At 34.4% G+C, this 57,671-nt stretch carries 49 protein-coding genes and 1 pseudogene (2 of these 50 cut by a window edge); 42 read left to right on the top strand and 8 right to left on the bottom strand.

Translation table 11 applies throughout. The annotated features are described in order from the left end of the window. The 25 genes and pseudogenes from C8J95_RS11250 to C8J95_RS11130 form a co-directional block, all read left to right on the top strand. Positions 1–567, top strand: the 3' portion of a protein-coding gene (locus C8J95_RS11250; RefSeq protein ID WP_158267937.1) for a LuxR C-terminal-related transcriptional regulator. 747 nt of this gene lie to the left of the window's left edge; only the last 567 of its 1,314 coding nucleotides appear in the window; its start codon lies off the left edge, out of view; it ends in the stop codon at positions 565–567. Between the two features lie 889 nt (positions 568–1,456). Further along, the gene (locus C8J95_RS11245) at positions 1,457–1,666 is read left to right on the top strand and encodes a hypothetical protein (protein WP_107808427.1); all 210 of its coding nucleotides are present in this window, start codon (positions 1,457–1,459) and stop codon (positions 1,664–1,666) included. A 45-nt stretch (positions 1,667–1,711) separates the two neighbouring features. Further along, positions 1,712–3,319, top strand: coding sequence for a fimbrillin family protein (locus C8J95_RS11240; protein WP_107808426.1), 1,608 nt, complete (start codon positions 1,712–1,714; stop codon positions 3,317–3,319). 77 nt (positions 3,320–3,396) lie between these two features. Further along, positions 3,397–4,281: an alkyl hydroperoxide reductase gene (locus tag C8J95_RS11235; protein WP_146165454.1), complete on the top strand. Its 885-nt coding sequence runs from the start codon at positions 3,397–3,399 to the stop codon at positions 4,279–4,281. An 83-nt stretch (positions 4,282–4,364) separates the two neighbouring features. Next, positions 4,365–4,608 (top strand): annotated as a pseudogene (locus C8J95_RS11230) (hypothetical protein); the annotation flags it as partial. Between the two features lie 510 nt (positions 4,609–5,118). Beyond that, on the top strand, positions 5,119–5,940 hold the full coding sequence (locus C8J95_RS11225; protein WP_107808424.1) for a GyrI-like domain-containing protein: 822 nt from the start codon (positions 5,119–5,121) through the stop codon (positions 5,938–5,940). Positions 5,941–6,028: 88 nt separating this feature from the next. Further along, positions 6,029–7,132 carry an agmatine/peptidylarginine deiminase gene (locus C8J95_RS11220; protein ID WP_255412789.1) on the top strand — a complete coding sequence of 368 codons (1,104 nt, stop codon included), beginning with the start codon at positions 6,029–6,031 and terminating at the stop codon, positions 7,130–7,132. 73 nt (positions 7,133–7,205) lie between these two features. Continuing rightward, positions 7,206–7,925, top strand: coding sequence for an IND family subclass B1 metallo-beta-lactamase (gene blaIND / locus C8J95_RS11215; RefSeq protein ID WP_107808422.1), 720 nt, complete (start codon positions 7,206–7,208; stop codon positions 7,923–7,925). An 825-nt stretch (positions 7,926–8,750) separates the two neighbouring features. After that, positions 8,751–9,554, top strand: coding sequence for an AraC family transcriptional regulator (locus tag C8J95_RS11210; protein ID WP_255412788.1), 804 nt, complete (start codon positions 8,751–8,753; stop codon positions 9,552–9,554). Between the two features lie 102 nt (positions 9,555–9,656). Next, positions 9,657–11,051 (top strand): serine hydrolase, encoded by a 1,395-nt coding sequence (locus C8J95_RS11205; protein WP_107808694.1) that lies wholly within the window; start codon positions 9,657–9,659, stop codon positions 11,049–11,051. 729 nt (positions 11,052–11,780) lie between these two features. After that, complete coding sequence (locus C8J95_RS11200) at positions 11,781–12,452, top strand: response regulator transcription factor (protein ID WP_107808420.1); 672 nt, start codon at positions 11,781–11,783, stop codon at positions 12,450–12,452. A 20-nt stretch (positions 12,453–12,472) separates the two neighbouring features. Then, positions 12,473–13,015 (top strand): type VI secretion system TssO, encoded by a 543-nt coding sequence (gene tssO, locus C8J95_RS11195; protein ID WP_107808419.1) that lies wholly within the window; start codon positions 12,473–12,475, stop codon positions 13,013–13,015. Positions 13,016–13,025: 10 nt separating this feature from the next. After that, positions 13,026–13,553 carry a type VI secretion system TssO gene (gene tssO / locus C8J95_RS11190; protein WP_107808418.1) on the top strand — a complete coding sequence of 176 codons (528 nt, stop codon included), beginning with the start codon at positions 13,026–13,028 and terminating at the stop codon, positions 13,551–13,553. Positions 13,554–13,569: 16 nt separating this feature from the next. Further along, on the top strand, positions 13,570–14,484 hold the full coding sequence (locus C8J95_RS11185; RefSeq protein WP_107808417.1) for a PKD domain-containing protein: 915 nt from the start codon (positions 13,570–13,572) through the stop codon (positions 14,482–14,484). A 25-nt stretch (positions 14,485–14,509) separates the two neighbouring features. Continuing rightward, complete coding sequence (gene tssR, locus C8J95_RS11180; protein WP_107808416.1) at positions 14,510–16,876, top strand: type VI secretion system protein TssR domain-containing protein; 2,367 nt, start codon at positions 14,510–14,512, stop codon at positions 16,874–16,876. Between the two features lie 122 nt (positions 16,877–16,998). Continuing rightward, entirely contained in the window at positions 16,999–17,406 is a 408-nt protein-coding gene (gene tssD, locus C8J95_RS11175; RefSeq protein WP_107808415.1) for a type VI secretion system tube protein TssD, read from the top strand. 54 nt (positions 17,407–17,460) lie between these two features. Further along, entirely contained in the window at positions 17,461–18,339 is an 879-nt protein-coding gene (locus C8J95_RS11170) for a lytic transglycosylase domain-containing protein (RefSeq protein ID WP_255412787.1), read from the top strand. A gap of 75 nt (positions 18,340–18,414) precedes the next feature. After that, positions 18,415–18,855, top strand: a complete 441-nt coding sequence (locus C8J95_RS11165; protein ID WP_107808413.1) for a GPW/gp25 family protein — start codon at positions 18,415–18,417, stop codon at positions 18,853–18,855. Between the two features lie 21 nt (positions 18,856–18,876). Continuing rightward, positions 18,877–20,757 (top strand): type VI secretion system baseplate subunit TssF, encoded by a 1,881-nt coding sequence (locus tag C8J95_RS11160; RefSeq protein ID WP_107808412.1) that lies wholly within the window; start codon positions 18,877–18,879, stop codon positions 20,755–20,757. Positions 20,758–20,787: 30 nt separating this feature from the next. After that, positions 20,788–21,732: a hypothetical protein gene (locus tag C8J95_RS11155; protein ID WP_107808411.1), complete on the top strand. Its 945-nt coding sequence runs from the start codon at positions 20,788–20,790 to the stop codon at positions 21,730–21,732. 54 nt (positions 21,733–21,786) lie between these two features. Then, positions 21,787–22,707, top strand: coding sequence for a TssN family type VI secretion system protein (locus C8J95_RS11150; protein WP_045180166.1), 921 nt, complete (start codon positions 21,787–21,789; stop codon positions 22,705–22,707). Positions 22,708–22,716: 9 nt separating this feature from the next. Beyond that, a complete protein-coding gene (locus C8J95_RS11145; RefSeq protein WP_107808410.1) occupies positions 22,717–23,862 on the top strand; it encodes a hypothetical protein in 1,146 nt (381 codons plus the stop codon). A gap of 53 nt (positions 23,863–23,915) precedes the next feature. Further along, complete coding sequence (locus tag C8J95_RS11140; RefSeq protein WP_052114693.1) at positions 23,916–24,458, top strand: type VI secretion system contractile sheath small subunit; 543 nt, start codon at positions 23,916–23,918, stop codon at positions 24,456–24,458. Between the two features lie 27 nt (positions 24,459–24,485). Then, on the top strand, positions 24,486–25,850 hold the full coding sequence (locus C8J95_RS11135; RefSeq protein ID WP_107808409.1) for a DUF5458 family protein: 1,365 nt from the start codon (positions 24,486–24,488) through the stop codon (positions 25,848–25,850). 135 nt (positions 25,851–25,985) lie between these two features. Then, entirely contained in the window at positions 25,986–28,478 is a 2,493-nt protein-coding gene (locus C8J95_RS11130; protein ID WP_107808408.1) for an ATP-dependent Clp protease ATP-binding subunit, read from the top strand. A 50-nt stretch (positions 28,479–28,528) separates the two neighbouring features. On the opposite strand, the gene tssD (C8J95_RS11125) is transcribed toward C8J95_RS11130, so the two are convergent. Further along, a complete protein-coding gene (gene tssD, locus C8J95_RS11125; protein WP_065083390.1) occupies positions 28,529–28,936 on the bottom strand; it encodes a type VI secretion system tube protein TssD in 408 nt (135 codons plus the stop codon). Between the two features lie 271 nt (positions 28,937–29,207). Between tssD (C8J95_RS11125) and C8J95_RS11120 the strand changes: the two genes are divergently transcribed. From C8J95_RS11120 to C8J95_RS11065, 12 genes are all read left to right on the top strand, one after another. After that, the gene (locus C8J95_RS11120; protein WP_107808407.1) at positions 29,208–31,181 is read left to right on the top strand and encodes a type VI secretion system Vgr family protein; all 1,974 of its coding nucleotides are present in this window, start codon (positions 29,208–29,210) and stop codon (positions 31,179–31,181) included. A 2-nt stretch (positions 31,182–31,183) separates the two neighbouring features. Beyond that, entirely contained in the window at positions 31,184–32,830 is a 1,647-nt protein-coding gene (locus C8J95_RS11115) for a DUF2235 domain-containing protein (protein ID WP_107808406.1), read from the top strand. Between the two features lie 55 nt (positions 32,831–32,885). Continuing rightward, positions 32,886–33,896, top strand: coding sequence for a DUF2931 family protein (locus tag C8J95_RS11110; RefSeq protein WP_255412785.1), 1,011 nt, complete (start codon positions 32,886–32,888; stop codon positions 33,894–33,896). A gap of 25 nt (positions 33,897–33,921) precedes the next feature. Then, a complete protein-coding gene (locus C8J95_RS11105; RefSeq protein WP_107808404.1) occupies positions 33,922–34,899 on the top strand; it encodes a hypothetical protein in 978 nt (325 codons plus the stop codon). A 32-nt stretch (positions 34,900–34,931) separates the two neighbouring features. Next, complete coding sequence (locus C8J95_RS11100) at positions 34,932–35,399, top strand: DUF4280 domain-containing protein (RefSeq protein ID WP_107808403.1); 468 nt, start codon at positions 34,932–34,934, stop codon at positions 35,397–35,399. Positions 35,400–35,417: 18 nt separating this feature from the next. Further along, positions 35,418–38,477, top strand: a complete 3,060-nt coding sequence (locus tag C8J95_RS11095) for a hypothetical protein (RefSeq protein WP_107808402.1) — start codon at positions 35,418–35,420, stop codon at positions 38,475–38,477. A gap of 82 nt (positions 38,478–38,559) precedes the next feature. Then, the gene (locus tag C8J95_RS11090; protein ID WP_107808693.1) at positions 38,560–39,492 is read left to right on the top strand and encodes a hypothetical protein; all 933 of its coding nucleotides are present in this window, start codon (positions 38,560–38,562) and stop codon (positions 39,490–39,492) included. Positions 39,493–39,786: 294 nt separating this feature from the next. Beyond that, a complete protein-coding gene (locus C8J95_RS11085; RefSeq protein WP_107808401.1) occupies positions 39,787–40,848 on the top strand; it encodes a linear amide C-N hydrolase in 1,062 nt (353 codons plus the stop codon). 110 nt (positions 40,849–40,958) lie between these two features. Next, the gene (locus tag C8J95_RS11080) at positions 40,959–41,786 is read left to right on the top strand and encodes a hypothetical protein (RefSeq protein ID WP_255412784.1); all 828 of its coding nucleotides are present in this window, start codon (positions 40,959–40,961) and stop codon (positions 41,784–41,786) included. Positions 41,787–42,010: 224 nt separating this feature from the next. Then, positions 42,011–43,591 carry a hypothetical protein gene (locus C8J95_RS11075; protein ID WP_146165453.1) on the top strand — a complete coding sequence of 527 codons (1,581 nt, stop codon included), beginning with the start codon at positions 42,011–42,013 and terminating at the stop codon, positions 43,589–43,591. A gap of 526 nt (positions 43,592–44,117) precedes the next feature. Then, a complete protein-coding gene (locus tag C8J95_RS11070; protein ID WP_107808398.1) occupies positions 44,118–44,321 on the top strand; it encodes a hypothetical protein in 204 nt (67 codons plus the stop codon). A 29-nt stretch (positions 44,322–44,350) separates the two neighbouring features. Then, on the top strand, positions 44,351–46,117 hold the full coding sequence (locus C8J95_RS11065) for a fimbrillin family protein (RefSeq protein ID WP_255412783.1): 1,767 nt from the start codon (positions 44,351–44,353) through the stop codon (positions 46,115–46,117). Positions 46,118–46,275: 158 nt separating this feature from the next. On the opposite strand, the gene C8J95_RS11060 is transcribed toward C8J95_RS11065, so the two are convergent. The 5 genes from C8J95_RS11060 to C8J95_RS11040 form a co-directional block, all read right to left on the bottom strand. After that, positions 46,276–46,620, bottom strand: a complete 345-nt coding sequence (locus C8J95_RS11060) for a DUF4377 domain-containing protein (RefSeq protein WP_107808397.1) — start codon at positions 46,618–46,620, stop codon at positions 46,276–46,278. Between the two features lie 136 nt (positions 46,621–46,756). Beyond that, a complete protein-coding gene (fabF, locus tag C8J95_RS11055) occupies positions 46,757–48,001 on the bottom strand; it encodes a beta-ketoacyl-ACP synthase II (RefSeq protein WP_107808396.1) in 1,245 nt (414 codons plus the stop codon). 2 nt (positions 48,002–48,003) lie between these two features. Beyond that, the gene (locus C8J95_RS11050; RefSeq protein WP_107808395.1) at positions 48,004–48,555 is read right to left on the bottom strand and encodes a TetR/AcrR family transcriptional regulator; all 552 of its coding nucleotides are present in this window, start codon (positions 48,553–48,555) and stop codon (positions 48,004–48,006) included. 174 nt (positions 48,556–48,729) lie between these two features. Then, on the bottom strand, positions 48,730–49,392 hold the full coding sequence (locus C8J95_RS11045; RefSeq protein WP_107808394.1) for a WG repeat-containing protein: 663 nt from the start codon (positions 49,390–49,392) through the stop codon (positions 48,730–48,732). Between the two features lie 42 nt (positions 49,393–49,434). Beyond that, positions 49,435–50,265: a glycoside hydrolase family 16 protein gene (locus tag C8J95_RS11040; protein WP_107808393.1), complete on the bottom strand. Its 831-nt coding sequence runs from the start codon at positions 50,263–50,265 to the stop codon at positions 49,435–49,437. A gap of 223 nt (positions 50,266–50,488) precedes the next feature. On the opposite strand from C8J95_RS11040, the gene C8J95_RS11035 reads away from it, so the two are divergent. Then, complete coding sequence (locus C8J95_RS11035; protein ID WP_255412782.1) at positions 50,489–51,442, top strand: alpha/beta fold hydrolase; 954 nt, start codon at positions 50,489–50,491, stop codon at positions 51,440–51,442. 54 nt (positions 51,443–51,496) lie between these two features. Further along, positions 51,497–52,144 (top strand): GNAT family N-acetyltransferase, encoded by a 648-nt coding sequence (locus C8J95_RS11030; protein WP_107808391.1) that lies wholly within the window; start codon positions 51,497–51,499, stop codon positions 52,142–52,144. A 42-nt stretch (positions 52,145–52,186) separates the two neighbouring features. On the opposite strand, the gene C8J95_RS11025 is transcribed toward C8J95_RS11030, so the two are convergent. Both C8J95_RS11025 and C8J95_RS11020 read right to left on the bottom strand, forming a co-directional pair. Beyond that, a complete protein-coding gene (locus C8J95_RS11025; RefSeq protein WP_107808390.1) occupies positions 52,187–53,014 on the bottom strand; it encodes a CPBP family intramembrane glutamic endopeptidase in 828 nt (275 codons plus the stop codon). Positions 53,015–53,018: 4 nt separating this feature from the next. Continuing rightward, positions 53,019–54,176, bottom strand: coding sequence for an alpha/beta hydrolase-fold protein (locus C8J95_RS11020; RefSeq protein ID WP_107808691.1), 1,158 nt, complete (start codon positions 54,174–54,176; stop codon positions 53,019–53,021). Positions 54,177–54,466: 290 nt separating this feature from the next. Between C8J95_RS11020 and C8J95_RS11015 the strand changes: the two genes are divergently transcribed. From C8J95_RS11015 to C8J95_RS11000, 3 genes are all read left to right on the top strand, one after another. Next, entirely contained in the window at positions 54,467–55,939 is a 1,473-nt protein-coding gene (locus tag C8J95_RS11015) for an AraC family transcriptional regulator (protein ID WP_107808389.1), read from the top strand. Positions 55,940–56,298: 359 nt separating this feature from the next. Beyond that, positions 56,299–56,493, top strand: a complete 195-nt coding sequence (locus C8J95_RS11005) for a hypothetical protein (protein WP_107808387.1) — start codon at positions 56,299–56,301, stop codon at positions 56,491–56,493. A gap of 86 nt (positions 56,494–56,579) precedes the next feature. Beyond that, a protein-coding gene (locus C8J95_RS11000) for an FISUMP domain-containing protein (protein WP_107808386.1) crosses the window boundary here: on the top strand, positions 56,580–57,671 show its 5' portion. Its footprint extends 798 nt past the window's final position; 1,092 of the gene's 1,890 nt are visible here — the first part of the coding sequence; its start codon is at positions 56,580–56,582; the stop codon falls past the right edge of the window.

The following is a 57,671-nucleotide window of genomic DNA, read 5'->3' as shown; positions in this document are numbered from 1 at the left end:
ATTGTAACGAGAGAATATAATAAAATTAAAGAATTTCTTGATAAACAGGGAAAAGATGTAATAACTATTTCTATAGAAAATATACTTGAAGAAAAGAAAACAGAAAAAAAGGCAATGAATAAAAAGATCTATTATATCATAGGGATTTGTGTTTTATTACTGTTAATGGCAAAAGTTATTATTAGAAAATATCAGAAAAAAATAATATTAAAGGAAAAGTTTTTGTCTAGTAAAGATGCTGAGAATAAGGTTCTTATAAAAAGAGTGAATGAAGAGTTTGATAATATTATAGAGCTGGCAAAAAATAATCATCCTAATTTTTATACCCGTTTTCAGGAATATTATCCATCTTTTCAGCCTAAACTTTTGGAGCGTAACCCGGATTTGCAAATAAGTGAACTTAGCTTACTTGCCTATATTTATTTAAATTTTCAGACAAAAGAAATAGCTGATTATACCTTTAAATCTCCTAAAACTGTACAAAACAGAAAACATTTGTTAAGAAAGAAGCTTAACATTCCGTCCGATGAAGATTTTTACGTATGGTTAAAGAATATTCTTAGTTAAATCGAAATATTTATAATGGCAGTTTTTTTAGAATTATTGATAAAAGCATTGCCAATCTAAATTTAAAAAACTGCTATCCTTAAATAAGTGTAATTCTTAATATTATTACAGGTTATATGCTGCAGGGTATATGATGGGGGTTAACTTCTTTTTTTTCTAGCCCATTTTGTTGTTGCTTTGTTTCAGGATTTCAATATTAATGAAATTGCTCGCTATACAGAGATAAAAAATTACGTTTTGTCTGCTGTTTGTGTGTTTTAATAGAATGAAATAATATCTAACCAAAAAAAATAATTATCATTTTGTTTGTCTAAAAAGGACTGCCAAATATTTTGAGTATTGACATGTACTTCATCATATTTTTGTTAAATGGCAGTTTATAGGGAACTCTAACGCATTCATTATGCAGGGGTTCTCTTTTTTTTGAATTCCAAAATTTTCTTGATGCTTGGAGCTAAATATAGATCCGAAGATGTAATACAGAACTTTTGTACGTATAAAGATAAATTTAAAACAGTACTTATATTAATCTTAATCGGATTGAAATAGTAAATACTACTTTCGACAGCATTGAATTATCAACAACTTTCAGGTGTAATAACAAGAAATATTGATCAATTTCTAATAAACCACTCCCTATTCATAATTTATTATTTCTGTTACATAGGATGTACAAACACTAATTAGCACTATATAGTAAATAGTGGCTTTGTTGACAGGAATAGACAATATTCTGTAAGCATTATTGTCAGGCTGTTTTAGACGAATGGGGATACGATGGGTATGTTGTTTTTTAGTTGAACGCTTGAAGCATAGCTAGATTTGCGAATATTTCATAAAACATATTTTTTGTTGTATGCAAGACATTTAACTATAAATTAAAATCAAGATGAAAAAAACAAAAAACCAAGAACCTTTCGAGGTGCTTACCAAAAAAGTGTATGTCCCTCCTATTGTGGAAGTTCAGAAAATTGAAATGGAACAAGGATTTGCGGCCAGTTCAGCTGCTGTAGAACCGGTAGCCGTTTCGGGAAATACAAGTGCTGTTTCTACAGACTTTGTGGGTGAAGATAATACTGTATTTGATTCTTCGTTCTAAGTTCTCAAAATTTTGAAATTGTATAACATTTAAGAATTAAAAACAATGAAAAAAAATATTAAAAGCCTCTTTATTTTAGCTTCTTTACCTGCTCTTTCATTAATGACATCGTGCAGAAGTGAGACGGAAGTAAGGAATATTACGTCAGGCCGTGCACCCGTAAAGTTTAATTTAACTGGCAGCAGTTTTGATGATGATACTTCAAAACCCAGTGCACTACAGGCCTCTGTAAAATCAACCCCAATAAATGCTGTTACCCATAGTCACATTGCAATGGTAGATCCGAGTACTCAGGCGGAAATATTAGTGGAATCTGATTCGGGTATATTGAAAAACGGGGCTCAAGCCTCTGTAGGTGGAGGCGCTATGGCCGCCGTTGCAGGAGATCCGTTTGGTGTGGGTATTTCATTTAGAACCATAGCCTACAGAGCCAGTGATGGGAGTTATCAGGCGCATCAGGATTATATTGTGGGGCAGACATCAGTTCCCATGATGTTAGATTCAGGAGTGGCTTATAATATAGTGGCCTATTCTTACGGAACCTCAACATTACCGGCAATTAGTTCCGGAGAACAGGCTAATATCAGCAGTGCTGTGGTAAATTATGATAATGCGAATCCTGATTTCATGTATCAGAAATTGGCATTAACCCCTGATGGGAACATTACAAATACATTAAATCTGAACTTACGCCATAAATTAAGTTTAATAACCACCACTTTAGATGTAACAAATTTAGGAATGGGGACGATTACGAGCATTTCCAATGCCAAGATTCAGCCTCACAGTACAACAGGAACCTTTGCATTATCTACGGGGAATATAACAAGAGGAGCAACCAATGCAAATGTACCGGTAGTTTTTGCAGGACCATTTCCTTCGAACACTGCTACATCTGCTCCGGTATGGGTAAATGCACAGGCAAATGCTAGCGATGATAATAATCCCTCTAATGTGGGGCGTTTAACAGCAGATATAACAGTTGGAGGCAGTTTGAGGAGTCTTACAATCCCTTCTTTTGCGATTACTCCGGAGCGCAAACAAAATATTACGGTGAATTTTAAGACGTGCGGCGCTTATATCGGGGCTAATACGAATCCTGCAAATTTTAAAGCATTTATGTGCCATAACCTGGGAGCAGATCAGACTGTCAACGGCTTTTCTCCGGTAAGGGAAATTCATGGAGCAAAATATCAGTGGGGAGCTGTTGCATCTCAAACCGACAGGTATGTTTCTCAGGCCGTGGATCAATCTACTCCAGGTCCTGTTAGTAGTGGATTTAATTATAATGCAACTCCCTTGGGTACTTTTGCCAACCCATGTCCAACAGGGTATCGTGTGCCTTCGAGTACTGAATGGGGATATGTACTTACCAATAATCCTCAAATAAGAAGAGTAGGTACTTGGAATAGTGATTCTGCAAATTTTGGGAGTGGTATATATTTTGGCGCTAATGGTAAGGAGACCTTATTCTTACCGGCTGCAGGCTGGCGTAACACAGGAATTTCAGGTAGAGGATCTTGGGGGCTATATTGGTCTTCAACATTATATAATGGTTACGGAGTACGTCTTGGATTTACTTCTAATACGCTAACATCAGTTGATGGACTCGAAAGAAATGCAGCAGCTCCGGTTCGCTGTATGGCCAACTAATTATAAAACATGTTATTTTGATGGTGTAATCTGCCATTGAAATAACATATTTTAATTTATAAAAAAGTAATTAAAGTATGATTAGGAGAGTGTTTATATTATTTATACTGATGGTAAGTGTTTTTGAAGGAAATTGTCAGACCATTAATATGAGTTTTCCCAAATTTGCAGGGAAAGAATATGAATTTGTTATCTTTCAGGGAAATGAGTATAAAAAAATCCTGCAGAGCACAATACCCGGTGACGGTAAATTTTCTATAATTATTCCTAAAGAATATAAAGGATATGAAGGGATGAGCAGATGGCTGCTTCGCACCGAAGAAGGTGGCGGTTTAGATTTGTACATACCAGGATATGATTTTGATATAAGTTGCGAGTCGGATAAGCCAAATGAAAGTAATGTGCATTTTACAAACAATACCGATAATGCGAAACTAAATAAGCTGTACAGAGAACAGGAGAAGATCCTGAATAAATACCAGTCTATGCTAATGGCTATAAAGTCTTATTCTGAGGAAGAAAAAAAATATAAATTTTTCGAAGCAGAAATGATAACCCAAAAAGCAGTTTACGAAGATTTTCAGGAGAAATTAATGAAAGATGGAGATTACATTTGCTCTTTTTTACAAATTGTTAATATCACCAATGGGCTGGGGACAAAATTATATGAAGAGGAAAAAATGAAAGCATTAAATATCTCCAATTTTATTGTGAAAGAAATGAAATGGGACAGATTGTATAACTCAGGCCACTGGATGGCCGTGATAGAAGGCTGGGTCAATATTCATACTAAGGTTTTAAAAAATAAAAAAATTTTTGCAAGCAGTTACGGTCTTATATGTTTAAAACTGAACCGTCTGGAAATGTACCGGGACTTCACAGAGCGTGTAGAATATTTCTTAAAACAACAAAATGAAACTAAATATCTCGAGTCTGTTTCTAAGTTAAACATAAAAAAATAAAGATATTATTCTAATTTTTGTTTATTCGATCAAAATTTGGCATCTAATATAAATGTATCTGATAACTAATTTGTGGCAGGCTATTATTTAAAATCTTCTGGACAGTAATGGATCAGCGTTATAACTATTTCTAAGAGCAAAAAAGAAAGGATGGAATGGATTGCTATTTACAGCGAGTACTATCCTAAATTTTTGGCTTTAAAAACTTTTGGAAGAAGTGATGTAACACCACCTACTGATGCTGAGGTAAAAGCAATGCAAAGCGCTCCTAAAACTTTTGTAGACAGGGTAATGAATGAAGCCATAAAGCATCTGTCTTCTAAATAATTTAACAATATTCTTATCATTTGTTTGTGAAAAAAGCTCCTATTTGGCTTTCAGAGAGGCAAAGCCTCTCTGTTTTTTTTACATTGGATTTTAATTATTATCACACATTGTACAAGCTTCGGTCCTCTGGAAAAGGATAAAAGATCTTGTGAAATTAGAGTCTCTATTTAAAACTTGTAATGTGATAAAAAGAATCAATCCAGTAAAAAGCTTTTGACAAAATAAAAAATCACGACTTCATAAGTGATAATCCTGCTCTTATTCAAATATCGGGCTGGTTAAATGATTGGAGTATTTCGGTAAGTATAGATATTGATAAAACTATGAACGAATTACAGAAAGTGAGTACGAATAATGACGCGTATGTATAAGAAAGTTATTTTTTGTAGATTATGATGCTGTTAGTGGAAGGTTGAACAATGATAGCTATGAGGAATTTATATGATAATATTATTTTTAAAAAAATTATCCGTTAAATTTGTTTTAGCAATTTTTTCGTAAAATGTAGGCATGGAAAGAATTCAACATATCATCAAATACATTGAGAATAATTACAATCAAAATATCCCGATCCAAAAAATAGAACAACTTTCCAATTATTCCTATCGCAATATACAACGCGTATTCAAAAATATTTTCAAGGAATCTCTGGGCGCGTTTCAAAAAAGACTGAAGCTAGAAAATGCCTATAAAATGCTTCTTTATACACATGCTCCTATTACCGAGATTGCTTATACTGTGGGTTTTGAAAGTTTGCAATCCTTCTCCAAATCGTTTAAAAAGCAATTCGATATGTCACCCCTTCAGGCCAGAGCGGCCAAACAGGAACTTTTTAATGGCTTTATCAGTAACTATCCAAAAGAGTACCCTAATATAGCTAGGGAAATAGTTTATCTAAACCAGATCGAAGTATTTTTTATTGCAGTACAAACAAAAAACTACGACCGCAGCAATATAGATTTGGCTTGGGATAAAATCAATGCCATTTTCAGTGACGATGCAAGTATAGCCTGTTATGGCATAATTGTAGACGAGCCGCTTATTACCAATAAAACGCGGTGCAGATACGAAGCCTGTGTAACCAAAGACCCACTTGATAAAGATTTTATTTCGATGCATATTTTGGGTGGAAAATATGCCAAATACATTCATAAAGGCAGCTATGACAATATTGAAGATACTTACAGATGCATATACCACGACTGGCTTTTTAATTCGGATTTAGAGTTTGATAGTTCCCCGATTGTAGAATACTATGTAAAAGAGGAGTTTAATACTGTAAAAGAAGAGCATTACATTACCGAAATTTTAGTACCCATAAAAAAGAAATAGTTGTCAATTTTGGACAATAGTGCAGGTGTTTTTTGCCCTTACTTTGTAAAGAAAATAAAACACAAAGATGCAACAAAAGCTATTCATTATGACTTTAATCAGCACGATCCTTTCTACCGATTCTTATGGACAGAAAGTGAAAAAAAACATCCCACAGGGAAATGATGAAATTCAGTACACTATGCCCGAAGAGTCGGCTCCCCACGAAGGTACATGGCTGCAATGGCCGCATCATTACCAATTCGGTATTAACTACCGAAATAGCCTGGATGATACCTGGGTAAAAATGACACAGGCCTTGGTCGATAGCGAGATAGTGCATATTATAGCCTACGATGAAACAGAAAAAAACAGGATTACAGTTTTGCTGCAAGCCGCAGGCGTGCCGCTAAAAAATGTGGATTTCAATATTTATCCAACAGATGATGTTTGGGTAAGGGACAATGGTCCCATTTATGTAAAGGATAAAAAAGGGGAGCTGGTAATAACAGACTGGGGATTTAATGGCTGGGGCAAAAAAGTGGCCTACAAAAACTGCAACCTTATTCCTTCTAAAATTGCAAAGCATCAAAACCTTTTAAGCATCAACCTGAACGAAGTGGTTGTAAACGAAGGTGGAGCTTTTGAAATTGATGGATCAGGAACTTTTTTGGCGACCAAAAGTGCCATCCTAAACAACAACAGAAACCCTGGGATGACACAGGCGCAGGCTGAAGCCATTTTTACCAGATACCTGGGCGTAAATAATTTTATTTGGCTAAACGGCACAGCAGGCTTAGAAATTACCGATATGCATATTGATGGGTTTGCCCGATTTGGCAACAAAAATACACTGGTAACGATGAGTGAGGACGATCTGCTGGAATGGCAAGTACCCGAGCAGGATATTGATATACTATATGAGGCCGACAATAAAAAAGGAGAACCTTATAAAATAGTTAAGCTGCCTTTAACCCAAAACGATGTAACAACTGCCTACGGTAAAAAGCTGGGTTATAAAGGCTCATACATCAATTATTATATTGCCAACAAGAAAGTATTGGTACCAAATTACAACGACCCTAATGATGTGGTTGCCAATAAAATGATACAAAAACTGTATCCTGGCAGAGTTGTAGTAGGGATTGATGTACGTAATTTATATGCCAACGGCGGGATGATCCATTGTGTAACCCAGCAGCAACCAAAATAAATTAGTTTGCTAAACCTACTATTTAGACATTATTTTTCTAATCATTACTAAAATTTTAATAATCTTAAAAATTATGAAAAAAAGCATTCAGTTTTTTATTGTTTCGATTCTCCTAAGTTCTTTTGCACATGCTCAGATAAGGGATTTTGTTATTGAACCTCCAATTAAACCTAATCTATATATCTACAAAACTTTTGGAGTATTTGGAGGTAAAGAGTATTCTACAAATGCAGTGTATCTCATTACAAAAAAGGGTGTCGTTTTATTTGATGTGCCTTGGCAGAAAACACAATATCAAAGCCTTATGGATACTATAAAAAAACGTCATAATCTACCTGTTATTGCTGTGTTTGCTACTCATTCACATGCTGACCGTGCAGGTGATTTGAGTTTTTACAATAAAAAAGGAATTAAAACCTATGCTACTCTGAAAACGAATGAACTGCTGAAGAAAGAAGGGAAGGCAACGTCAAGCGAAATCATAAAAATAGGTAAGCCTTATCGTATTGGTGGGGAAGAGTTTATTGTAGATTTTCTTGGAGAAGGACACACGGTAGATAATGTAGTCGTATGGTTTCCAAAATATAATATACTAGATGGTGGATGTCTTGTGAAAAGTAATGCTGCTGTTGATTTGGGATATACTGGTGAGGCAAATGTGAAACAATGGCCACAGACTATGGCAAAACTAAAAACTAGATATTCACAGGCTACATTAATTATTCCAGGTCATGACGAATGGAAAGGTGGCGGACATGTAGAGCATACTCTGGAGCTTCTGAACAAAAAATAAAATATTGAGTCATCCTAAAATAGGTTTTACTTAATTTTATTTCCAATATAGTAAACCTATTTTAGGATGACTAACCTTAGCTTATACTGATAAGTTATTTAGGAGAACAGCTAAGTGTTAAACCAGAGAACCAGAAAGAATATGGAAGGCTTGCAGAAATAAGATGAGAGTATCTTCTATCTATTCGGGGGCGATCGACGAAAAGTAAAATTTTGCACGTTAATGATAAAATATATAATCGATAGGTTAAATTATTATGAATTTATATCGAAATTAAAAAAGTATGTATGAATCGTTTGGTTTTTTATATTTGATAGTCTGAAGTTTATATTTATCATTACACAAAATAAGAATATCGTCCTCGTAACTTTTAATTCCAATAATCAATACTAAATTCTACAAATGTTTTTGTCTTAAATAAACATTCTAATCCGAATTTTTCATGAAAAATATCTTTGAAAAGAAGTACATTTGATTCCGCTTTAAAACAATATGGACAGGTACAATTTTCTATATCTCTTTTCTTCTATTGGGATTTTCATGATACTTTTACTTGCCCTGTTTTTGGTTACCGTAAAGACCAAACACAAACTTTCAAACTGTCTGCTGGCGTTCTTTCTTTTTACAAATGCAGTTGATGCCATCAAATTTTTGCAGCAAGGATTTCCGGTTAATTATATCAACTTCGAGGCATTTCGCTGGAGTTTTGTTTATTTGTTTTCGGCGACATTTTACCTTTATGTGTTGTCCATTTGTTATACCAATTTTCGGTTAAAAGGCAAGCATTTAATACATGTAATTCCGTTTCTTGCTTTCAATGCGTTTATGATGTGGGGAATTATTTTTGTTGATCGACCTGCAAAAATAAAATTTATAAACAGCATGAATGATATGCCGCTTATGCAATTTTTTTTCTTCCTTTTTGAAGCGTTATTTCAGGTTTATTTTATTGCATCATTTTTGGTGATTAGAAAGTCTAAAATAGTCTATCTCGAGAATTACACAAATCCCAATACTTCTGCACTCAACGCCCTTTATAAGATAACAATTCTCTATTACGTTTTGCATTTTATAGTTCTGATAAGATGGCTGGTAAGGTTTATTTTTGGTGTGGGCGAAATTCACTCATGGATTGTAACTCTTGATGGGTTTGCATTTTTGTTTTGTACGTGCTGGTATCTTTTTGTTGCTCTAAATAATCCCGAGTTTTTCAGAGGGGTAAATTCCGATCTTCAACCTATTGCAGCTACTACTTCAAAACAACAACCTAGTCTGTTGGAAAATGAAGAAAAAAATGAACAAATTGAATTCTTGAAAAAAATTATGGTGGAAAAAGAACCTTATTTGGATTCTTCGTTAACCATTCAAGATTTGGCGGAGCAAGTTAAAATGCCTGTGAAAGATTTATCGACTTTGATTAATTTGTATATAGACAAGCATTTTTTCGATTTCGTGAATGAATATAGAATTGAAAAAGCCATGCAAATGCTAAAAGATCCATCTCAAAAAGAGCTGACTGTTTTGGAAATTTTGTATCAGGTTGGTTTTAATTCCAAGTCTTCGTTTAATACTTCTTTTAAAAAGTATACAGGAAAAACACCAACAGATTACAGAAAACAAGCTTTGTAAAATCAAATTATTTGCTAAAAATGAGTTCGATTTTTTTTAATCGGTCGCGTCCTGAGTCTTTTTGAGGCATATTTGCAGAAAGTTTTTAAAAATATGATTACAATGAAAAAAATAATTTTCTTAATATCATTAAGTATTTTACTCACCAATTTTCTTTCAGCTCAAAAGCCGGTTGAACAAAAAACAGAAATCAATCAAATTAATGAGCTAATAACCAAATCATACGAAAGAGGTTTGTTCAACGGAAATGTTTTAGTCGCTAAAAAAGGAAAAATCATCTATCAAAAATCATTTGGTTTTGCCGATGAAACGAGAAAAACTATTTTAACGAAAAACGCCATTTTTAATTTTGGCTCTATTGTAAAGCAGTTTAATGCAGTTGCTATTATGATGTTGGTGGAACGTGGTCAGCTAAATCTTGATGACCCCATTTCGAAATATAATTTGGACTTGCCAAATTGGTCAAAAAAAGTGACGACCAGACATTTAATCAATTATGCCAGTGGAATTCCTCGAATTGAAAACAAAATGATCGTCCCAAAAAACGATGAAGAAGCTTGGAAGATTTTGAGGAAAACGGACACCCTCTTATTTGAGCCGGGAAAAGGCTATAGATACGATAATGGCAATGTGTTTTTGCAAAGAAGAATTATTGAAAAGATAACAGGAATGACTTTCCAAGATTTTGTTTCTGAAAATATTATCAAACCTTTGAAAATGACCAATTCCGTTTTCGATGCAAAATCGGGATACAAAAACCGAACATCTTGTTATGATATGGACAATGTGAGATGCCCGGAAATGGAATTTATCAGCGGTTGGCTTTGGTTAGATATCAATGATATGTACAAATGGATTGAAGCGATGAATCATAATCGTTTAATCTCTAGAAAGTCCCTTGAAACATTATTGAATAATCCTTATGCAAAAGAAGAAGGCGGATCGCTTGGTAGATTTTATGAAGAAGATGAATTACAGCGTCACAACGGTATTTCGTATAAATTTGAATCTATTCTATTAAATGATATGAAAAATGATGTCATTGTAATTCTGGCATCCAACAATCTCAATAAAGTTTGGAGTTTAGGGCATATAATCCGTGACATCATGTTGGAAAGGGCTTATGAAATTCCTAAAAAATCCGTTTACCAAGCTTTAAGAAAAGAAGCGCAAACCGATGTGAATAAAACGATTGAAAATTATTATCAACTGAAAAAAACGTTTGAAAAGGAATACAGTTTTGACAATCCAAGCGAGCTCAACACTTTGGGCTACGAATTACTAAGAGCGGGAAAAATTAACGAGTCGATAGAAATATTCAAACTGGCAATAAGTGAGTTTCCTAAAAATGCGAATCTATTCGATAGTTTAGGGGAAGCCTATTTTATAAATAAGCAATACGATTTAGCATTAGAGAGTTATAAAAAAGCAGTAAGTCTTGGTGGAAGCAACGGTAATGCAGAAAAAATGATTGATAAGATAAAGAGCTTACTCTAGAATTGGCTTTTATTGAAAAAGTATAAGTTCTGCCCGGATCAAAAATGCTTACAAATAGCTGTAAGCATTTTTTGTTTGTATTAGGTGTATATATTCTAATGATAAAACTAAGGAACCAATAATCTTTTAGGAAATTTTTTGACATTTTATAAAAGAATCTAGCTTACTCTTTTAATCTTCCAATACTTATATTTTAAACAATTTAAATATGTAATGAAACATATACTTTTGTCTTTAATGTGTATATGATTATATTTTTATTTCATTATGATTATATATTTAAAAATATTCTTTTTTGATAATGATAAGGGCTTTTTGCTGTCGATTTCATTATTTTTTTTCTTTTGTGATCAAAAACATCAGTTAAGTCACAAAAATGGGGAAATTTACTCCTTTTGAACAAAATTTGGCGTTTTATTGCCATTCTCCTGAATACGTCCTAGTCATGGGAATTTACAGCTGATATCTTATTTTGAAGTCAAAATTTAAATTTTCAATCAATTGTAAATTATTATTCGTCGAATAGTAGTTTGAAGAAAAATAGATTAAAACTTGATTTAACATATACTTTATTGTAAATCAAGAATTAGTGAGTTTTAATGTTATAAGCTCAGAGTTAAAAACTTATGTTCTCGATAGGTTTAAACTATTGTTAACATAGGATTTTTAATTTTTATTTCCTGATTTATAAAAGTTTTTATACTTTAGTCGCTACACCAAACACGATACATGGAAAATAACTCTAACAGCGTTATTCGATTCTCTATTGCTGATAGTGACTTTTACTTCAAGCAGTTTTTATTAAAAATGCTCTTGGAGAACCCTTTTTATAGAGTTGTTAATGACTGTAATAACGGTCACGAACTTATCTCTAGGCTCTATCGCAAACAAGAAGATGTTTTTTTAATTAATTTATACATGCCCATTCTAAGTGGGCTGGAAGCTATAAAATTTATTCGACAAACGAATAAAACTACTCCTATTATCACGTACTCGGCAACTTATCAGAATGATATGGATGCTATAGTATCCGAAATTCCCAATACCTACTACTGTCAGAAGAACAGCATAGTGATAAGAGATATACTCAGAAATAGTATTTTATCCAAAAAAGTAGATTTCGACGATTATCGCCAGGAATGGTCCCAACAAATGCTGGAGGTTCAGGATTATATGGAACGCCAAAAGAAAAGCCAGCAGGATCTGTCTCTGTCCGAAATACAGATGATTAAGCTTTGTTATGAAGGTTATAGTAATAAGGATATTGGTGAGAGAATGAATCTTAGTACAAGAACTGTTGATACCTATATCAAGCGATTGACTGAAAAGCTTGGGCTAAAAAGTAAGTTGGATCTTGTACGTTTCTGTGTAGAGAGTGGCTATTATAATACCAGTATTTAATTAATTAATAAAACAAACAAATGATTTCTTCAGGCCAGGAAAAGCTAAACAGAAAGGATGTAAACAAGGGAATATGGAAGTTCATTTTCTCTTTTCTCTTCCTTTCGGGATTCTCATTCCTTTCAGTTTTTTTATTTTTTAAAAGCAGTGAGTACCAAAAAAGTAATATTCAGAAAGAGGTAGAGAACTACAAAAATATACTGAATAAAAACGAGTTGTTACAATCCAAGATGGAGGGCATTTATTCCAAAATGACGATGATAGCTAATGACAAAGTTCAAAATGACGAATTTTTGAGAGACAACATTGTAGAAGATATTCATGATTGTAAAAATATCATGGGGAAGGACAGTATAAAAGAATTTAAGCAGTATGCTTCTTTATTGAAGAATATCAATGAGATGGTCTCGCTTAAAGATAAACTGATTTCTGCTTCATTAGAAGAAAGAGCAGCGCTTAATAATCTGCAAGAATGCCAGGGACGATTAAATATTGTTACCAGCAAGATATTAAATGACGCGCCAAAAGTAGGGCCAAGAAGAAGACCAAGATCAATAAGATAATATAGAAAAAATGCAGTTCCAGGTTACTTTATCCAAGAAAGAAAAGAGGTATTACTTTGTATATCTCTTTGGGATGCTATTATTAGCAGTTATTTTTTTAGGTATTATTTTCTTAAATAAACTAGAATCCCCTTTCACTCACTCCGATGCGCTGGCTATAAAGACATTGCAGGAAAAATCTGTTTTCAACAACCGCCAGCAGGCAATACAGCCTACAATAGACAGCACATTTATTAAGTTGAAAAAATTGTCAAGCGAAAATCAGCAGCCTGTTGAAGAAAATGAGCTGAAATATGAAATTAATGATATCAAAAATGCATTTTCGGATATTTCCTCTGTTGATGCAAGAAAAGATAATTATGCTCAGATTGCAAAATTTTATAAGATGTACTACGATGATAAAAAGATCATTGTAAAAAAGAACGAGAATGTGAAAACATTCACCAAGCAGTATGAAGAATGCACAATAGGAATGAAGGACATGCAACAACATATAAATCAGAGAAAAAATGCCCAAATCATAAGTAACAGAAACTAGAAACAAATATTGAAAAATGAACTACTTTCAAAAAAATAAAAAGAATATAATTATTGCTGTTATTTCTACCTTACTGGTTGCATCATTAATTGCAATCTGGTTACAAAGAAAATCAGTGAATAATTCGGAAAATATTGTAGCTGCTGTATTTCCCGCAAATCTAAGTTTAGGAGACTCACTTAGATTTGAAGATAAAACACTAAACGCTAAAACCAAGCAATGGGATTTTGGCGATGGTAAAGTTTCAGAGAAAAATAAGGGAATCCATATGTATACTAAGCCTGGTTTTTATGAGGTGAAGCTTACAATAGATAACAAGTACACAAAGACATTCCCAATCTTGGTTTCATCGGTTGTGCGTCCGGTTTTAGCTCTGGAGGAAAGCAGAATCGATGCACAAACTCAGGCCCTACAACTGGAAAACGTGGTCTTTAGAGCAGTAGCGCCAAATGCCAAAACGTTTTCATGGAGATTTGGAGAATCAGGGAATATAGATTCAAAAGATAAAATGGCGATTTACTCTTATAAAAAGCCAGGTAACTATACTGTTACATTACTCACGGATGATAATCCGCAGCCTATTGTCCATCAGATAAGAATATTACCTGCTTATAATCCGAATGAGCAGCTGGAACAGGATCTATCTTCAATTGATGACACATACAGCGACATTGATGATGATATCAAAAGAACACTGCAGCAAATTGCTGATGGTAATAACTTCAATAGCAATTATAATTATCTGTTAAGGACTTATTTCTGTAACAATGACAATACTGTAATGATTGTAAATAATGGAAAACCTAAGAATTACTATTATTATACAACAGGCTTGCAGTTTGACAAAAATAATACAATCCAGGAGGTAAAATCAACGTTTGATAATAATCAGAAATGTATTATTAAACTGGAAGTGACACAGAGTAAATAGTTTTTGAAAAATTAAAAGACGAGTAATGAAAAACACCAAATCTACACTATACATTTTAGGATCTGCTTTACTGGTTACAGGATGTCAGGTCAGAGTACCTTCAGTAAAAACACCCGCACCGGATTATTATGGAGGTATTGAACAGAATATGGTAATTAATGGATATCCTAAAGAGCCTCTGCCATGGATTACTTTCTCTGACAGGTCGAAGAATACCGCTTTTTTAAAGAAAGAAAAGAATGAATCTCCTAAGGAAATCAAATTCCTGGAGCCTCTTATGGTAGTAGACTACAATAAATCAAGTAAATTAGTGAAAGTAGCTGAGTATAACGCAGATGCTCTGATGAAGAAACTTCCTGCAAAATCTGTAAAATCTTACGGATGGATATCAGAGGATAATTTATTATTATGGAATAGCGCTTTAAGAGACCGTACATCCGGATTTATTATGAAGGCAGCTATTGTACCGGTTAATACAGATGTGGTTAAAAATACAGGAACTTATATTAAAAATGATTCTGCCGTAGTTTATTCTTCACCTAATCTTTCGGATCCGGTAAAGAAAAAGATTCCTGTTGGAGAGTTGGTTTATGTGTATAAAAAAGCAGCTGATAACAAAGGTTATCTGGTTGGGAAATCTCCGAAAATCAACATGGATAGTATTGATAAAGATATCTATGGTTGGGTAAGTGCCAATATGATTTCTACATGGGGAGAGCGCTCGGCGATAAGATTAGACAGGAAGGCTGATTATAGCAAATTCCCACTTTTTGGTATCTATAGTGCACTTCCGGAGTATACAGACGAGAAGCCTATAGTACCTATTGCGGATGCCGCTAACAGGAGTGAAATAGAAAATGTATTCCCAACTTCTACAACACTGAATAAGAATACAACGAAGTATTTTACCAATGCATTCGACTACAGCCAAAATTATATTTTCAATGTATTAGGTGAAAAACTTCCATTCAAAAGGTATAAAGAAATTACCAAAAGAAATAAAAATCTAAATATTGTATTTGCTATCGATATCAGTGCCGAGAACAGAGCTTATGCACCAATTGCGAAGTCTGTGATTCAGGATATCCAGCTTAAGATGCAGAAGCTGTCTTATTACAAGGATGTAAAATACAGCGCTGTTTTGTATAAAAATAATACCTGCGGACCTAATGTTATCGCATCTGTACTTTCCAGCGATTACAATGGTATTTTTAAATACATAGATGATAAAACAATGGAAATGCGTTGTGAAGGAATAGGTGGGCAGCCTGTAAATGAGGCGCTTAGTACAGCCGGACAATTGCTTAGCACAGTTCCGGATGAAACCAATTTAATTGTTTTAATTGGCTCTACAGCATCTTCCGGGATGAATACATCGAGTGCTGTTAGATTTATTTCGAAAGCGAAAGCGAAAGTAATTGCCTATCAAACGCAGTCCAGATCTTCTGATGCTTATAATGATTTTGTATTACTGGCGCAAAATATTGTAACCACTACAGCACAGAATATTACAGAACTCAACAAAGAGAAAGTAGCAGATCAGAGCCTGATTCTCAATAAAAATAACTTCAATTTCATTGAAGGAGATTTAGGTATTTATTCCTTAGACTATCCTAAGAATAGTATGACACAAGGATTTGTAATCTATCCTAAGAAAAGAGAAGACAATAGCAATTCACTTCTTATTAAGGCAATGGATACCTTGGTAACACAGGTTACAGATGAAAACAAAATCACAGATAGATCTTTAACAGCCTATTTTAAATCTGCTGTAGGATCTGGTAAAACGACTGTTGACGGGAGATATGCATTTATGTTTCCAGATGTTTCCAACCCACTTCCTGCTTCGTTTGCTTCGCAGTTGGTTACTTATGATTACCCGACAGTTGCTTCGGGATACCTTCCTGTTGATATGAGAAAAAATAATCCGGGAATAGAGAAGGGAATATTGGTTTCAGAACAGGAGTATGACCAGCTTAAAAATTTCTATGATCAGATATACAAACAGACAAATCCTGATAGTAAAGATTTTAATCAGAAAAGAGCAATATCCCGCTATGTAAAATTACTAAAGGAGAACAATCCTACTCTGGATGAATTTGATACAAATAAAATCTACAGCCAGCCTATGAGAGTAGCGGTCGCTAAAAGTACGGGTATGGATAATTCTGATGAGGTGATGATGTCTGAGATTAATCTGGAGCGTTGGAAAGATAAAAAAGTAATAGGCAGAGAAACAGTACAGACCTATTTCAAAAATTATAAAATACTGTCCAATAGATTGTTGGAGAATAAGAATAATCCAAAGTATAAGGTGATTCAGAATGGTACAACGTTCTACTGGCTGAACGAATATTTCATGCCTTTTGTTACGGACAGAACAAAACCTTAATGAATTAGGCAGTAGTAGAATTACTACAATTTGTAAATTTTCCCTAAAGGGGCAATTTACTCTGATGACAGAATATTATTTTTGATAATAACGAAAAATTTTCTTTTAAAAGTATTGAATTTATGGCAGTGAATAATTCCAGAGGTGTACTCAAGTTTAATGGAGGAGAAGCACAGAAAGTATTGAAACTAAACTATAGCGTACAACGCTCTACGGATGTATCCGGAAGAGTTGCATCAGATGCTTCTAATGCGTTGGTTAAGATTACAATTGAAGCAGGGGAAAACGCTCATGTTCTGGAAAGTCTACTGAACAATAAGTATAAGCCTACAACTGGTGAGGTTACATTTAATAAAGCCCACGAAGAGGGTACGCTTATTAAACTTAACTGGGAGAACGGTTATGTAATCCAGCATGAAGTAGACTTTAATGCAATCAATGACAACAATATGCATATTACTTTCGTTATCAGTGCCGAAAAGATCAATTACGGCGGATCTTCTTATGATGGTATATGGCCCGGAAATTAAGTACAACACCAGACCGTTGAGATAAAAAGTTTCAACGGTTATATTTTACAAGATATGAACTTAAACTTTTGCAAATTATTAGCTTGCGTAGCTTTACTTATGTTTTCTGGCAGAAATGTCACGGCACAGGTTTTAACGGTTACTGATACATCCGATGCTCATGCAATGAGGATAAAGAGTACAATAAATGCTAACAGAGAAATTGTTGACTTTATAGAGCACAGCCTTGCTCAGAGAAAGTTGCCTAAGCATTTAAGAAATCTTCCTCTTTTGGAATCGGGATTCGACAGAACAAGAGTTTCTTCTACAGGTGCTGTAGGGATATGGCAAATTATGCCGGCTCATGCGAACTATTATGGATTACGTGAAAGTGATCGTTCAGATATTTATAAAAGCACCCAGGTTGCTTTAAATTCTCTGTCCAATCTTCACCGTAAATATAAAGACTGGATTAGTGTTTTAGCGGCTTATAGCTGTGGTGAAGCCAATGTAGCAAAAGCAATGGATAAGGCAGGATCAAAAAATTATGAGGATTATTACATCTATCTGCCGGATGAAACCACAAATGCGATCAGAAAATATATCAACGCTTGTTATGTAACAGGAGAGCTGGATCAGTTATTACCCGGAGGTTCTGCTAATGCTACTAAACTTAAAGCGAAAGTAGCCGATAATAACCCGGAAGTACAAAACAATGCAGAGGAGCAGCCTGTTGATCCGTCACTTTTAAAAACAACGATCAATTCAGGTTATGATCTGGGGACTATTTCACAATTTTTGGGTATTAAGCAGGAAGATCTTCTTTACTGGAATCCTAATATTGAAAAGAATTTAAACGAAAAACAAGAGGTTAATTTTTATCTTCCTGCAGAACAAATGGGAAGATTTGAGGCTAATAGAAATAAAATTCTAAGGCTCTCTTTAACGAAGTAAAAAAAAGATTTTATTTATAGCAAAACTCGATTAAATGTTATAATTTAATGGAGTTTTATGTTTATTAGAATAGCAATGGAAGGCATTAATTACAGATTCCCCTTTAATCCCTCTGCTTTGATGACAGAGAATGGCAGTATTGAAACTTGTGATATAGCAGAAAGTATAGCACAAAATATTATGCTGTTAATTATTACCAAAAAAGGAGAAAACCGGTATGATGAAAACTATGGTAACGATGTATGGAATGTAGAATTTGATAATGGTATTTCTTCGGCGGTTTGGGAAAACGTGTTTATCAATAGCCTCAAAAGGCAAATATTGGACTATGAACACAGGCTGGTGAATCCTCAGATTAAAGCACACATTATTTTTGTAGAGCATAATTATGATACCCGAAACTTTACAGAGATAAAGAAAAAGGTCAAAATTGCTATTAATGCGAAACTGGAGGCTACAGGAGAACAGTTCAATTTTGCTACTGAATTATTTTTAAGTCCGATGTCAATCGATTAAAAACTTACACACCACACACAAATGCACCTAGACCAAAATATTTATTCTAAAGAAACAATCAAAGCCCGGATGTTGCAGAATGCAACAAAATTGTGGGGTGTAAAAAGTATCCAGTCTCTGGATCCTTTTGTAAAATTATTGATAGATGCTTTCAGTACAGAAGTGTTCAAAGCCAATAATGAAATTCAGAATGTAAATAGCAGACTTCTGGAAAGGCTGGCAAGAATGCTTACACCCACTAAGTATACGCATCCCGTACCAGCTCATGCAATCGCATTCTATACGCCGGAAGAGGATGTAGAATATGTAATGGATTATACTGAGTTTTTCTTTAAGAAAAGCATCAATTCATTTAGCAAAACACAGTCTGATAAACAGGTAGATGTACCTTTTACCCCTGTAGATAATATCAGAACGATAAAGGCTCAGGTAGGTGCTATGATTGTAGGAAATACCTGTTATGCATTCGATGAGAATCTTAACAGAACGCCTATATGCAGAATAAATAATCGTATTGAAGATTATAGAAAAATAAGCATCGGAATCAACGTTTCCAAATATAGTGCAGGCAGACTTCCTGAGAAGTTGAATCTGTTCTGTGCAAATACAGCCTTTGAGCATATTGACTATGTATACAGGCTTTTGCCACATATAAAAGTAACCAGCAATAGTAAAGTACTTAGTATTAATCCAGGGTTAAGCTATACTGATCAACGAAAATATGAGGGCTTTGAAGAAGTTTTCAAAGAACAGTCTATCCGCTACAAGGTGACGGAGGATATTAAAAAAATATACAATTCAAAGTTTATTGAAGTTGAGGGTATTCATGATGATTTAAAACTTCAACCAGGTTATTTTCCATTTGAATTAGGCTACCTTAAAGGCCAGGCCCCGGCGCTGGATCAGCTTATTAATGACAATAGTTTTCTTTGGCTGACTTTTGAATTCCCACCACAATTTACAGATCAAATTCTGGATAATTTCTCTTTTGCACTCAATGCTTTTCCTGTTTATAACAGAGGGTGGAAAAAAACAGAATACATTCTCGATATTATGGGAAACAATATCCCTCTGGAAACAGGAGTAGGCGAGTACTTTCTCTATGTGGAAGAAGTGGTAGACGGAGAAGGGAAGAAATATGAAGAAATCCCTTTTACCCCCAACGATCATCTTAGCAAAGGTCTTTATACCGTAAGAAAAGGTGGTATGGAAAGGTTTAGTAACCGCAATGCAGTAGATTTAATGGTGAATGTACTGGAGCTTACGCGTGATGAGGTTGCTGCATTCTCTGTTTTCAACAGAGACAAGCTTAGAGATCTTTTAGGGGAAATGTCGGATAAGATGAAGGGCATGATTAAAAAAGTTGAGAATGCTGATAAGGATCTTGTGGAAGATGTTAACTATGTAATTATAGAACCGATTGAATCTTCGGTGCATACATATGCTGCATTCTGGATTACTCATTGTGCTCTGGCTAATCACATCAGACCTGGTACCACTCTCAATTCCCAACAAAAAGCAAAAAGCATTACATTCTTAACAGAGAGTACCGGTGGAGAACTGGAACAAAAAGGATCGGATAGTATTCAGGCTTATCGTTATGCGCTGATGACAAGAGATAAAATCGTATCGGTAGAAGATATAAAAGCTTATTGCCAGATGGTTATGAAAGATGAGCTTAAATCTATAAAAGTTAGCCGTGGAACCATTATAAGTGACAAACCAAAAGAAGGATTTGTAAAGACTATTGATGTTAATATCGTTGCCCAGAATTATGCCTTTTACGGTAAAAGTTATTGGGACAATCAGGCAACAGTTTTAATGAATAATATTAAGGTAAGAGCGATAGACGGCGTTATTTATCGTGTAAAAATAGAGGAAGGCTCTGCGGTAGAAATTTAAAATATAAACTGACTTAAAACCAGGTGATATATGCTAAATGGTGAAGGCTCATTTACGGACAGAAAATACAACCAGCTACAAACAGATTTCAGGGTAGAAGCTGTTGCGGCAAATATTCTCAAATATTACGATGCAGAAGCTGATATTTACATTAAACGTATAGGGCTTAATGACAGAGCCTATTTAAAAGATATTAAAGGCATTACGACTTCTTCCTATGATCTGGATGAAGAAAATATAATTATAGAAACCTACAGGGAAGGAATATACGATTACTTGCCAGAGGGTATTTTTCATCCGCCTTCATTGGGAGCATCCAGTACGAATATAGATAGTGTTGTACGGGAAATAAGAAAGCAAAAAGCAATTGAAGATGATGCCCGGAAATTCTTTCAGCCTTTTGAATTAGAGTTCTTTTACACCCATGTAAGCGCATTGCTTAAAGAGTCAGAATTTGATGCAGAAAACAAAACTAATGCGCTTTTAGAATTTGCTTGTGAACTATGGCCTGTACTAAGAAAAATAGATCTGAAGTCCGCTAAAATACTTGTGCATATTCTGCCGTTTATTCATGAAGTAAGAGGGAATAAAAACTGGATTGAGAAATTTTTAAGTGCATTTTTGAATGTTCCTGTCAATATTAGTTTTTTGCCCAATATTGTAGAAGAACAGGACGATAAAGAAGGTGTAACAGCACTAGGCAATGCCCGTTTGGGAGTTACGTTTATTCCTACCGGGAAGCATATGGACGGAGACCGCAATTGGATGATTAATATAGGGACGATTCCCTATGATGAAATATATCGGTATATTCCGGGAAGTTCCTTTAGAGAACTGTTAAGAGAATTATATGATTTTTTTACTCCGGTTTCGGTAAAAATATTTGAAAATTTCATTACAGAAAAAAAGGATGAGTCGTTTGTTTTAAGTGTTGATAATGAATTGAATAGACTTGGTTATTCAACCTTTTTATAGCTCAGATAAAAGTGTTACATTTACTATGTATATAAAAGAAAATTATTGTTTATTATGGAGTTAACCTCTATCAAAGGTGTTTTTTTAAGGTATATTTTGATGCCGCTGTTTGCTGTTATTATGATGTTTATAATGGGCATTATAAGAAAGAATACTCCTGCAATTAAACTAAAACATATTATTGTTTATGTACTGCTGGGCGGGCTTATTCTGGCAATTCCCGGTTTTTTCGGATTTACCGGCAATCTTTTTAATCCTTATTGGTATTTAGGTGCTCAGGTTGTATTTCTGGGACTGGGTATTTTGCATGTTAATTTATTACATCATTATTTCAGGAAACATTTTACTTCTACAACGAGAAGTATAATTTTCGACTGTGTTCTCAGTATTACCTGTATAGCCTTTGGAGGTTATCTTTTTGTATTAATTTTTAAATGGATTAGTACAGGACTTGGAAATCCGTTTATGGCAGCAACAAGTATGGTCTCTTTTGTTATTCCGTTACTTTTCTATTACTGCTATATTTCCTTTATCAGTATTCCATTTGACATCTATAAGACGTGGAGATATAATCCGGATGAAAAGCCTTTCAATTTTCAGGGTGTGGACTTTGATAAGCTAATGGTGCTAAACGTAGAGCTGAGTAAGAATTTGGAAGATCAACAACGTTTCAGAATAAAAGCTAAAACACTACCTACAGGTATTACTTATGGAGAATGGTTCTTTAGGGTAGTGGATGATTATAACCACAAAAATCCTAATTCCAAAATCCAACTAACGGATTATAATAACAATTCCTATTACTGGATTTTCTATATCAAGAAATCTTTCTTCAGCTCGAGAAAATATATTGATTTTGAAAAAGATATTTCTTCGAATAAGATATCCGAAAACCAGGTCGTTATATGTAAAAGAGTAATACAACACCAGGAAGAAGGCGAAAAGGAAAAATTAGTAATAAGTGAAGCTAAATAACAGCACCAAATGATACAACCAGTTAAACACAATGCCATCAATTGGGTGGATGGGATGAAGGTTTCCCAAATGCACCTTAATGAGCAGGACAATTTTATCATAGATAGTATAAGGGATTCTAATTCCTTACAGATTAATAATTTCAATTATGGACTATTGCCTATGGCAGGGCAATTTTCCGAGAAAACCGTTTTCGAAATTTATAGCACAGCAACCAACGATGCCCAGCTGGTTATTAAAAATTGTAATGCAATAACTCTGGCCGGTTACAGAATTGAAATAAAGGATTTCAATATGAATATCAGAAGCCTGGCCAAAAACCTTAGCGCTACTGAAGATAGTATTGATGGTGATTACTATATTCTGATTTCTGTAAATCCATTTAACAAAGTTCCTTTTGGTGAAATCGATCCTGAGGAAATACCGCCGCGTCACCCTTATTCGATGCCTAACTATAATATAGAAATGGTAGACGTAGCAGCGCTGAATAATAATCTGGCCGGTGGAAATTACATCGTGCTTGGAAAAGTTAATTTCAGAGCTAATTTTGCTCAAATCGACAGCAGTTTTATTCCACCATCTACCTCGCTTCAGAGTCATCAGAGATTGGTAGATTATTATCAGAGTTATGTAAGATCGGTATCCAATCTTCAGCAGTATGCATTTAAGATTATTCAGAAATCTTCACACAAAGATCAGAATACGTCATTAGCCAATAATGTAAGAGCACTTTGTACAAAACTTATTAATGCTTTGGCAGATAATTACTTCAGCTTTAAAAACCTAGTACCGGAGCAGCCTCCGATTTATCTTATTGATGTTTTCTCGAAAACAGCTTTGCATTTATACAATGCTACACAGATGATTCCGAATGCTGAACTAGAAGAAATGCTGAATTATAGTCTGGAGTGGAGTGAGATTGCACCGCATACTTTCCTGGGTCAGATTACTACAGTGTCCGAGATCAACTATGATCATTACAACTGTGGGGAATACCTAAGGAATATTCAATCGCTTTTAAACTGTCTGGAAACTGTTTTCGGAAAGCTAAGCGAGCTGGATTATATAGGACAGAGAAAAGAAAATATTATTGTAACCGAACAAGAAATAAAATCCAATACCGATCCTAAAACAGGATGGAGTGTACTGGATTAAAATAATAAATAGGGGATTACGTTCTTCCGTTTTAGAAAAACTTTTAATAAAACATGTCTAATTTTTTTTCTAACTTTAAGAAGTTGTTCAGTAATCTCTTTGAAAAACAAGATGATAAGATAACAATTAAAAATAAAAAAACATCAAATATGGCAATGTATAATTACGGTGTCGGCGGAAATGAGATTAAAGTAGATGCCAATGAAGCAATTCAAGAAATACAGGAAAACAGATCCCTGTTAGTGAGTCAATTAACTTCAGATGAATCTATGGTTCCTGAGGTTGTAAGAGGATTAAAAACAATAGAGGATATTTTCAGACATTTTCAGCCTTCTGTTTCTGTGCAGCACGAAAAAGAAGACGGATCATTTGTTGATGAAGAATTTCGTTTTCAGACTTTAGGAGATTTTACCCCTAAAAGCTTAACCCAGAATTCTCAGTACCTACAACAACTTAGTATTGAACAAGAGCAGTATAACAAGATCCTGCGTCAGCTGAAGAATAATAAAATTCTTCGCAATATGCTGGAAAATGAGCAGACAAAAGCAGCTTTTGTAGAAGTTTTAAAAGAAGTAGCAAAAGAACTTGAAAAATAGTTTTTCATCAAATCAAATAACATAATTATGGAAAATAAACCACAAGCGGCACCACAGCAGGAAAGTCAACAGCAGCAACAGCAACATTCCGGAGCAAAGAGTAACCCGCTAAACGAATTGAATAAAGTAGGCGGATTTGGATTTGTAGAAACCGTTATTGATGGCATTGCTAATATGAACCCTACAAGAAAGGCAAGAAAAGAGATCTTCTTAAATGATGAAAATAAAGACAAAGAAAGAAAGGATTTATTACAAAAAATCAATCTTTGGGTGAGTCTTTTAGAAGGTGAATCTTCGGCTGAAAAAATGGCTGAATCTGCTAAAAATAAAGCAAATACTGCCGAGCATAATCTAAAGCATAATCTGAAAAATGCTTTAGATTCTGTAAGAGACCTTGAAACCTCTTACCGTACCGTAGCACAATTTTATAAAAATACAGAGCTGGATAAAGTAGATAATGTAAGCATTGTAAATGCTTCATTAGATCAGATGAAGGATCTGGATAATCCATTATTTATAGATGCTATTGCAGATGAGTTTAAACAAAACTATGATAGATTAGACCTAAGAGATAACTATTCTATTCTGGCAGTTCCGGGATATCTGGGATCAAACAAAGTAGTTGAAAAATGGGCGAAAATCTGTAATGATAATAAAGTTATGATGGTTACAGACTTTGCCAATTTAGATAAACCAGATGATGTGGTGGACCTTTTCCATTCGGCTAACCTTACCGGTGGAGAGCTTCACAGAAGTAATGTTATTATGACATGTAACTGGCTTGTCGGCAGAGGAAAAGCTGAAGAAGTAGGAGAAGAAGAAAACGTAGATCTTCCACCATCCACTTCCCTGGCAGGTAAAATCCACAGAACACTAATGTCTCAGGTAGCTGCAGGTAAAAAACATGGTAATATCAATGAGGTAGACGCTGTTAAATTCGATTTAAAGAAAAGCGAGATCTCTCAGTTAGAAAAAATGGGATTGGTTCCTATGGTGAACGAGTATGGAAAGATTATGGCTTTCTCTGCTAAGACATTGTTTACAGGAGATAATATCGGACTTCAGACGTATTCGGTTGTAAGAGTATTTGACTATGTAACGAAAGTACTTTTAGACTTCTTAAACAGAAGAGCTTTTGAAAACTGGACGCCAAGAAATGAAGATGATCTTCGTAAGCAGATTGTTTCTTTCTTAGATGGTATTAAAGGAGCAGATAAACTTATCGAAAACTTTAAAATTGTAAGATTCGAGCAGGATAAAGTAAATAAAGACCGTGTGTGGTTGGATATTCGCTTAACACCTTATTTCCCGACTAAGAGCTTTGTGATTAAGCTGGATGGTCATAAAGGAGATGATGGTAATGAGTGGGATGCTCAATATACGCAGGAATAAATAGCTGAAAAATTATAATATTGAAGAGGGATTTCATAATAAAACATGAGGTTCCTCTCTTTTTTCCAATGTAAGAAATATCTTGAATTTTATTTCTTTCTGGAAGACATACCACATCAAATCAATAAAATATAAATGAGTGTATTAATTTCAAATGAAACTGTTAAACAGTTATTTCATATAGCCCAGTCTATTGCCAGGGAAAATTATAATTCTACTTATGGAGCTCCGCATCTTTTGCAAGCTTCTGTGCATCAGGATATAGGACTTCGCGAATTTTTACAAAGCATAGAAAAAGATCCGGGGTATTTATACGATTGGGCAGATGTACGTATCGAGGATTATCCCAAAACGGCTCATTTGCCACAAGAAGTTGAAGCAGCAGATCATGTAAACGAGATTTTATCTCAGGCTGATGATATCCGCATAAAGCTAGGACTGGATGAGGTTACTCCGGTTTGTGTTTTAGCCAGTATTGTAAAGCCGCATGTTGTGTATGATTCGCAGGAACTAAAATCACTTCCGCTTCGGGAACACGAAATATTAAACCATTATCGCGGAAATAAAGTAAATTCTCAGGAAAATGGGGATGATATGCCGAGTTCTCCTTCCTACGAAAAACAATCCTTTCCCTCCATAAACAGCTACTGTGTGGACAAAACACTGGATGCTGCTCAGGGAAAACTAGATCATATTATCGGAAGAGATAAAGAATTAAGAACCCTTATAGAAATTCTTTGCAGAAGAAGTAAACCCAATGTTATTATTGTGGGAGAACCCGGAGTTGGGAAAACGGCTTTAATAGAAGGATTTGCCCAGGAAATTAATAAAGGTAATGTGCCGGAATTATTAAAAAATGCAACTCTGTTAGAGCTGGATACCGGAGCATTATTGGCAGGAACTTCCTATAAGGGAGAAATAGAAGATCGACTGAAAAAAGTAATTAATGAATGTAAAAAAATAGATAAAGCCGTTTTATTTATTGATGAAATTCATGCCCTTTTAGATAGCAGAGGTAGCGCAGGAAACGTAGCCAATTTGCTAAAACCGGAACTTGCCAGAGGCGAAATTACCGTAATAGGGGCTACAACTCAGGAGGAATACCGTAAGATTATTGAACCTGAAAGAGCCTTCAATAGACGTTTTGAAGTTTTATTGGTAGAAGAACCTGATGATGCTACCTGTGTCAAAATGATCGAGGTACTATTAGATGGGTACAAAGATCATCATCAAGTTGAGGTTGAAAAATCTGCACTTTCTGAATGTGTACGCCTTTCCAAGAGATATGCAAAAGGTAAGAAGCTGCCAGACGCAGCTATAGATTTATTGGACAGAACAATGGCTGCAATCAAGATGCTTGATGAGCTTTCTGAAAATGAACTTGCAAAATGGAAAGAAGAATATGATGTCCTTTTGAAACAGGAATATCTGGATGAAAAAGACTTACTGGACGAATTAGTATGGCACTACAGGCTTTTACAAGATAGGTTAAGTCCTATTTTATGGGGTTCCTTATCCGAGCAACATCAGGTAGACAGTTCCATGAATGTTGAGGAAGTAAAGAAGATCATCGAAGATACTTATACAGAGCTTCAGCAGCAAGCAGGAGTAAAACGAGAGAAAGTTGGTAAACTTGAACTGGCTGCTGTAATGGCTGCTAAAACAGGAATTCCAATTGGAAAAATACAGGCGCAGGAAAAGGAAAAACTAATCAATATGGAGTCCTTACTCTTAAAAAGAGTTGTAGGGCAGGATCATGCACTAAAGATATTATCCGATGCTATTGTTGAGAACAGAAGTGGTCTTAATAAGCCGGGGCAGCCTATTGGTTCGTTCTTTTTATTAGGACCTACAGGTACCGGGAAAACTGAGTTAGCTAAATCAATTGCCGAGCTTCTTTTTAATGACGAAAAAGCGATGGTTCGTTTTGATATGTCTGAATTTAAAGAAGAGCATTCAGCTGCTTTATTATATGGAGCGCCTCCGGGCTATGTTGGCTATGAGGAAGGCGGAATGCTGGTGAACAAAATCAGACAACAGCCTTATACCGTAGTATTATTTGATGAGATAGAAAAAGCACATCAATCTGTGTTTGATGTATTCCTTCAGATAATGGACGAGGGTAAAGTCCATGATAAGCTAGGAAAAGAAGGTGATTTTAGTAATGCATTGATTCTCTTTACTTCGAATATTGGTAGTGAAGAAATTGTAAGAAAATTTGAAGAAGGGATAACACCAGAATCTAAAACTCTGATGCAGATAATGTCGGATTCAGGAAAGTTCCGTCCGGAATTTTTAGCACGTATTACCGAGATTATTCCTTTTGCACCAATTACAGAACATGTAGCAGAGCGTATATTCAGAATTCAGTTAAAATCCCTGATTCAGTCTCTTACCAGATTGGGCATTGATTTTGAAATTTCGGATGCTGCTGTACATCATTTAGCTGTTAATGGCTTTAGCAGCAGATATGGAGCCAGACAAATTTCGGGTGTAATTCGGACCCAGCTTGCCCGTCCAATTTCCAAAAAGATTGTAAGGGAAGAGGTTAAGGCTGGTCAGATTATTAAAGTTGACTGGTCCACAGAGTCTGAAACATTAAACTGGGAAATAAAAGACCATATATAAAAAAAGCGGAACCTAGGTTCCGCTGATTTTTGTTTTTACCTAAGAAAATCTTAGTTAGTTGGCCAGATACCATCGTAAGCACCACCACCATAAGTGATTTTCTCAGCGCTGATAACGAAGCTCACCAACATGTTGTTACTGTCGATAGCATCAAAATCAACTTCGTGCTGGATTACATATCCGTTTTCCCAGTTAAGTTTGATAAGAGTTCCTTCCTCATGAGACTTGTTGAATGTAACTTCACCAGAAGTTGGTTTGTATTTACCATTCAATAGAGATTCGATGATGTCAGATTTCTCAGTTGCTTCTACAGTGATTTTGATAATCGCATTAGAAGGATCAGAAGCGACTCTACCTGAAACGTCAGTAGAACGTGCTACGCTGTAGTTAAGTTTTAATACTTTTTGGTCAGTACCATTGTTGAATTTTAGAAGAGCTCTTGAATTGTTTGCAGCCATAATTTCTAGTATTTAATAGTTAAAGATTGATATTTTGATTTCAGTGTTATAGTAAATTTTCATTTCTGTTAAGCCAAAGATATAAGGCTTTTATCAATTGAAAATCAATAAATTCGGAAAAGATTGAAATTGTAGTAATTCTACGATTTTATATGATTTTCAAAAAAAGTACATTTGTTTAGTACATTGGAGAAGTATATTTTGTACGTAATGAAATGTATATTCTTCAATTGAAAAAATAAAAATATAAAACCCTCAAATCCCAATATGTATGAAAAAGAATGGCCAACCGGAAGACGTGTTTTTTTCTCCTCCAAAATTTGCACCGGACAATAATGCAGACGGAATAAAAGAGAACCATCACTCGGGTATTAACAGACTCGTAAAGCTTTCTATAGTAGTTGATGGGCAGGTAATAAAATACTACAAGCATTTTAAATTAAAGCAAAGTGCAAAGGGACATCATTATTTTGAGCTAACTCTTGCTCATGATGCTTTAGGTGAAAGACAAGATCATCAGTTAGGTCAGGCGAATCAGTTTTTGGGGAACCGTCTTACGGTTAAAATGATGTATAAGGATATCGCGTCTAGCCCGGAGCGTGTATTTGTAGGTGTTATTACTCAGGTAGGGTTCAGTCAGGATAGCCATAGTTTAGGGAATATTGTATTAAAAGGTTACAGCCCGACTATTCTGTTGGATGCAGCACCTCATACCCAAAGTTTCGGGGGAGGTCAGCCTGTTAATATGGGGATTATAGCAACGAATGTGATCAAGCAGGGTATTGATAGTAGTAAATACGATGTACGTGTAGATGCCAAAGCATCTTCGCAGATATTATATAGTGCTCAGTATGATGAGACGCACTACAATTACTTAGCAAGAATGGCAGAAGCCTATGGTGAGCAGTTTTATTATGATGGAGAGGTGCTTCATTTTGGTAATATGCCACCACAGAATAAGCCTATAGAACTTACTTACGGTAGTAATGTAACCGATGTAAATGTAGAATTAAAAGCGGTACATCTTAAACCTGAATACTACGGTTATAACAGTAGTAGTAATACAAAACTAACTTCTGGAGAAACCTCCATTAATCATAAAAGTGATTTGGCTCAGAAAGCTTATCAGAAGAATAAAGGGATTTTCACAACCCCATCTTTACGTATTGCTCCAATCAAGGCAGTTACGGATATGGATGTGGTGAATTCACAAACCAGTACTTCAGGCAGCCAGGCGGTAGAAGTCTTTACCGTGTCCGGGGGAACAACGGTGCCTTTTCTATATCCTGGATGTGTTTCGGATCTAAAGATGCGTAAGCAGGACAGCAATCAGACCAGTTATTTTACAAGACTTATGGTCACTGAAGTTACTCATGAAGTGGATACTTTGGGACATTATACGGGACATTTTGAAGCTATAGCCTCTGATACTGGTTACATGCCCAAGCCAGAGTTTGTAATACCTATAGCTCAACCACAAATTGCTACAGTAATCTCTAATACTGATCCTGAAAGTCAGGGTAGAGTGACCGTCAAATTCGATTGGCAGCAAAGTGATACCACTAACTTTATCCGTATGATGAGTCCTGATGCAGGTGGTACGGATCAGATCACCCAGAATCGTGGTTATGTAGCGATACCAGAAGTAGGAGATCAGGTGATGGTAGGATTTGTACATAACCATCCGGACAGACCTTTTGTAATGGGCGGTATTTTCCATGGCGGAACAGGCCTTGGAGGAGGTGTTAACAATCATTTGAAATCTATACAAACCCGAAGTGGAATAAAGGTTCTGATGAATGATGCCGAGGGAAGTGTAAATATTATCGATCCAAGTGGTAATACTTATTTCATGGACGGAAAAGGAAATATAACTGTAACCGCTCCAAAGGATATGAACTTTAATGCCGGAGCAAATTTAAATATTTCAGTTGGACAGAATATGACCACTACAGTGGGTGCCAATCAAAGCAATACTATTGGAATGAACAAAGTAGATAATATCACGATGAATCATAACGAGAGTGTCGGGGCAATGAAAAATATGGCAATCGGTGCTAATTTTATGACCAATGTAACCGGAAAGCTTACTCATTATGTAAAAGGTGATATGGAAACCTTTGGAGAAAAAGAACATCGATTGACAAGCTTGAAGGGGGTAGAGGTAAACAGCAAAGGAAATGTGGAACATCATGCTGAAAAAGAGGTGATGAATAATAGTGGAGAGAAATCTAAAAGCCAATAAGAATGAGTATTGAGTATTTTGTAGAAGGTAAGATACTTACACAGACTGAAGGTAATAACACTACTTTTTCTAAAGAAGGAATTGTACATAACAGTACGCAGTATGTTAATCAGAAAGGAGCAGATACAGGAGTAAGTTATAATTCTCCAAAGACTGTTCACCCTAATGATAAACCAATTAATACCGTAGATGTAAGTCTTAATCTTTTCTTCGATGGGACTTTTAATAATAAAACAAACGTACAGGAAGGGATGCAAAAAGATCCTTCTAAGCGAAAAGGAAGTTATGATAATGATTTTAGCAATGTAGCAAGAGGCTACGATGCTATTGATGCAAATGCAGAAAATCAGGTTTCATGGTATATTGAGGGTATAGGAACTGTAGATTCCAAAACAGACAATGACACTTTGGGACTGCCTGCACGTGGTGGTGGACTTGGTGTAGGAGAGCGGGGAATTGCAGCTAAAGTAACAAAAGGATGCATTAAAGGTGCTGAGGCGCTGAGAACTAAATACAGAGGAAAAGTTATTAATGTTTTAACCGTAAATGTATATGGATTTAGTCGTGGTGCAGCAGCAGCAAGACACTTTATGCATGTAGCTACAAATGCACCAACAACACAAAAGCTTAGTAAAAATAAATTACAAATATACCCTCCTGAGGTATTTGAAAAATCTGATAAAGAGGAGCGTTCGGAACAGTTTTTTGTTTTAGAAAAAACAGATTCTCACCTTATGAATTATGGATATTTCGGCGCTTGTTTGCTAAAAAACGAACTTGTTGTTAACCAGGTGAAATTCAATTTTGTGGGACTATATGATACGGTAGCGTCTTTTGGTATTAACCATAAGGGTTTTAGTCTTTTTGGTATGAGTATTATTGATAGTGATGCTGAGCAATTAGGCCTTAATGCTGTTAAAAACGGATCGTTTGTATTTCAAATAGCTTCTGCGGATGAATATCGAGATAATTTTAGTCTTACCAATATAGAGAGTGCAGGAATAAAAGGGTTGCAGATTACGCTTCCCGGTGTACACTCTGATATTGGTGGCGGATATGGAGATAAAGAGAAAAATAAAGTATTGCTTTATGTTGAAAGAGGAGGCAGTACTGTATGTGATAAATTCCGGAAAATCTTAATAGAGGAGGGCTGGTTCAAAGACTCTAACAATGAAATATGGATAGAACAGGATGCTATTCATCCGAGTAATGTAAGTCCTCAATACAAGCTTTGGGGAGAAAGAACGTTATCTAATCATTACGATAAAGTATCACTATTCCATATGTTTGAGTTTTCGAAACAATTTAATGTAAAGTATAATCCTAGTATTGAAAAGGATAATAGTATTACAGATAATTTTATTCTAAAAATCAGCAGTCAGCTTCTGGGTTACATTCAAAAGTGTAACGAACTTCGAAATAAATATGTAAACCTATACAATGAGGGGGCTAATCCATCTGATCAGCAATATGTGAAGACCGCAAAAGAATACTCATATTTGGACTCATTTATTAATATGGAGGATCTTAAAAAACTAAGGCGAGAGTATCTGCATTGGTCGTCCAATATGGCTACTTTCGGAATGGGACCTCGTGAATCAGGAGCCTTGACTAACTCACAACGCAAAAGGTATATCATAGATGGATAAATTTAAAATCATTATATTTTTATTGGGAATTCTCCCACTTATTAACTGTCAGAAAATGAAAAACGAAAAGCCCATGCCATCTTATAATGTGCAGATTTCGCACCCGGGGAATAACTATCTTATAACTCCGGTAGAGGATAATATTATAACGTTGGAAGGAACATTTGCTCATTTACCTTATGGCAGTTCTTCAGGAATCTGGGGGAATTCCGGAAAAGGATTTACTGAACAGCAAGGGACACCTATAGGTGTTAATATCGTTTATTTTTCCAGATATGAAGATGCTTTTTATCACCTTAAAGTTGATTTTCCAAAAGATAAAGTACAGGATCTGGTGCAAAGAGCCTATGCCAATGCAGAATCTAAATCTTCAACTAAACCTTTAAAAGAATATATCAATACAACTCAGGAGCCTGACTATGACAAAACTTATAATGGTTTAGGAAAGTCCTATGATAAATTCAGTGACCTTATTTTTGGATTTGCTCCCAATGGTATGGTGGTAGTATGGTTGGGCTTTGGTCCCACACAAATTGAACTTGGAAAATATACTGCTGAGCGTATTAAGGATGATAAAATATATGCTGATAAACTGTTTTCAAAGATTTCTCAGACAAGAGAAGAGATTAAGAAAGATATGTTTATAGAAGGAGCTTCTTCAAAACAATGGGAGGATTACAGGACGCTTTATAAATGGTCACCAAGAATAAGTTCTGAGAATAAAGGTTTCCGATTGTTTAATGTAAATGTTGATTATTATAATGCAGAAAGAGAAACAATGCTTCGTCCATGGGTAGAGAATATACCGATAAAAGATAGAGCTATTCCTAAGGAGGTCACTTTCTTTTGGGAAACTGCAAAGGGAGAATCTTTTGAAGGGCGTGCATTTTTTGATTGGCAAAAGACAAATGAAGCTTTTAAAAAAGCTGGTAATAGTTTAAAACTGGAGCTTAAAATTGCGCCCGATAATAATAATTATGAAATTCTCTTAAACGGAGAGTCTTTTAAGGCAGATAGTCTAAGAGTATACAACAGTAATTTTACATTTAAAGAATCTTATAAATAATTATAAATAAGCCGATTTTTTTTAAATGGTTAGTACGGATAAAGAATATGTGAAAATAAGAATTGACGGAATTCTTAATCTGGAGGAAATTTCCAGAAGCTATGAAATGACAAGTAAGGAACTTATGGAATTTCATAATAAGCACTGTGCGCTTCACGAACTTTTGACATTAACATTGCCTAAATATATTGAGCATTTATATATTCCTGAAAGAGCTTTTAAAAAACAAGAAAGTAATCAGCTTAAAAGTACAAAGCTGGATTTACCAAATACCGAGAGTACAAAAGTATATGGTGTTATAGTGAAGTTTTTTCCAAAAGAATTACAACTTCATTATAAGATAAATGTAAAGAGAACACAAAATATAATAGAATTAGTAAAAGAAAAAACTTATATAAACAATCAGGAAATAACTAAGGTTGTTGAGCAAATCTTTGAAAAGGCAGAACAAGCTCTTTACCCGTTGAAAATTATTACGGATCACAATGGAGATTTATTAAAAATTGATAATTCTGAACAAATTGCGGAAAGGTGGACCTCGAAATATCTGCCTATGCTCAGGGAATATTATGTTTCTGAATCTGCTGAGGAGATTATAGATGAGCTGGATAAAGCACTTAAAGATGTTGATGCAAAAAGGAATATGCTGACAAAAAATATATTTTATAGATTGTTTTGTTTGCCGGTATATCAGAGTTATCCTGACTTTTTTAAAAAAGATATACTTCATATCTATTTTCCGGGAATACCTGGTGAAATTTCTTATGAAGTTGAATATAAATTAGGAAAGAATTATACAAGAGGAAATAAAATTGTATTGGAAATAAAAGGTAATGAAGAGGAGAGTATGCTCAATCTTAACGCTCAAAAAGGATGCATAGACTTATCTTATAAGTTGCATAAAGAAACAAAAACTTTATTTTCCATTACTGGAGTAGTATCGGCTTTTGATCATGATATTGAGCAAAAAATTGAATTCCAGCTCTATGAACTGAATTCTTAATAAATTTTAAAGAACACTAAAAACACCAAAATATGAGTGAAAAACATTTAGTCTGTCAAGGAGCGCTGTGTATGTGCAATTTTGGTACTGCGCCAGATAAGCTTAAAGTGAAAACTCAGAGCAAACGCTATATTAATGATAAAGATGGAGCAAGTAAGCTTATGGCTACCCATATGGATATTGGTAAAACATTTGAAAAAAATATGTTTGGCAGTTGCAGCAAACTGAACAATAACCCATGTCAGGTTAGCGTTACAGAATGGAGTGGTTTTTATGATAAAATAACCTTGGAAGATAATAAAGGTAAAGCCTTGCTTGAAGATAGTAAAGCGACATGTCCTATCGGGAGTAAAGATTGTATAACAATTATAAATCACGGACAGACTGCTGAAGTAAGTACCCAGAATGTTGAAAATGCGGATAAAGAAGTTGTGATGTCATTGGTACCTTTTGCAAACATTGGTCAGGATATTCGAAAAACAGATAGGTTAGAAGCATAATATTAAGAAACTTGACAGATGGAAATTAATAAGCTAACAGCAATAATATTAGAGCCTGCGAAGTCGTATTTTAATGAATATTATCGGACATTATCTATCGGGGAAGATCAAAGCTTTGTTATTGGTATAAAGGAATATGAAGAGGAGAGAAAGAAAATTGAAGATAAATTAAAAGCAGTCCAAAAAGATAAGGATACAATAGAACTCGATTCGAAAATAGAGAGAGAAAAATTATATAAACAGGCTACTGATCGCTTTGATCAGGGAGGTGAATGGACAAAGGCTGAAACCTACCAAGGCAAGAAAGTATCTCATGCCGAGGTAACCTATAATGAGAACCTTAAAGCTGCAGAAAAAAAAGCAGAAGCGCTAAAGGCCAAAAAGGATAAAGAACTCAAAAAGGTTCAGGATGAGCTTAAAGATCTCGAAAAGAAATATGATGATATCCTTTGGGTATGGGAGTTGGCACAAAAGAGAAGTCATGTGCCTACTGGTGCAAATGAATCAATATTGAAGGGGCAAAAAAGGATGAGGCTAAAATTAAGCAGGCATCTACATGGTGGTGGTTTTGTATGGATAGAGCCTTTTCATGAAAATACCAGGCCAACAGGAAGTGCCAAAAATGGTATTTATGCTCATACGGAAGGTGGAGTACCGGATATTATCACTGCGGAATGGTATGGGAAAAACCCTTCACAGATTCCTGTAAAAATAACTCAGCCTGTAGCTCCAATGACTCAGGTGCAACTTCATATTTATACTAAAAGTTTGTATGGTGTAGATTTTCGCGTAGAATTAAAAGCTAATGGTAAGACTCTTAAAGCTAATGAATATATGCTGGGACTTACGGTATATGCAAATAAGAAAGGAGAAAAGACAAAAGATCCGGAAGCTAAAATAAAAATAGAGGATTCTAAAGACATGTTTTATACCGAGGCGGATATTTATGATTATTCGGCCCCCTCGAGTATTCAGCCCCCAGCTGGTGCTATGACAGGACATTTAACTGGAGGTTTGGATAATAGTGTATCTTGGGTTCCTAATGTACAAAAGGCGGTGCTGAATCTTTATATTGACCCTGCTTGGTGTGGGCTTGGAGAAAAAAAAATAATTATCAAACCAACGTTTCATTTTAGTGGTAAAACCAAAGCATTAGAAATTCCTTTGGAAGTGAATTGCAGTTTGAAACCTAACATTGAAATGCCTGTTCCTGGAAATAAAGCGGTTTTTGTAGATAATATAGAAACTTCTATGCAGGCCTTCCATCCATGCGGATATAACTTTTTTAAAATAAGTGACGGTGACAGAGAAATAGATTTACTGGAAGATAAATCTACTTCACCTATTGATATTTTTGAATTGGTAGCAGGTACCTCCAATAATACTCGTGATATTACAATTAAGCTCGATGCGGAGACAACGGAATGTTCCTATGATGGAAGTCCTGATGATCATGAAGGTCATGTAATTGAAATTTCAGAATACCCCGAAAAGAAGACTGAGGAAAATGCAAAAGAAAAAGAAAAAAGCAGTATATCAGGCAGCAGTAAGGTAAAAGCACAGATAGGAGATAAAAAGAATCATGTTGCTGTTAAAGAAGAGTTAGGCTTTGAAGGCAAATTAGAGATTTATACTAAAACTGATAAAGAGCTGAAATTTAAGTCTAGGTTTATATATGATCTTAGACCTTTTACTTTGGCAGGAATTCAGGTAGATCCTATTTTTAGATATTTTTGGTTAGGAAATGGAGTTCCAACAAATACCTATCTAGTAAAGACTCATACATGCAGATATCAGCAAAACCTAAGCATAAAAACCTATCCTGATATTGCATGGAGTTTAAAGTTATCTTATAAAAATTCTACAGTTGAGAAAGAATTATGGGGGAATCAAAGATATGCAAATACTGATAAAGCAAGGTTTAAGAGAGAGCCTCAAAAGTGGATGCCTGCAGGAGATGGTAAAAGTATAGGGATTTCTTTAGGCGCAAAATGGGATAAGAGTAATGAGTATGACGCTACAGCTGATATCACCAAACAGGTTCAAAAACTTCTGGATAGCCTTGGTGTTATAGGCAAGTTTGTTAATTCCGTTTTTTTAGGTGGAGAAAATAAAAAACAGGAAGGCTATCAGGAGCCTACAGCTGAGCAACAGGCTGCTTTAGATAGTGTGGCCGATAAAGAAAAAAGAGAATTAGAGAAAACCAGAAGGTACCTAAATGATGCTCGTGCCAGACGTGATAGTGCAGTAACAGATAAAGAAAAGAAAAAAGCACAAAAAGATTTTGATAATCTTCAACGTAGAGTCGATAGCCAATCTAAAGCTTATAATTTAAAATTGACTCGTTCTATTGTAAAAATAGAAGTACAATGGCCTCAACTAGATGCACAGTTTGAATGGAGTCTCGAGAATATCAAAACTCACGGACCTTATTACAATCAGACAGGAGTTATTTTACAAGGAGCTTTAGAACTTACCCCTTTAATAGGGCTTACCGCTACACTCGACTTTTTAGCATTGGCACAGCGTGCTCATCCTGTAGCTTTAGCACTTATTGCAGCCGCTGATATTACAATGGCTCTTATTGGAGACGGAAGCCAGATTACTTGTAATTTAACTGCAGCAGGAACTTTTGGAGGAAAAGTTCAGGGCTTTTTAAATACTAAGACCAAAGAAAATAGTTTCAATAAAGCAGATCGTAATACGAAGGATAAACAAGTTGCTGAGCTTAAGTGTGATCTTGAGTTTAAATTGGAAATCTCAATTAAAATAAAATTGGAAAAGAAAAAACTCTTTGTAAAAGTAACTTTAACAGGAGAGCTTGGTGCTGAAGCTACAGCTAAATGGACAGGAAGAGCACCTATAGATGCAGATGATTATGGTTGGTATATTGCTCCGGAAATGACATTTGAGGGGCTTGAAGTAAAAGGATATGCTAATGTTGAAGGTCAGATAGGTGACAAAGATGATACCTGGGGATCTGCAAAAAGTACGAATGAAATCAAATGGCAGGCAATAGATGCTTGGAAAGAGCCAAAACAATGGGGGAAATTCTATTTCCCATCGAAAAAAGAATAGCAATCATATGAAAATGTATAAATATTTAATTTTAATTATCAGTTTAATGAGCCTGCAGAGTTGTGGGCAAAACACCAAAACTATGAATGATAACGCAACAGAAATTCTTGGAAGCTTATACAAAGATGTAAAATATTATGATCAGCGTATTAATTATCATGCTGATATTTTCATTGGAGGGTGTAATTATGAAGTCCTTATAAATGATTTTCCAGTAGATTCTCATTTCGGCGCTGGAGATGGAGCTATGAATACAAGTATCCCAATCAATACTGCTATTTTACATAAGGGAGAGCAAACGTGGAAGATTCGTGTTTACCCTGTTCATGATAATAAAGAAGTGAATGGAGGTACAGCCATGATTGCGAGACCTGTTATTCAGGATGGAGCAAGAGTTGAAATTAAGATTGAGGGAGTTCGCTTTAAAGAGAATGGAAGTGTGGAAAAAAGCTTTGGTCAAGTTGTAGCTTTTAAGGCTCCAACAAAAAAAGATGATAAGACAGGCAAGAATATTTTTGCAGATGCAGATAAACCCTATGTAGAATATTCCGGAACATTTAATACAGAGACTCCATATTCTTTAACAGGATGGGAGAAAAGTGAAGATCTAACAAAAGTTGATAGTACTGTTCTTCAAAAGCAGTTATTAAAAGAATATCAGAAATTCCATCAATGGATTCAGAATAAGGATCTTAATGATATTGCAAATGCTACTTTAGCCGAGAAGAAAGAATATGCACAATCTCTTTTTTTTGATAAAAAAGACAATGATAACATGGTCAACAGTTTTATGAAAGGCTGGGGGCAGAAAGGATTAACGATGTATCCTATCGAAAATTATAAAATTAAATTTTATGGTGATGGGAAGCTTGTAACCCTTCAAAGGGCAGATCATATTGGAGATCCTGTACTGGCGGGCTGGTATATGAACGAGAATAATTCAAGAAAACTAAAGACATTCACGTTATATTTCCATATTCCAAAAGGAAAAAAGGAACTGGAAGTTATTAGATAAATGAGTTTAAATTCATTATTACAAAAGCCCACAATATTGTGGGCTTTTGTAATATATATGCAGTACTGATGTGTTTTTATTTAATAATTGCGATTAACTATTTGTAAAAGCATTATTATTTATAAATATAGAATGAATATAATTAAATTGTGAGCTGTATTGAATAGTTTTGAACTCTATTTTAATGATTATGATTCTATTTATTATTAATTATTTATATAGTTATTACCAAAATAATAGGGTATTTTGAGAATTTTTTTCTATTTTTAAGGTAATTATTAAATCCATAATCATATGAGAAAAAAATATTCATTTAAACAAAAATTGTTGTTTATTTTGGCCTTTGCAGTAGCTCCACTTGGAAGCTTTTTGGACGCATGTACGAGAGTAGTATACAAAGGACCTGAAAATAATGTAATCACTGCCAGATCAATGGACTGGAAGGATGAAATAGATGCTAATTTATGGGCTTTTCCTCGTGGCATGCAGCGGGATGGAAATGTTGGTGCTAACTCTATAAAGTGGACTTCAAAATATGGCAGTGTTATTACAAGTGCCTGGGATATAGCGACTACTGATGGTATTAATGAAAAAGGGCTTGTTGCAAATGTATTATGGCTGGTAGAAAGCCAGTATCCTAAGTTTAACCCAAAAGGAAAATCCAAAGGTGTAACTATTGCTGCATGGGCACAATATGTACTGGATAACTTTGCAACGGTAAAAGAAGCTGTAAATGAGCTGAATAAAGAGAAGTTTGTTATTGTTTCTGATTTTATTCCGGGAACACAGAAATTCACGACTTTACATTTATCGATTTCTGATGCTACAGGGGATAATGCTATTTTTGAGTATATCAATGGTAAATTAGTGATTCATCATAGCCCTTCTTACACGGTAATGACTAATTCGCCAGAGTTTGATAAACAATTAGCAATTAATCAGTACTGGCAGGGAATCCCCGGAACTGTTATGCTGCCGGGAACCAACCGTGCTGCAGATCGTTTTGTGAGAGCTTCTTATTATATCAATGCTATTCCTCAAACTGCAGATGTGCGTACTTCTGTTGCCAGCGTATTTAGCGTAATCAGAAACTGTTCAGTGCCTTTTGGTATTTCTTCAGAGACTGAACCTAATATTTCTTCTACAAGATGGAGATCTGTTGCAGATCATAAAAACCTGATATACTATTTTGAAACAGTGAAAACACCTAATACATTCTGGGTAGATCTTAAAAAATTGGATTTTAGTAAGAACGCTCAGGTAAAGAAGCTAAGTGTCAGTAAAAATGAATCTTATGCCGGAGAGACATCACAGCAGTTTGTCGCGGCTAAGCCTTTTACATTTATCGGAATATAAATTGTTAATCAATAAAAGAGGCTGGTTATGAAAATGATCAGCTTCTTTTTTATAAATGTTTTATGAAGATCTATTCTCTTTTTTTTACGGTTCTTCTAAGCTCTTTATGTATGGCTCAAAAAACCTTTTCCTTTAAGGAAAAAATACACCTTAAAGAAGTACAGAATCATTATATGTCTTATGAAGAAGGACAAATGCTCCGTTATATTGGGAAAAATGAAAAAATTCAGGTAAATACCAGGACGTATAAATGGGATCAGAATGATATGAAAAACTATTTTTATCAGACAGATTCTGTTGTAGATTATAAAAAGTCCAGAGTTATTAATACTTCTGATTTTAATTTCAAGTCCTCTAAACTTTATGGTGATATACTAATGGAGGGTGATAAATTATTTTTCTATCCTCAGCTCGAGAAAAAAGAAGATCAATCTTATGATCAATTTATTAAGGACAATATTTTCTTTTTTCATATTCCTGAAAGATCTTCTGTAGATGTGCATTATAGTAGCTGGCATTTTGGAATGCTGACACTACCCCTTAAAGTTTATTTTAAATCCCGTTCAGATTCTATTAAAAATAATGTTGTTTTGGATACAAATATCAATGTAATGTTTGGTAAAAAGTGGGGAATTAAAAGATATTATAATGCACCAGGAACAAAAGATGACAGGATATCTACTAAAAGCTGGTCTGCAAATATTATTCTTGGAATTTCAAAAGTAGAGTTGGATAAGTTTAATACAACACCTTCTATCGGAAATGTTAAAACAAATGTAACTAATTTTAGTTATGGATTGGCAGTTGGATATCAGCTTAATAAATTCGGCTTTTTTGTCGCTACAGGAATAGATACACCACTAACGGCTACAGGAAAAATATGGAATTTTTGCAATCAGCCTTGGATCGGTTTAGGAATTGGATTAGGGTTTTGGTAAAGTCTTATTAAATATACATTAGTTTAATTCCAGATTTTAATATATTTTAGAAATTTTAAAGCGCATAAATATGCCGGATATACTCTGCTTATCTATGCGTTTTGTTTATTGGTATAACTAAAAAAGAGTTTATCAGTTCATAGATAATATTCGATTTTTCCATTTTTATTTAAAACTTATATTTGTGACCTAAAATAGCTGATGTCAATAAAAATAAAGTTAATATGAAGCATATTTATTTTTGTTTATGTTTCTTTTTTAGTATTTATATAATAGGTGGGGAGCGGAGGAGTTATTACTATTCTCGTTTTGTATATACTCTAAATATTTCAGAATTATTTACATCCCTCTTTAGCAATGAATCTTCATCATACACCAAAATAATTGAGGCTGATAAACTATTGCAATTGTCTGATGCTTATTTTTATAAGGATACTTCTAAATCAATAATGTATGCCCAAAAAGCTAGACTAATAGCAGAAGGAATAGGTGACTCTAAAAGAAAGGCTGAATCTTATTATTATATTGCAAGAGGGCTTATTTTCCTTCGACAATTAGAAGAAGGTTATTTGTATATAGAAAAAGGGATGAATGAGGAGATTGTAGAGAAAGATATTTTCTATAAAGCTTTGTTTCTAAACTTAAAGGCTATATATCAGGGTAAAATTTCACTATCTGAAAAACAACTGGAGGGTAGCCTGAAAGCATTAGATTTAATCTATTCAGAAAATGATATAAATTCGAGGTTATTATGCTCTCAGCTATATATGATGATAGCAGATGCTTATACTGAAATGAATAATGATCAGAAAGCACATTTTTATGCCGATCAATCTATCAGATCAATCGAGAAGATTCCTGAACAAGAATATTTAAAAGCTCAAAAAATATATTACTGTAAAGCCTATATTTATTTTTATAAAGCCTGGCTATATCTTAAGGAAAATAAGCCTGATCTCGCTTTTCCTTTTATTCAAAAAGCATATAATGGAGCATTAAGAGAAGAACAAGGTTATATGGCTCCTTTTCTGGAGATATATGGTGATTACTATCAACAGACTAAAAATTATTCTAAAGCAACCGATTATTATTTACAGACAATAAATAATAAAAAACAATTTGGACAAACTTCTGAGTATGTCCAGTCAAAAGTTGCTGCTGTTTATAATATGCTTGGGAAATATGACAAGGAAAGTTTTTATTTGAAGAAATCTTCCGATATGTTAAAATTAAATATTGAGAAAGATAAAGTACATTTACAAAGAGAGTTACAAAATATTCAACAAGATTACAACAAGGAAAAAAGTAAGGATAAAATACAAAATGCTATAATATTGGTATTTATAATATTGGGATATGTATTTGTACTGTTATTATTCTTGTTTAAATACCGCAAAATTAAAGAGAAGAAAAGAAGGGTTTCTGAGGAAAAAGAAAAGTTGCTAATACATAAAAGAAGTATTATAGCTGAAAAAGAAAACATTATAGAGACGCTCCGATTACAACAAGAAGGAAATCAATTTTCGGAACTGATAGAAATGGCTAAAGAAAACTCTCCACAATTTTGGTTTCGCTTTCAGGAGTTATACCCTGAAATGTATGGGAAAATGATAAAAATTAATCCAAATATAAAAGTACCTGAGCTTACCTTTTGTGCTTATTTATATCTTGGTTTTTCAACTAAAGATATTGCAGAATATACATTTGTAACAGTTCGTGCAGTAGAAACAAGGAAGAGCCGATTACGAGAAAAATACACTATCCCTTCCGGTATAGATTTTTATAACTGGATAAGAGAACTGTAAGATTAATCCGCGTAAAGTAAATTTAGGCGGATTTTTTTAATGTTATAGTTTATTATTAACTCTATAGAAAATCTGAGCGTTTTGTTTTTATTGAGTTTTATAATAAGATAACTTCCACAAGATTTTTATATCAATTAGAAAATTATTTCATAGCCTCTACCAGAAAGTAGAGGCTATTTTTTTTGTTCCAATTATTTTTATGTATGTACCATTCAATTCTTTTATAGATTATGAAAATGTTATTTAATGTATTGATTTATAGCTGTTTGTATTTTATGTAGTAGTATTGTAGTAATGGCAAATTTGTAAGGAGATTTGTTATTATATAATCTTTGCAGCATTAAAGAACATGCTTTATATCAGAGCATAGATTTTCTCCCAAAACACAAATCTTTTTAAAACTTTTTCGAAAAATTATCATCATTTGTTTTGTGAAAACCATGTGTGGTTTTGAGCGGATATAATATTTATCCGCTTTTAAAACAAATGATTTGTAATAGAACAAACAATATGAAATACAATAGTTATGATGAAAAACAACAAAAAAACTCTATGCAAAAAAGAATATGTGCCTCCGGTTGTGGAGGTACTGTTATTAGAAATTGAAGAAGGATTTGCAGCTGGTTCTCCAGTACAGCCTGGTGGCGGAAGCGGCGTATCTGAAGTAGATTGGGTTGATGGTGGTACGGAAGTAAAAGATCCTGACGGAAGTGGAGAATGGTGGAAATAAAAAATGAATTAATCTATAAACAAATAAAGATGTATAAAAATATAAATGTGAAAATAAAATATACGTTAGCTATAGCTAGTATTTTCTTTATTGCGAACTCCTGTCGTAGTACCGATACCGACAGTAATTTATCCGGTAGTAATTTAAGTGGAGTTAGCTTCAATTTGACTGAAAGTGATTTTGATGAAAGTGATATTTTGGCATCTCAAGCTTCGCTTAAAACAAAAGTAGCTGCACCAGAAATTCTTCGACAGGAAAGTACCTCTGGCCCATTTAATATCACCGCCGAGCTGTCACCGAATATTCCATCTACAAAATTTTTAGCTCAGTCTTCTGCCAATCAGGGGGCTATAGCGGTTAACAAACCTCTGTCTCTTAGGGGAGGAGTAAAGTATAGAATTATAGCTTATCAGGCAGATGGGACCTATATAGATCAGGCTACAGGAGATGCAAGTCAGGCAAATCAGGTTTTCTTTGCAGATAAACTTACTAAAGGGCAAACTTATAATTTTGTTATTTACTCGTTAGGAAATACCGTAAGCAATCCGCCAGTTATCCCAACAGTTAATCTTAATTCAGATCCCTCCTATAGTTTCACATTTCTGGGCAGTTACCTTACAAATACAGCAGATTTGATGTGGGCAGTAGAGCGAAATGTGAAAATTCTGGGAACTCCAGGAGATTCCACACAGCCAACACCATTAACCACACCATTAAGGCATATATTTACCCGTGTCAATATTTCAGTGGATAATAGTGATGCTGTAGGATCTCAAAAAGGAGGTTATCTATCAGAAAATACTGTGAACGCCACAATAAAATCGTCTCAGTTATATGCTGCATCTATTTTTAACTTTAATACCGGAACAATAACAGGAGGTTCAGTGTATTCCTCTGGTATTGCTGCTAATGGTATCAATGCTACTGATCAGAGTTATATTGTAAATACTTCTGGAATGCTTAATTCTACTATAACCATATCAGTACCGGCAGGTGCTATTAAAGTAGGGAATGATGTAAACCCGGTTCCTGTTACTTTTAGTTTTTCAAATGCAGGGGGAGGTTTAAAGCCAGGATATTCTTATACGCTGAAACTAAGGTTTAACAGCGATCGCTATGTTAATTCTAGTAATATTACCCGAAATACTGGTGATTCAGATGCTTTGTATGCTATAATAGGCGGTTACAGATGGGATAGATATAACCTTGGGGTTACAAATCTAAATCCTGCATCCAGTAATCCAGACCAAAATCCATCTATACAGGCATTGTATGGTAATTTTTATCAATGGGGATATAAAACCGTAGCAACAACTTCTTATAGTGGAGACGGGGCTATTAGTGGATGGAACACAACACCGGCTTTAGATAAAGCATGGAATAGTGGTACTGAAACGAATCCTGTTAAAACTTTAGCAGACCCGTGTGATTCCGGATCTCGTATACCTACACTGACTGAATTTAATACACTAACAAATAATACGCTCCATACATCTATAGGTAATTGGACTAGCTTTAGTGGTTCTTCAACCGGATTATCTGATTATACTGCAGCGCATGTTATGACAAGTAAAAAAAATAGAGATGTGAAATTAACATTTCCGGCTGCTGGATGGAGATCATTAAGTGGTGGAAATCAAGTGGACAGGCAAGCTGGGGGCATATATTGGTCTAGTACTGATATACAAAATACTAGTCAGGCCAGATATATCCGTTTATTTGTTAATGGATCTTGGGATACAACAGGTTATGGTAGAACCGCAGGGGAAAGCTTACGCTGTATACAAGATAAATAGAAAAGAATTATCTATTACTTGAAATTTTATTATTCATTTGTGTGTAAAAACAAATAGTTTTTGCAGGCAATTCTTCCCATAGAGTTGTCTGCTTTTATTTTTACGGGCAATCAATTTTGATTGCCCGTTTTTCTAAAAATAATAATCTATAGTTAGATTTATTTTTTTGTTTTTGAAATGACTCCAATCAGCTTATAATCAATATTACTTCCATCCATTGGAGGGTTTACAAGATAAGTTTTTAATAATCGAATTTGGTATTCATAACCTTCCTCATATTGAAAACCACTTATACCAGCGATAGTTGACCATTCATTCGAACCTGTTTCTTTAATTTTTATTCCGTGTACAGTGTCACCAAAAACATTTTTATATTCAATATATGTTGGCCATACATTAGCGGTTATTTCTATCGTCCGGTCATTATTATCACTTCTATTGCAGCTTATAAATAGAGTGAAAAGGAAAGCTCCTGTTAAAAGAAGATAAAAGAATTTTTTCATGTTCTATATTTTAGTAAAATTGTTGCATAAGAAAGTAGATCTAGAATCTAATATCAATTACTAATGCAAATAAAATAAAAATAGACTGAAAATAATCATTTTATATCACTTATTTGTGATAAATTATTCAATAGTTTTATTCTACATATTTTTTAAAGATACTTGTGGCGATGTGGCCGCCAAAACCAAATGTATTGTTCATAGCATAGATGACTTCTTTGTTTTTCTTTTTACCGAGTGTAAAGTCAAATACGTCTTTGTATTCAGGTTCCGGTTCCAGAGTATTAATTGTTGGTGGAATAATATTTTCGCTCACAGCTTTAATACAGGTAATAGCTTCAACGGCACCCGCTGCGCCCAGTAAATGTCCGGTCATAGATTTTGTTGCACTAATATTCAGCTTATTTTCTCTCCCAAATACCCTTTCTGCAGCCCTAAGTTCACTAAGATCCCCTTGTGGAGTAGAGGTAGCATGAACATTTAAGTAATCAATATCGTGTGGTTGAATACCAGCATCTTCCAAAGCGGCAAGCATTCCAAGATAAGCTCCTTCTCCGTCCGGGTGGGTACCGGTGATGTGATAGGCATCTGCAGCCATTCCGCCACCTACAATTTCAGCAATAATATTGGCGCCTCTTTGCTTTGCACTTTCCAGCTCTTCCAGAATTACAGCACCTGCACCTTCACCGATTACAAAACCATCCCGGTTTACATCAAATGGCCTTGATGCTGCCTGAGGATTTTCGTTGTTTGTGGAGAGCGCTTTAGCGGAGTTAAATCCTCCGACAGAACTTTCTGTTATTGCAGCCTCGGAACCCCCGGTAATAATCATATCGGCTTTGTTCCATTTGATGTAATTGTAGGCATCAATAATAGCCGTATTAGAAGTTGCGCAGGCAGATACTGTAGTGAAGTTTACACCACGTAATCCATATTTTATTGAGATAACCCCAGAGGCAATATCTACAATCATCTTGGGTATAAAGAACGGACTGAATCTTGGAGTTCCGTCCCCTGATATATATTCTGTCATTTGCTGCTGGAACGTTTCAATACCTCCGTTTCCGGATCCCCATATTACGCCAATACGGTTTCTGTTCATTTTCTCAAAATCAATATTTCCGGTTTTTACAGCTTCCTCTACAGCAACCAATGCATACTGAGTAAAAAGATCATATTTACGGGCCTCAGCCTTTTCGATAAAATCCAGAGGATTAAAGTTCTTAAGTTCGCAGCCGAATTTAGTTTTAAACCTTGAAGTATCGAATCTGGTAATAGGGGCTGCACCGCTTTTACCTGCTGTTAATGATGCCCAAAAGTCATTTATATTATTTCCTATCGGAGTCACTGCACCGATACCTGTTACAACTACTCGTCTCATAGTTATGATATTAAATCGTTTATAATCGTATTTTTTATTTCCTGAAAATTCTGATGGTAGGTTATTCTCGAAAGATGTTCAGCTCCCAGAATATTGGTGATAATCATCAATGCTTTTGTATGATGATCCATATTATAGTTAAAGAAGCCTTCCTTTTTACCATCTTTTAAAGTGTCTGTAAGCCAGTTAAGTGTATTATCTGTTAATATTTTTAGCTCAGCCTGAACTTCTGGCTCGAATGAATAATAATCATTGGATAATGATCCCAGAATACTGATGCGCCCTTCAGATTTTGCAACCGCGTAAACAGATAAAAATTGTTTAAGTTTTTGAAGTGGATTTTCATTCGCTATTTTGCGCTTAAACTTTTCTAAAAGAATATGGTGCTTCTGAATAATGGCAATAACCAATGTTGTTTTGGTTGTGAAATGATAATGTATCGAGGCATTTTTAATACCCAATTCCTTTGATATATCACCAAAACTAAAGGCATTATAACCTTTTTTTCGGATGAGGTTATCACCTAACAAAATTATTTTTTCACGTGTATTCATAATGCAAATATACTTACCTACTAGTAAGTAGGCAAATTTTTATTAAAAATATTCAAAGTTTAATGATTTGTATTTCTGAAAGTTATTGCCGAAATGAAGAAACAAATGAATATAAAAAGGGCACTAAATATAGAGTTAGTGCCCTTTTATAATATTTGAGGAATATTTAAAATTCTAGTATTTCTTTATAACCTGTCCTTTTTTATCGAGTAATACTTTTTTATTTTGGAGGGTTATAGCTTGTCTTTTACCCTTTTCTAAGAGAACTATTTCTTTAAATTTCTGTCCGGATTTATTGATATAACCTGACTCGGTTATATTTCCGCCCCAGTTCCAGTGAACATCAGTTAGAGAGCCTCCCTTTCGGGCAATCTGCGAGGCTGTTTTTCCATTGTCATAAACTCTTTCTCCGCCTATGAAATATTCAGCTAATCCATCCTTAAAAGGGGTTGCAAAATCAAACTGAGCCATAATGATCTTCTCCCCGTTAAGATTGGCAAAACCAACTTTCTTTCCATCAGTAAATCTGAATAAACCTTCTTCTACATAGTCTGGGCCGTTATCATAAATATAAGGTCTTAAAATTCTACCTCCCTTCCTATCTATTCCTATCCATCCTTCTTTTGAGTCTAATACAATTGCCATTTTGCAAAGCTCATCAGAGTAAGTAGAGATAAAACTAGCGGGTATTTTAATTACATTATTTTGGGTTTTATAGCCGTATAATTCTGTTCCTGAAACCGAATCTGAGAATACTTTATAACATTCATCTTTCTTTTGAGCTGAGAATAGCGCTGTAAATAATGGAAGTATAAGAAAAGAGAAACGAATATTCATGCGGGTACAGTACATTATGACGAAATATATAGAATTTACAGATTACTTGCTGCCTTTAGGTGATTTTTCAAAACTATAAAATCTTACCCGGTCAATTTCCATTTCAACAGGCAACTCTTTAGGGTCTACTTTGCCAACCCAGGAGCCTCCGAGCTGCATATCCAGCAATAGATAGTATTTGTGATCTGTAAAAGGGAATTGCCCTTCTTTATCTGTTTTTATGCGGGGATAAGAAAATGTTTTGTGACCGTTAATAAAGAAGACAAGGCTGTCACTGTGGAGTTCTACAGCATAGGTATTGAAAGAATCTGGTTTTATTTTTCCGGTACTTCCGTGTTTCGGATTGTCTTTTATATTAAGCTTGTGTGTATAGTAACTGTGAACAGTTTGGTAGGCAATACTATCATGATTTAGTCTTTCCATAATATCGACCTCGCCACCCCCAGGCCATTTGCCATTCTGAGCCAGTAGCCAGAAGGCTGGCCAGGCACCTTTTGCAGCATTTAACTTAGCTCTCACTTCCCAGCGTCCTAGCCCAAAGGAAACTTTATCTTTTGTATAAATACCGCCTGTAAGAAATTTTGCAGTATCCTGAGATAGACTGGTATTATTAATCCCGCGGAGTATTAGTTTTCCGTTCTTCATATCATAGCATTCATCATTATTACTCATATGTCTGTCCCAGTCAGAAGTTCCTCTGGGAATCTTACTCCAGTATTTGACATTGAATGCTTTTTTATCGTTAAAATTATCCTGCCAGACAAGTTTTCCCTTATGGTACTGATTATTGACAGAGCATGAATTTATAAAGAGGAACAGAGGGGAGAGCAGAAATATACGGAGCATATTTCGGGTTAAAAGTTGATTTTTCATGGTAGGTTATAATTAGTTTTGTTTTATGAATATAAAGATAGAAAATGCCAGGCAGAATGGTGTAAATAAAAATATCCATTAATTTATAGTGATTTTATAGGACTAAAGAAGATCAAAAATATTCTCGATAAACTATATTCATATATAAATACAATTTGTTATCATTGTATTTACGATATCATAATATAATAGAGATTCAGAAATGGTTAAAAAAAGTTTTTTATTGATTTTGCTTTCAGTATATTTTATTTGTTTAAGTCAAAAAAATAATAAAATTAATATTGCTAAAATAGATACTACTGAAGTCATTCCAATCGGAGGAATTAAACAGTTCATTAGTATAAAAGGCAATAACAAAGAAAAACCGATTCTTCTATTTTTGCATGGAGGGCCTGGTACTTCATTAGTTGCTGTTTCTGAAAAATTTACAGATAAGCTGAAGGATGAATTTGTGGTTATAAACTGGGACCAGAGAGAAACCGGAGAAACATTAAAACTAAATTCAACGCAACAAGATCTGACTCCTGAACTTCTAAAAAATGATGCTTATGAAGTTGTCAATTACCTTTTAAAAAGATTTAAGCGTGAAAAACTGTTTTTAGCTTCTCACTCATGGGGATCTGTTCTTGGTTTTGATATTGCTAAAAACCATCCCGAATTATTATATGCCTATATTCCGATAAGTGCAATTATCGATATAAATAAATCGTCAGAATTAACAGTAGATATGCTGAAAAAATGGGCTGTTAAAACGAATAATGTGGCAGCAACGGAAGAACTCGATCTGATAAATATTCCTTTTACAAAGCCTGATGATTTATTCTATTCCCAGAAATGGTTATTTATTCATAACGGAGTTGATTTTGCTAAAAAGGAAGATTTTAAACCTATTTATTATAAATGGCTGGCAATCTGGTTCCCGATGTGGAAAAAATCTGTGGAAGGAAGTCTTTTTAATACACTTCCTGAAATTGATACTCCGGTATATTTTATTGAAGGAAATGGAGATAAACAGAAATCACATTATCTTGTTGAAGATTACTATAAATTTGTTAAAGCTCCGAAAAAGGGAATGTTCTGGATGAAAAAATCAGGGCATACTATTTTTAATACAGAACCAGATAAATTACAAAAAGTAATTATTGAGAAGATAAAGCCGGCAGTATTTGTCCAGTAAATGGTTTTATTTATATTATCATGTACCTTTTTTCAACTTTATAAATTCTGATTGATGAAAGAAAAAGTTCCCGCTATTTTTATAGAAAAGTGGTTAAATGGCTGGTCAGTATCCAGAGAAGTATCGCTGCCGGTTAAATATAAGTCTGGATTTAAGGTAGAGGTTGGTTGGGAAAACCAAAAAACTCGTTATGTTTTTCCTGCTCTGAATGAAGATTTAATTCATTTGGCAGAATCGATTGACGAGCCGTGGGTTTTCCTTAAAGTCTGCGCTGCCTGTAGTGAGCTTACAGAAATCTTGCCTGATAGATGGACCATTCAGCCGCAAGGCTATCTGATGATGAGCGAAAATAATTCTGATAAAATTAAAAACCGGACATTGGCTGATACTTATACTATGGAGACTGAAATTTCTGATGATGGGGTTTATCTCATTAAGATTAAAGATAAAAATAACGAGCTGGCTTCTTCTGGCAGAGTTGTATGTATTGACGGATGGGCTATATATGATCGAATAGAAACTAATCAGCATCACCAAAGAAAAGGATTAGGAGGTTACTTGTTTGCTGAACTTCAAAAAATAGCAGATAAAAAGGGAATTGAAAATAATATTCTGGTTGCTACAGAACAAGGGCGGTTATTATATGAATCTTTGGGTTGGAAAGTGGTAAGTCTATATACTTCTGTTGTAATCCCGGGATAGTTTCTCAGGATAAAAGATGCATTAATGTTTTATTTTTAAAGGTTATAGGGTACTTCGCTGGGGAGTATTTTGTGATTTTGTAAGAAATATGACGATAGCTATTGCAATGCACATCACAAAAACAAATGCCATTAAACCAATATTTTCAGCTTTCTGTTCATATCCAGTCTCAACAATGACCTTATATATACCTGTTCCGTTTTTAAATCCCGTAATCCATTGTCCAAGGTTCCAGGCAAAATGTAATCCGATAGGTAATGCTAATCCTTTAGTACGTAATGCCGCTATACCAAACAAAAGACCTCCAAATCCGGATCCAATAATAGCCATTTTCCAACTCATACCAGCCAGGATATGTTCAGCAATAAAGACAATTATAATAATAAGCAGAGAGGTTGTAGATTTCAGTGAATTGTTCAGAGCATTTAAAGGATATGATCGGAAAACAAATTCTTCGCGTAAAGCCACAAAGAAGTATAACAGTATATTTAAGATAATTGCTTTTGTGCTTAGACTATTTAGACTTAAAGTCAGGTGACTGTGAAAAAAGAGCAGAGAAATTAGTAGCTGAAATATTGCAGCCATAAGCCCGATTGAAATACCTGTAAAGAACCTTTTTAAAGTTAATTTTCCAGGAAGAATACCAACCATATTTGGCGTTAGCTTTGACCATTTGGTAAAGATAATTACCAGAATAAATGTAAGCCCTGATGAAGCAGCTACAGTGGTCAAATCCTTATATTCAACAGGTAATTCCTTAGTTATACCAGATACTGCAATAAATACAACAAGACTCAGTATATAGAACAATAATATAAGTAAGTAGTATGTATAACTCTTTTTAGCAGAGCTTTGAGTAACAGATTCCATATTATTAGTTTTCCAGTTGTTTTAATATTTCTTTTCCGTCCTTATTATCAGGGTTTATGTTTACAGATTTTTTATAATTTTCAATAGCCGATTTTTTATCACCCTTTTTTAGACAAGCCTCTCCCAAACTATCGTAGGCATTCCAGGAATTTGGATAATTCCGGATATTCTCTTTGAAAAACTTTATTGCTTCTTCTGTGTTTCCGGAGCGGAGCTGTCTGTATCCCAGATTATTGACAAGATCTTCCGGAGGAACAGCTTTATATCCAAATTCATCAGACAACTTATTAAAATAGGATTGTAATTCAGAGTAAGATTGTATTGTGGGGTTATAATTATCAATAAACCAATTGTTATAAATAAATTTTAATCCATCGAAAATACTCTTATAGGTAACAGAAAAATGATTTTCGTCGTTATATTTCTGAAATTTCCAATTAATACCCGCAGGGGCATCAGAGGTGAGTACATTTTTAAGAATATCAGTGCTTTTGGTATCCTCATCGCCAAGAGTAATAAATATTTTCTCTGAAATGTTTTTATTTTTCTGTAAAGCAGCTTGATACTGATTTAATATATCTCTGTTTTCTCCATATAATACAACCGGAGATATGAGAACAGATGCCTGAAATAGACGTGGATTCCTTGCTTGTGCATACAGACTGAAAAGACCCGCTAAGGAGTGTGCACTAAGAATCCGGTAAGGCTGCGTTTTATAATTTTGATCGATATAAGGCACCAATTCATCCTGTACAAACTGAAAGAATTTAGAATTTCCAGCTGTATCAGAGGTGTTGTTATTTCCCTTTCCGGGAGTAAAGTCCCGTGATCTGCTAACATTTACAATCCCAACTACAATCATTTCAGGTGCACGGTTCCTGTCATAACCTGAAAGGTAATCTGTTAGTTCCGATACATATTTAAAGTGCCCTTCACCATCAAGCAAATATAATACAGGATAACGTTTATTTGAAGTATTATAGCTTACAGGAAAATGTATCCAGATACTCCTTTGCTCTTTTAGTACTTTTGAATCTATGGCAATAGCTTTATTATCACTCAATGGAATAGCTTCAACTTGTCCATACAGATTGGTAAATGACCCAAAACATACTGTAATATTTATAAACAAGACAAAACAAAATTTGGTAATTGTCTTCATAGCTAAAAGATTTATTACCAGACTAATATACAATGATTCGTCTTTTAAAAAATATATATTAACAAAAAAAGTATCTGAAGAGAGAGTTTATCTCATAAAGATTAAAGATAAAAATAACAAGTTGGCTTCTTCCTAAATAAAATGTCTTTATTAAGAATAGAAACATAATACATCTACAATTTGGGGAATACTATATTTTTTATGTGATTATTATTTGTTTTTTCTTTATAATTGCTTTCGGATATTCTGGGTTAATAACTCTGATTATTCCATGATACACACAATGATTTATGATGAAAAACCTTTACTTACTAGTAGTATTATTACTTTTTTCTCAGTTCGTATTTTGTCAGGACTTAAATGAGAGGTATAATGAATTAAGAAAAGAAGTAAACAATTCTCCTGATAATGTAATAAAAGAAAGCAGAGTATTAAAAGAGAAAGCTTTAAAGACTAATAAATTCAATATTGTGTCAAAGGCTGATTATATTACAGGCTTTGCTTTTTATTTAAAAGGAAGTCCCGATTCCTGTATTTATTATGCTAATGCCGCTATTGAATCTGCCAAAAGGAACAATTATAGCGAAGGGGAGGCACTGGGGTTGAGAATCCTTGGAACGCAGTACGCTAAGATGGGATTATTGGACAAATCCAGAGAACTACTTGATCAGGCACTTGTTTTGGTTTCGAGGAAGCAAAATGATGAGGCTTATGAAATTAAAGGCGGAATTTATGGTTCTTTACTTGTACTAATGGATAACAATAAGGAACTGGATAAAAAGATTGTTGTTGCCCAAAAAGCCATTAATAGCTATTTGAAAGTAAGTAACGAAGCCTCCAGAAAAGAATTACTACCTTCAGCATATACGAATCTAAGCTACCTCTATTCCAAAACCAAGAAATACGATTCGGCTTATGTATATTCACAAAAGGCTTTGGAGTTTATTAATGTCAACGATACTTATAAATTGGCTTTTACCTACCATGATATTGGTTATCTTTTAGCTGCACAGGGTAAATATTCTGAAGCCATTGAACAATATAAAAAAGCTTTAAGCTATTGTAAGGAAGAGAGCTTTTATGATAAAAAACTAGAGATATTAAAAGGCCTTTCTGAGGCTTATGGGGAAGCGGGTGATAGTAAAAATGCATTTTATTATTTACAACAATATCAAAACTTATATTTAAACGGAACTCAGAAAAACCAGCATGCTGTAAACGAAATATACAATACGGCAAGTAAACCAGCTCCGATTAAAGTCACTCCGATTTTAATAACAATGGCTTGTATTGCTTTTGGATTAGCAGTCATTTATTTCTTTTTAATTTATAAAAAGAAGTCTGAAAAAATAAATAGTTCACAGGAAGAGAAAAAAGAAACCCTGCAGGCTGATATTAACATAAGTACAGAAACAGAAGAAAAAATTCTCTATCATTTAAGCAAATTTGAAAAACAGGAAGCTTTTATAGATAAAGAGACATCCTTATACAGCATAGCCAATAGATTCCAGTGTAATACAAAATACTTATCACTTGTCATAAAGAGGCATAAGAACAAACCATTTGTTCAGTACATTAATGATCTTAGAATACAGTATGTTATTAATAAGTTGAAAACAGACCCTAACTTTAGTAAATTTAAAATCTACTATTTGGCAGAACTCTCCGGATTTTCTTCGCAAAGGGCTTTTACTTCTGCATTTTTTAATAATACCCAAATGAAGCCTTTGGAGTATATAAAGAAATATCATTCTAAAGAGTAGAGAGAGCTTTAAGAGATATTATACCAAATCTGAATACTTTTGTTAATCTGAAATTATAGCATAATATTGATTTCTAGTGTATGATTTCAGAAAATAGCTATCCATTTTAATAAAGCATAGCCCAAATAAGTGTCTTTTTTCAATGTGCTTATTTTTAGCGTGTTGCGGTTTTTTGTATGTTCTTTTTTCTGAAAATGAACCTGTTTTTTTATTGCTATTTCCTTTATTGTATGTGCCTTTTCTTTTAGGAAGAGGCATGATTTTTCATATTTGCGGTAAATTTTTACGATCACAGTTCCTGTTTCATATGAATAGGAATTTATTAATAGACAAATAAAAATTTTAAGACACAAACAAAAATGGAAAAAACAAAGAAAGATGAAATGTTATTTCATGGTAAAAAGCACGTGTATATCCCACCCGTATTTGAGATTGTTTTGGTTGAGATGGAAGCAGGAATATCCGCTACATCTGCACTGGTAAAACCTGATACTACTGTGAAAACAGATTGGGAAGGGACAGATACTCAAACTGGGGAAATTATTTGGGAATAGCCTTCTTTTATTATTAGAATCTATTACAGGTCACTAATGAAAATTCCCATGCTTTAAAAACATTTTATCTAAAAAAACAAACAAATATGAAAACAGAAAAATTTAAAAGTTTAAGTATAACTTTACTATTAGTACTATTGTCTTCTTGTAGAAGTAATGATACAGACAATACTTTAAATCCTGATTCTAAAGCAAATACTACTATAAAAATTAACCTATTGGGTTCTGATTTTGCCGGAGCTACAGAGCCTGGGTTTACAGCATCGGCTGGAAAAGTAAATATATCACCTTCTAACGCAGTGCAAACCCAGATTACAATGATAGATCCAAGTACCTTTGTTTCAACAGAGGTTACCCCGGTTTTTCAAGGATTAAATACCCAGGCAGCTATAAGTGGTGCAAAAGCGGCTGTGAGTGGCAATAATCTAGGAAATGGGATGCAGTTTCGTGTTATTGCCTATAGAAGTGCATCCTCTACAAGCCCGGGAGCCTATGTTGCTCATAGAGATTATAGAGTGAATGGTGCCAATGTAGAGCTTGTTAATCCTGCAGAAGGTGATCTTTGGTTGGATAATAGTATTTCTTATGATATAGTAGCATATTCTTTTGCAACAGCTTCATTACCCAATATTACTACTGAAAAAGGTAATATCAGTAGTGCAAAAGCCGATTATATCAATAATACTGATATGATGTATGTAAAGATGCCTAGTCAAACATTTGTGAAAGGTAATAATACACTTGGAATTATTCTTCGTCATAAAACGGCATTAATAGAGAAGGTAAATGTAAATGTATTAGACTCTCAATTATCTTTTTCAGGAAGTGGAATTACAAATACAGTACTGACGATACCGCATGCTAAAGATGGATCTATAGCCTTCAGCGGGACTAATGGCGGAATCATCTCGGGGCGTACTGATTATGAAAATAAGGTTATTAATCTAACGTCAATTAATGGTACTGCAAAAGCTCAAAGCCAAACTCTAAATAATGTTTTGATTAACACCAATACCAGTATTGATAATACTAAAACGGCTACTTTTTCGGCTAATGTTACAATAACTGATAATACAAAAACACCTGCGGTTACAAAAACACAGTCGATTAATTCCTCGTTTAAATTGCTGCCGGAGTATAAACAAAATCTTAATGTTGAAATTAAAAAGTGTGGTGCG

The organism is Elizabethkingia sp. YR214 (genome assembly GCF_003058195.1).
Taxonomy (GTDB): Bacteria; Bacteroidota; Bacteroidia; order Flavobacteriales; family Weeksellaceae; genus Elizabethkingia.
The sequence above is the reverse complement of the archived record's forward strand: the minus strand, read 5'-3'. Positions and strand labels throughout refer to the sequence as shown.

Excerpts from the sequence above, each read along its gene's own strand:
- C8J95_RS11200 (WP_107808420.1), top strand. The coding sequence starts at position 11,781 with ATGGAAAATAACTCTAACAGCGTTATTCGATTCTCTATTGCTGATAGT.
- tssO (WP_107808418.1), top strand. The coding sequence starts at position 13,026 with ATGCAGTTCCAGGTTACTTTATCCAAGAAAGAAAAGAGGTATTACTTT.
- C8J95_RS11185 (WP_107808417.1), top strand. The coding sequence starts at position 13,570 with ATGAACTACTTTCAAAAAAATAAAAAGAATATAATTATTGCTGTTATT.
- C8J95_RS11070 (WP_107808398.1), top strand. The coding sequence starts at position 44,118 with ATGATGAAAAACAACAAAAAAACTCTATGCAAAAAAGAATATGTGCCT.
- C8J95_RS11160 (WP_107808412.1), top strand. The coding sequence starts at position 18,877 with ATGCACCTAGACCAAAATATTTATTCTAAAGAAACAATCAAAGCCCGG.
- C8J95_RS11170 (WP_255412787.1), top strand. The coding sequence starts at position 17,461 with ATGAACTTAAACTTTTGCAAATTATTAGCTTGCGTAGCTTTACTTATG.
- C8J95_RS11225 (WP_107808424.1), top strand. The coding sequence starts at position 5,119 with ATGGAAAGAATTCAACATATCATCAAATACATTGAGAATAATTACAAT.
- tssO (WP_107808419.1), top strand. The coding sequence starts at position 12,473 with ATGATTTCTTCAGGCCAGGAAAAGCTAAACAGAAAGGATGTAAACAAG.
- C8J95_RS11150 (WP_045180166.1), top strand. The coding sequence starts at position 21,787 with ATGGAGTTAACCTCTATCAAAGGTGTTTTTTTAAGGTATATTTTGATG.
- C8J95_RS11110 (WP_255412785.1), top strand. The coding sequence starts at position 32,886 with ATGAAAAACGAAAAGCCCATGCCATCTTATAATGTGCAGATTTCGCAC.
- C8J95_RS11235 (WP_146165454.1), top strand. The coding sequence starts at position 3,397 with ATGATTAGGAGAGTGTTTATATTATTTATACTGATGGTAAGTGTTTTT.
- tssR (WP_107808416.1), top strand. The coding sequence starts at position 14,510 with ATGAAAAACACCAAATCTACACTATACATTTTAGGATCTGCTTTACTG.
- C8J95_RS11155 (WP_107808411.1), top strand. The coding sequence starts at position 20,788 with ATGCTAAATGGTGAAGGCTCATTTACGGACAGAAAATACAACCAGCTA.
- C8J95_RS11120 (WP_107808407.1), top strand. The coding sequence starts at position 29,208 with ATGAAAAAGAATGGCCAACCGGAAGACGTGTTTTTTTCTCCTCCAAAA.
- tssD (WP_065083390.1), bottom strand. The coding sequence starts at position 28,936 with ATGGCTGCAAACAATTCAAGAGCTCTTCTAAAATTCAACAATGGTACT.
- C8J95_RS11130 (WP_107808408.1), top strand. The coding sequence starts at position 25,986 with ATGAGTGTATTAATTTCAAATGAAACTGTTAAACAGTTATTTCATATA.
- C8J95_RS11045 (WP_107808394.1), bottom strand. The coding sequence starts at position 49,392 with ATGAATATTCGTTTCTCTTTTCTTATACTTCCATTATTTACAGCGCTA.
- C8J95_RS11080 (WP_255412784.1), top strand. The coding sequence starts at position 40,959 with ATGGCTCAAAAAACCTTTTCCTTTAAGGAAAAAATACACCTTAAAGAA.
- C8J95_RS11050 (WP_107808395.1), bottom strand. The coding sequence starts at position 48,555 with ATGAATACACGTGAAAAAATAATTTTGTTAGGTGATAACCTCATCCGA.
- C8J95_RS11240 (WP_107808426.1), top strand. The coding sequence starts at position 1,712 with ATGAAAAAAAATATTAAAAGCCTCTTTATTTTAGCTTCTTTACCTGCT.
- fabF (WP_107808396.1), bottom strand. The coding sequence starts at position 48,001 with ATGAGACGAGTAGTTGTAACAGGTATCGGTGCAGTGACTCCGATAGGA.
- C8J95_RS11060 (WP_107808397.1), bottom strand. The coding sequence starts at position 46,620 with ATGAAAAAATTCTTTTATCTTCTTTTAACAGGAGCTTTCCTTTTCACT.
- C8J95_RS11065 (WP_255412783.1), top strand. The coding sequence starts at position 44,351 with ATGTATAAAAATATAAATGTGAAAATAAAATATACGTTAGCTATAGCT.
- C8J95_RS11135 (WP_107808409.1), top strand. The coding sequence starts at position 24,486 with ATGGAAAATAAACCACAAGCGGCACCACAGCAGGAAAGTCAACAGCAG.
- C8J95_RS11140 (WP_052114693.1), top strand. The coding sequence starts at position 23,916 with ATGTCTAATTTTTTTTCTAACTTTAAGAAGTTGTTCAGTAATCTCTTT.
- C8J95_RS11105 (WP_107808404.1), top strand. The coding sequence starts at position 33,922 with ATGGTTAGTACGGATAAAGAATATGTGAAAATAAGAATTGACGGAATT.
- C8J95_RS11165 (WP_107808413.1), top strand. The coding sequence starts at position 18,415 with ATGGAAGGCATTAATTACAGATTCCCCTTTAATCCCTCTGCTTTGATG.
- C8J95_RS11205 (WP_107808694.1), top strand. The coding sequence starts at position 9,657 with ATGAAAAAAATAATTTTCTTAATATCATTAAGTATTTTACTCACCAAT.
- C8J95_RS11090 (WP_107808693.1), top strand. The coding sequence starts at position 38,560 with ATGAATGATAACGCAACAGAAATTCTTGGAAGCTTATACAAAGATGTA.
- C8J95_RS11100 (WP_107808403.1), top strand. The coding sequence starts at position 34,932 with ATGAGTGAAAAACATTTAGTCTGTCAAGGAGCGCTGTGTATGTGCAAT.
- C8J95_RS11085 (WP_107808401.1), top strand. The coding sequence starts at position 39,787 with ATGAGAAAAAAATATTCATTTAAACAAAAATTGTTGTTTATTTTGGCC.
- C8J95_RS11115 (WP_107808406.1), top strand. The coding sequence starts at position 31,184 with ATGAGTATTGAGTATTTTGTAGAAGGTAAGATACTTACACAGACTGAA.
- C8J95_RS11025 (WP_107808390.1), bottom strand. The coding sequence starts at position 53,014 with ATGGAATCTGTTACTCAAAGCTCTGCTAAAAAGAGTTATACATACTAC.
- C8J95_RS11005 (WP_107808387.1), top strand. The coding sequence starts at position 56,299 with ATGGAAAAAACAAAGAAAGATGAAATGTTATTTCATGGTAAAAAGCAC.
- C8J95_RS11095 (WP_107808402.1), top strand. The coding sequence starts at position 35,418 with ATGGAAATTAATAAGCTAACAGCAATAATATTAGAGCCTGCGAAGTCG.
- blaIND (WP_107808422.1), top strand. The coding sequence starts at position 7,206 with ATGAAAAAAAGCATTCAGTTTTTTATTGTTTCGATTCTCCTAAGTTCT.
- C8J95_RS11040 (WP_107808393.1), bottom strand. The coding sequence starts at position 50,265 with ATGAAAAATCAACTTTTAACCCGAAATATGCTCCGTATATTTCTGCTC.
- tssD (WP_107808415.1), top strand. The coding sequence starts at position 16,999 with ATGGCAGTGAATAATTCCAGAGGTGTACTCAAGTTTAATGGAGGAGAA.
- C8J95_RS11220 (WP_255412789.1), top strand. The coding sequence starts at position 6,029 with ATGACTTTAATCAGCACGATCCTTTCTACCGATTCTTATGGACAGAAA.
- C8J95_RS11075 (WP_146165453.1), top strand. The coding sequence starts at position 42,011 with ATGAAGCATATTTATTTTTGTTTATGTTTCTTTTTTAGTATTTATATA.
- C8J95_RS11245 (WP_107808427.1), top strand. The coding sequence starts at position 1,457 with ATGAAAAAAACAAAAAACCAAGAACCTTTCGAGGTGCTTACCAAAAAA.
- C8J95_RS11145 (WP_107808410.1), top strand. The coding sequence starts at position 22,717 with ATGATACAACCAGTTAAACACAATGCCATCAATTGGGTGGATGGGATG.
- C8J95_RS11030 (WP_107808391.1), top strand. The coding sequence starts at position 51,497 with ATGAAAGAAAAAGTTCCCGCTATTTTTATAGAAAAGTGGTTAAATGGC.
- C8J95_RS11020 (WP_107808691.1), bottom strand. The coding sequence starts at position 54,176 with ATGAAGACAATTACCAAATTTTGTTTTGTCTTGTTTATAAATATTACA.
- C8J95_RS11015 (WP_107808389.1), top strand. The coding sequence starts at position 54,467 with ATGATGAAAAACCTTTACTTACTAGTAGTATTATTACTTTTTTCTCAG.
- C8J95_RS11210 (WP_255412788.1), top strand. The coding sequence starts at position 8,751 with ATGATGTGGGGAATTATTTTTGTTGATCGACCTGCAAAAATAAAATTT.